Raw genomic sequence first — 57671 nt, 5'->3', positions numbered from 1 at the left:
CGCCGGTGAACGCGTCGTCGCGGTCTCCCGGCGCCTCCCGTCCCCCCGACGGAGTGCCACGGTCGTCGCTGCTCATCTCGGGCGGCTGGTCCTTTGCTTGTCGCGAGCCCCGATACCGGACCGGGGACGTGTGCACGGAAACGGTACCCGCAACATCACCGTCGAGGCCATACCGCCGGGTCGGGACTGAACCGGATACGCACCCGCTCGCCGTCCCAATCGGCATCGTCGACGACGCACCGACGCAACACCGACGGCAGTGGCAGGCAGTGACGCATGCCCTCGACGGTGACCAGCAGGTCATCACCCGAGCGTCCGAGCATGAACCGTTCGGGGTCGGGAAGTGTTTGCGGCCAAGCCAACTCGTACGTGGCCTCGACTCCGTCTGCAGCATCTCCGACCACGGTGAGCGCCGACGAGCCGTGTGCGCGGCCCGATGGTGCGGGCAGCGTCACCCCCAGTTTCCTCAGCCGCGCAGGCCGGTCGAGCGGCACGTCGAGCGCAGTGACGCAACGGACGTCGACCCCCGGCGCGACGTCGATCTCCTCGGCCCGCAGTTCTCGACGGCCCGATTCGGCAAGGGCGTCATCGAGATTGATCGAGCGCAACGGCAATCCGAGCAAATCGATCGCAGCGAGGTGGTGGGAAAGCAGGCGCGCCCCGCGATGACCGCTCCCGAGTACGAGATGTGCAGCCGTGATAGACGCGTCGCTCAACAGGTCGGCGACATCGGCACAGTCGCGATCGATTGCGTCGATCGCGGTGGTCAGTTGGGCGACCGCCGGCCGGTCGGCGGCGGCGGCGAGCCTGCGATGCCGCGGCCACAGACGATCGAGGGTGTGCCTGAGCATCGAGGGGGCGTCGAGTATTGCGTACGGATCACCGGCCCCGGAAAGGTCGACGACGATGCGCTGCCACTGACCGCTGACCGCCTCATCGCGGATGCGGCGTAGTAGCAGCGCGTCCTCGATACCGGGAAGCGACGTCACCTCGGCCTGATCGATGCCCGCGAGAGTGTCGACGAAGGGCAGTGCGATCTTGGAGCGCCGCGCTGTGTCGGCGAGCAGTTCGGCGAACAACGCCCAGGACGTCGTCGCCGACGTCAGTCGCTCGAGACAGAGGAGATGGAGGTGCGCAGAGACCGCGACGACTTCGTTGGGCGATCGGAATACTCCGAGGATGTCGGGAACCGGCGAGAGCCGGTCGATCGTGACCAGCAGGGTGTGCCGATCAGCCGTCAGCGGCGAGGGCACCTCGGGTCTGCGCGAGCGGGGGCGGCTCACCGCGCCCGCGGCAGCGACCGCGGTCACCCCCGATCCTCCGGGACCGAAGACGATGTGGATGGGCGTCAGGTCGATCAGCCTTCGACCCTCTTCTTGAGATCGTTGAGGGCGGCGTCGGTGATCGCCTTCTCCGCGCGGCGTTTGAGCTGACCGATCATCGGAACCTGCAGGTCGACCATCAGTTCGTAGGTCACCTTGGTCGAGCCGGGGACCTGTCGGGTGAGCACGTACCGTCCGCGCTGGTCCTTCTGCAGGTCGCTCGATACCAGCACCCAGGACACCTCGTCGCCGCCTGCACCCCACGTATAGCGCAGTACGTAGGTGTCCTGCAGCACGCCGGCGTCGAGGACGAACCGCACCTGCAGCGCCCTGCCTGCCTGGTCACGTTCGGTGACCTCGACCTCGCGCGCTGCGGTGACCCACTCCGGGTAGTGCTCGAAGTCGGAGATGACCGCCATGACCTCGCCGGCGTCTGCGTTGATGACGATCGAACGCTCTGTGTGGTCGGCCATCAGCTCGCCACACTTTCACTGAACGCGGGATCGCCTGGGGCACGGCCGGATTCGAGGAAATCCTTGATCTCGAAAGACACTCTCTTGCCGGTCACCCGGTACCGATGGTTGAGGGCGACCGCGTCGATATCGGCGCTCTCGCCCGCGGGTTCGGCGTGCAGGAAGTAGTGCAGTACGAATCCGTCGAGCACCGGTTCGCACCAGAACTCCATCGTCCCCCGCACGGGTCCGTCGACACGCCAGCGCACGCCCGCGGCACCACGGTCCTCGACGACCTCGGTGCGCAGGTCGGGCCACCAGGATCGCCATCGTCCGCGATCACCCACCACGGCAGCCACCAACTCGGGCGCCGCAGCGACGAATGTCTCATCCGCCACCTGAATGCTCGTCACGCCTCTTAGCTTCACATACTCCCGATGCGGAGGGACACCAGACCTCACACGTCGTCGAACTCCGGCGCGGTTGCGGGCGGTGAGCGGCCCGGAGATACGATTGGCACCGAGTGTCTGTTGCCAACGATGGCGAAAGGTCGTCGATAACGAATGAGTGCCGTCCTGAACGAGTACAGCGTCCCCGCCGATTTCACGATCAAGGAGAACGAGAACTGTACTGACATCCTCTTCGACCTCGCCGAGCGCACTCCTGCGGTGACGACCTTCCGCCGCGAGGTGCGCGGTGAGTGGGTGCCCGTACGAGCCGACGACGCCGTCGCGCAGATCACCGCCATCGCCAAGGGCCTGATCGCCTCCGGGGTGGCGCCCGGTGACCGTGTCGCACTGCTGTCCCGCACCCGCCTCGAGTGGATTCTGTTCGACTTCGCCATCTGGTGTGCCGGAGCGACCACCGTTCCGATCTACGACTCGTCGTCGTCGGGCCAGATCGACTGGATCATGCGCGATTCCGGGGCAACCGTGATCATCGTCGAGGACGACGGACATCGCGGCGAGTTCGAGGCCGTCGGCGATCTACCCACCCCGGTGACGCTGTTCCAGATCGACACGGACAAAGGTCCCGGTGCAGTGGAACGGCTCACCGAAGCCGGCCGCGACGTCTCCGACGAGGAGGTCGCCAAGCGGCGCGCGGCACTCACGTCGAACGACCCGTCGACCCTGATCTACACCTCGGGCACCACCGGTCGTCCCAAGGGATGCGAACTGACGCACGCCAATATGCTCTCCGAGGTACGCGGTGTGCTGCAGGGCAACCTGAGCACCCTGCTCGGCCCCGGCAAGCGACTGCTCATGTTCCTACCGCTGGCGCACGTGCTCGCACACGCGATCACCCTGGTGGCGATCGAGGCGGGTGTCGAGGTGGGGTTCACCGGAGACACCAAGAACATCGTCACCACCTTCGGGCAGTTCAAACCGTCGCTGATCCTCTCGGTTCCGCGTGTCTTCGAGAAGGTGTTCAACTCCGCTCGACAGTCGGCCGCCGACGGCGGCAAGGGCAAGATCTTCGACGCCGCGAGCGCCACCGCCATCGAGTACTCGAAGAAGTCCGAGGAAGGCAGCGTGCCACTGCTCCTCAAGGTCAAGCACGCCGTGTTCGACCGCCTCGTCTACAGCAAGTTGCGCGCTGCACTCGGCGGGCGGTGCGAGCTGGCGATCTCCGGCGGCGCGCCACTCGGGGCGATGCTCGGTCACTTCTTCAACGGCATCGGAATCCCGGTCTACGAGGGTTACGGCCTGACGGAGACAACTGCGGCATTCAGTGTCAACACGCCTGGCGAATCCAAGATCGGTACTGTCGGAAAGCCAGTGGCGGGCAACACCGTTCGCATCGCAGAGGACGGCGAGGTGATGGTCACCGGCGGCGTGGTGTTCCACGGCTACTGGAATAATCCCGATGCCACACAGCAGGCGCTGGAAGACGGCTGGTTCCACACCGGCGACCTCGGCAACATCGATTCCGACGGCTTCATCTCGATCACCGGCCGCAAGAAGGAACTCATCGTGACCGCGGGCGGCAAAAACGTCTCGCCGTCGGGCCTGGAGGATGTTCTGCGCTCGGCTGCGTTGGTCTCACAGGCCGTCGTCGTCGGCGATCAGAAGCCGTTCATCTCGGCACTCATCACGATCGACCCCGAGGCGTTCCCCGGCTGGAAGGAGCGCCTGGGCAAGCCGTCGGACGCCGACGTCGCCGCACTCGCCAACGATCCCGACCTGCGCGCCGAGGTCCAGGCGGCCGTCGACGAGGCGAACAAGACGGTGTCTCACGCCGAGGCGATCAAGAAGTTCCGCATCCTTCCGTCCGACTTCTCCGAGGAGACCGGCGAGATGACCCCGACCCTGAAGGTCAAGCGCAACGTGGTGGTCGACAAGTTCTCCGACGACATCGACGCACTGTATAAGAAGTAGCCCCTCTCGCAGCGCGCCTACAGCAGTTGCTGCAGGCGCGCTGCCATGTGGCGCCACTGCCACCTCTCCTCGGCGACAACGCGTCCGGTCGCGCCCATCGCGGCAGCGGCCGACCGGTCCGTCAGCATCGCCAACGCCGCCAATGCGATCGCCGGGACGTCGCGGCCGTCGACCACGGTGCCGGTCTCGCCCTCGATCACGGTCTCGGGAGCGCCGCCGGAGCGTCCTGCGATGACGGGTACACCTGTCGCCGAGGCCTCGAGGTAGACGATTCCGAATCCTTCCACGTCGAGTCCGCCGCCACGGGTGCGGGCAGGCATGGCGAAGACGTCGGCGACGTTGTGGTAGGCCGGAAGCTCTTCTGCGGGAACAGAACCGGTGAAGAACACCTTGTCGTCCACACCCTCATCCCGGGCAAGGCGATGCAGCGTGTCCGCGTAGGGCCCACCGCCGACGACGACCAGTACGACGTCGGGTATCTCCCTGCGGATCAGCGGCAGCGCCCGGATGAGCATGTCCTGCCCCTTGCGCGGAACCAACCTCGACAGGCACAGGATCGTCGGCGCGTCACCGAGGCCGAGCCGCACACGTAACCGCTGACGGGCAACGGGATCAGGTGCGAATCGCTCCGTGTCGACCCCGGGCGGCAGGTACTCCAAGGATGCGCCGCGACCGAATGCCGAGGCGAATCGACTCCGCGTGTACTTGCTGACGTAGGTGATGGCGTCTGTGTGGTTTCCGATGTGACGCAACACTTGTCGGGCAACTGGCAGCATCGACCACCCCACCTCGTGCCCGTGCGTGCTGGCGATCACCCGCTGCGCACCTGCTCTGCGCATCGCCGGTGCCATCACCGCCAGAGGCGCCGCAGCTCCGAACCACACGGTGTCGATACCCTCACGACGGATGATGTCGGCGGCGCGACGCGCGACCAACGGCGTCGGCAGCATGAGTGTCGTCCGGTGTCGATAGACGCGATACGGTTGTCGCGCATCGAAGTCGGCGTACCCCTTCCACCGAGGCGCGTAGACGACGACGTCCTCCGGCGGCAACCTGTCGACGAGATTCTGCAGATACGATTGGATTCCGCCGGCTCGCGGCGGAAAGTCGTTGGTCACCAACAGAGTTCGACGCACCGCACTCCTTATCCCGGAACCTGTTCTGCAAGCCATCGGCGCCAGTCGGCGATCAGACGGTTGCGATCGACACCGAGCGCGGTCACGATCGCGCTGTCTTGCCTGGCCACGTCCCCCGACGCCGCGACGCCGCGATAGAGGGCCTTCAGACGTACCTCACCGTAGCGGTCGGCGACGTAGGCCGCGAGCGCCCACGCACTCTGGTATGCGAGGGTCGACTCCTCGGACGCCACGGCGAAATCCTGATCCGTCGGGAGCGCGCTCGGGCTGCGGCCTGCCCGCACCTGCGCGGCGAGGTCGGGTGCGGCATCGTCGAGACGCACATACGTCCCCTTGCGCCCGACGTACTCCGCGACGCCCTCGGTGATCCACAGCGGGGCGTCCTTCGCTGTCACGGCTCTCGCGGCCGCATGGGTTAGTTCGTGCCGCAGCACCACATCGAGTGCCGGCGTGGGCAGACCTGCGGCCGACGGGGCGAGAACGACGCGCTGACCGATCACGCTCTTGCCATCGACACGGTCGAACACGGTGGCCGCAGCCGCCGCGGACGTGTCGGTTGCCGAACTGTGTGCGATCGCAGTGAATTGTTCCGGCGTCGCCGTCGCCACGACGACAGCTCGCCGCGGCCACTCCGAACCCCAGAAGGCGGTGACCGCCGAGACCGCCTCGCGCAGCGAGCCACGCGTCCGGTCGACGGTCGCATCGGTTCCCGGATACGACACGATCGTCGACGGCCCGCCGCCGGTGAGCACATCGGTGGCCTCGAGCCCCGGCAGATCCCAGAGCTGCTCCGCTGGTGCGTCGTCGCCGAGAAGCGTTGCGTCGCCGACGAGCTTCCAGTCGTCTCCGTACCGGGCGACCACCAATTCCTGATCGATCGCGACGGTAGGCTCGTCGACGCCGGGCGCAGCGGCTCCGCCGAGTGCATAACGGAGTCGTACCGGCGCGACCCAGGAGTCGGTGCTGCCCTGCGCCTGAAGTCGGCTCTGCACCTCCGGGGGTACCTGGATCTCGGCGCCCTGCGTCGAGGCGAGCTCATATGCGAACTCCTTGAACTTCAGCGTGGTTCCCCGCGCTCCGGCCTTCGGCGCCGTCGACGTCGGTGTGGTCGAGGCCGGCCCCCTCGAGTTCGAGGCCGGGGAGTTCGCGGCCGGGGAATTCGCTGCCGCCGCGGACGGCGAGGACGATGTGCTCGTGGAGTCGCTGTCACCGGAGAGATTCCGTGCCGCCGTCGCCAGCGAATCCCGGAACGGGCGGGTCGCCACGGCGTCGAGAAGCGCATCGAGTCGACCGGGGCCCTCGTCTGTCAATGCCCGGGTGAGACTGTCGAGGAGTCGTGCAACGCCCTGCGAACGCTGCTGGAGGTAGACGTTCGGGTTGGTGGTCGTTGTCGTGACCGACGTCGACGATCCCTGCTGCGGTTGCTCATCGGACGAACAGGCCGACACACCCGCTGCGAGTATCGCGGCGGCGAGGATCATGCACGCGACGCGCGCAGCCGAGCTCTCAGCGCGCACGCTGTCCGCGCATCAGGCGTATCGACGCGCGGCCGCGTACGGCCCGGCCTGGTCGATCGGCACCACCTTGACGGGGACGCCGAAGGTCGACGCGTGAATGACGTACCCATCGCCGACATACATTCCGACGTGGTGCGCATCCGGGTAATAGATGATCAGGTCGCCCGGCTGCAGATCGCCGCGGTCCACCGAGGTACCGGAGCCCATCTGGGCCTCACTCGACCGCGGAAGAGTCTTGCCCGCCTGCTTGTAGGCCCACACCATCAGTCCGGAACAGTCGAAGGAGTCCGGCCCGGTGGCACCCCAGACATAGGGATCTCCGATACGGGTCAGCGCGGCCTGCACGGCCACCAGAGCTGTTGAGGTCCCCTTGGGCACGATACGGGGATCGAAGTCGAACTTGGGACCACGAAGCGCGTTGAGCTGCTTACCGGTCATCGACTCGTACACGGCGCGCACCTGCACTGCCTGCAGTTGCAGATTGGCCTGCTTCGCCTGGAGATCACCGCGCACCCGCTCGGCGGCCGAGACGGCCGTCGTGGCCTCGGCTGCGGTGCGGTCGGCCCTGGCCTTCGCCGCTGCCATCTGAGCGCGAGCTTTCTTGAGTCCCTTGAGATCTGCAGACGCCTGGCGGGAGATCACCTCGAGACCAGACATCTGGTCGAGCAGCGACTGAGGTGAGTCGCTGACGAGTACGGCGTAGAGGCGGTTGACCCGAGCGCCCTTGTAGCTGGCGCGCACGATCGTGTCGACGCGCTTCTGATAGGCGCCGAGAGTCTTGCGCGAGGTCTCGAGCCCCTTCTGGGCCTCAGCGGAGTCCTTACGCGCCGCAGCGACGATACCGCGCTGCTTGTCGTACTCGATCTGCGCGTTGTGCATCGCCTCCGACGACTTCTCGGCGTCGGTGCTCAGCTTCTTGTACTCGGTGAGGAGCTGGTCCGGTGTGCGTGCCGGCTCGGCACTCGACGGGCCTGCGATCGACATCGAGAGCACCTGTGCGAGGGCGACGATCAGCGCTGTCATCACGACGACAAACGCCCCTCGCGATCGATGCGTCATTGCCCGCGATCCCGATACCACTGCTGTGCTCACTCCCCTCACCGCCGCCAACCGCGTCTCTCACCGAGACCAGGGGCCGCGCCTCACCCTAGCGTGAGCATTGCGGCTGCGACCGACGGTCGGGCGGATCACACATGGCCGTGTGATCCGCCCGATGTCACGAACTCGAACTTTCCGCTCAGTAGCGGCGGATGCCGACCAGGCTCCAGTTCTTCACGACGTCCTTCTTCACGGGAACGCCGTAAGTCGATGCGTGGATGAACTGTCCGTTGCCGATGTACAGACCGACGTGTCCACCGCCGTTGAACACCAGGATGTCGCCGGGCTTTGCGTCTGCCAGCGAGGCGACTGCGCGACCCCCGCCGAGCTGTCCGTAGCTGTCACGCGGAATGGTCAGGCCTGCCTGGCGGAACGCCCAGCTGGTGAGTCCGGAGCAGTCGAAGGCATTCGGACCCGCAGCACCGTACGAGTAGGGGGCACCGATCTTGGACTCGGCGGCGCGCACAGCCTTTTCACCCGCGGTCTGGGTGGGCGCGAGCAACGGGGCACCACCCTTGGGACGCAGTTGCTGCGGGATCTGGTTGTCGCTGATGCCCGGAAGCGTGAACTTGCCGACGTTCGGGATCTCGACCGTGGCGTCGGGCGCCTTCGCGACATCTTGCTTCTTGACGACCGGCGCCTTCTCCTGCTGGAACTGTGCCGGGATCTGCTTGGTGTCGACGCCGGGAAGTTCGAACGTGCCGACGTTGGGCACGGTGACCGGCGCGGCCAGAGCGGGACCAGCAGCAGCGGCTAGCGAGCCGAATGTGATCGACCCGGCGATGACCGCCTTCTTTGCGACCTTGCCGCGGTCGGGCTGTTCCAAACGATGTTTGGCCACGAAGGGTGTTCTCCTTTGTTCTCCCTCTACCGCCGACCGGGTTAGCTGTCGGATTCGGGCCGGAAGAAATGGCCCTACGCACAGGCGATTCGAGTGCGGACACCCGGATCGAGAGCGCGATTCACCCCCATTCGGAAAACTCCGAAAAAATGAGTGGTTCCCCGGTACGCCAGGACTCTATTGTCCGGGCGATTGAGCGGTGACCCCTGCGAACCTCTCCTGTTGGAGCGGGACGCTCCGCAAAGGTCTCGGAAAGGTTACGAAACCGGATGCGCGTCTGTCCACTAGCCGACACACAGCGTGTTCGACCCCACCCCGCTAGCCAGCACGCAAGGTGGGCGATTTCGACACCGAATCGTGGCCGTGAACTGCACCGATAGCCGCTCTTGCAGATCGTGCATCGACACTGGACGCCATTGCAGCACGCGTGAATGTATCGATGGCCGCGATGATCTCGGCGTCGTTATCTCTGCGCGAGCCCGACCGGCCGCGGTGCCACGATTCTGCCGCATTCTGGCTGTTCAGCGGCCCGAACAGCACTGACATCACACACCCGTCACAGGCGTGGTCGCGGCCGGGGCAGGTGCTGCAATCGATGTCCATGGTGTGATCTCCGTCTCAGTGGGTCGAAACCTTCGGGATGTGCAGGCCGCCGGGAGGCTTCCCCTCCTCCCGCCGACGGTGCGCACCACCGATTCCTTCTGTTGGGGAGACTAGGCACCCCCACCGACAAGTCCTCTCGGCCGACACCTCGGTGGCGTGGGGGTCCGACATCGCTTCGGAGGCGGTCCACAGCTCTCGCCACATACGAAAACACCCGCACCACCAGCACCGACGACGCCGTGTCGGTGGTTCGAACTATTGTTCGCGGCGTGGCAAGCAATGGCGATCAGCTGTCGTTCTCCGATCTCGATGACGCAGACGAGGACGAGTTCTCCGACCGATCGCTGTTCGACACCACGCTCGTCGTCGTCGATCTCGAGACCACGGGCGGCAGCGCCACCGAGGACCGCATCACCGAGATCGGCGCAGTCAAGATCCGGGGAGGCGAGGTGCTCGGTGAGTTCGCCACCCTCGTCGATCCGGGTCGATCGATCCCTCCACAGATCGTCGCTCTCACCGGCATCACCGAGGCGATGATCTACGACGCCCCGCGTATCGATGAGGTCCTGCCGTCGTTCATCGAATTCGCGCGTGGATCGATTCTCGTCGCCCACAACGCCCGATTCGACATGTCTTTCCTGCGGCAGAACGCCCTCCGTCTCCACCTGCACTGGCCGTTCACCGCAACGCTGTGCACGGTCACCATGGCCAGGCGCATCCTCGGACGCGATGAGGCCCCAACCGTGCGCCTCTCTGCACTCGCCGAACTGTTCGATGTCACCGTCCGCCCGACGCACCGCGCCCTCGACGACGCTCGCGCCACCGTCGAGGTCTTTCACCATCTCCTCGAGCGGGTCGGGAACCAGGGCGTGCAGAGCTATCGCGAACTCACGCGGTACCTGCCGCGTACCGATCCCCGACTGCGCGCCAAGCGGCACCTCGCCGACCGTGTGCCGGCACGCCCGGGCGTCTATTTGTTCCGCGGGCCCGGCGATGAGGTCCTGTACGTGGGGACGGCATCGGATCTGCGTCGTCGCGTGCGGTCCTACTTCTCCGGAGCCGATCCGCGACGCCGGATCGGTGAGATGGTGATGCTCGCCGAGCGCGTCGACTACGTCGAATGTGCTCATGCCCTCGAGGCGGGCGTCCGCGAACTCCGGTTGCTCGCCGCTCATGCGCCCGCCTACAACCGCCGCTCGACACAACCCCACCGGGGCTGGTGGGTGACGCTGAGCAGCGAGCGGTTCGCACGCCTGCGCGTCGCGCGCACGCCCGGTGAGGTCGCCATCGGGCCGATCGGCAACCGCACCGCGGCCACCGCGATCGCCGACCTCATCGCTGGCGCGGCAGGGCTACGAACCTGTACGACGCGACTCGGCGCATCGGCCACTCACCACTGGTGTCGCCTGCCCGACGACGGCGGTCCCGTCGTCGGTGGCTGTGCCGCGGCGTCGGCGCGACCCCAGACACTGCCCGACTACCTCCCCACGGTGACGTCGGTTGTCGATCTCCTTCTCGGACGGTCCGACGACATCCTCGAACGACTCTCTGCCCGACTCGACGTCATCGCCAATGCGCAGATGTTTGAGACCGCCGCACGACACCGTGACCGGATGTCCGCGGCGATCGATCACCTCGCACGGTGTCAGCGGCTGAGTTCCCTGTGCGCGATCGCCGAAGTGGTCGCCGCCCGTTCCGACGGCGCAGGTGGCTGGGAGCTCGCAGTAATCAGACACGGGCGACTCGCAGCGGCCGGTGTCGCCCCGCGAGGGCACGCACCGATGCCGGTGGTCGGCACCCTCGTCGCCGCAGCCGAGACCGTCATGCCCGACGACGGCCCGTTGCGGGGCGCCTCGCCCGAGGAGGCGGGCCTGCTCTCCCGATGGATCTCCGACCCCGCCACTCGCATCGTCGACGCAAGCGAACCGCTCGCAACACCCTTGGGATCCGCGCAGCGGTGGCTGGAGTGGTCACGCACGGCCCACGACGCACGCGACACCCGTATGTCACGCCAGCGGTCGCGCGCTCCGGGCGCTGCCGGCCGACTACGCTTGCCCGCATGATCACCGCCATAGTCCTGATCGACGCCGACGTCCACCAGATCCCGGAAACCGCCCAGGCCGTCGCAGACATCCCCGGTGTCGAAGAGGTGTACTCGTGCGCGGGCGACGTCGACCTGATCGCGAAGATCCGTGTGCGTGACCACGAGCAGATCGCCGAGGTCGTGACCGGAAAGATCAACCGGCTCCCCGGTGTCCGGCACAGCGCCACCCACATCGCGTTCCGGAGCTATTCGTCGAGTGCCGTCGAAGGGGGCTTCTCCATCGGAGAGGAGTGACCTCTCCGTCGGCACAGCCCCGTGTCGGCAAGCAACTATGCGTCGGCGAGCCTTCCGCTGACCTGCGCCCACCGGTCGAGCAGCCTCGCTGCGGCGCCCGAATCGATAGACTCCGCGGCTCGCTCGGTCGCCGTCCCGAATGCCGAGACGAGTCCTGCGGCGTCGGTCGGGGCTGTCTGCTCAGCGGCCACGATCGCACCTGCGGCGTTCAGCAGCACAGCGTCGCGGACCGGGCCGGTGGTGCCCGACAGCAACTCTCGCGCGATGGCGGCGTTCACGGAGGCGTCTCCGCCCTGCAGCGCCGAGAGATCGACGTACTCGATCCCGAGATCGCGCGGATCAAGACTCAGTTCGGTGACCGTTCCCTCGACGACCTGCCACACCGACGATGTCGTGGTCGTCGTGAGTTCGTCGAGACCGTCATCACCGCGAACCACGAGCACCGAACTGCCCCGCTCGGCGAACGCACGCGCAAGAACGGGCGCGAGGTCGCCGAACGCGCACCCGATAAGCCCCGCCCGCGGATTCGCAGGATTGGTGAGCGGGCCGAGCACATTGAAGACTGTCGGGATCCCGATCTGCTGACGTGCGGGAGCAGTAAAACGGAACGCCGGGTGGAACACAGGCGCGAAACAGAATCCGATACCGGTCTCGTCGATGCACGCTGCCACCTCGTCGGCACCGAGGGATATCGTCACGCCGAGGGCCTCGAGCACGTCGGCTCCGCCGCTCTTCGACGACGCCGCGCGGTTGCCGTGTTTGACCACCGGAACTCCCGCCGCCGCGACAACGATCGACGTCATCGTCGAGATGTTCACGGTGTGCGAGCGGTCGCCACCCGTGCCCACGATGTCGATCGCGGCACGATCGGTGTCGACAAGGGTTGCGTGGTCGAGCATCGCCTGCGACAACCCCGCGAGTTCCGACGGTGCAGCGCCCTTCATCTTCACGCCGACGCCGAACGCCGCGATCTGAGCGGACGTCGCACTGTCGGTCATCACCTCGTTCATCGCCCAGCGCGCCTGCTCGGCGGTCAGGTCGATCCCGTCGGTGACGGCCCCGAGAATCTGCGGCCAGGTGTAGCTCTGCTCGCTGCTCACCCCAAGCACCTTAGTTGGCCTGCACACACGATCTGTTCGCGGTCGGGCACAAATCGTCCCGTCCGATTCACCGCTTCCGCTGGACGATCTGCCATCCGACGGGAACGCCGGAGTGCCTCGACGCCAAACTCGCCATGCGCGAGCGCTCCTGCGACACGTGCAGCGCATCGACGAGCTGCACCCGCGCGAGAACCAGCCGGTCGTACCCGGAAGGAAAATCGAACCGATCGCCGACGACGTCGGCGGGTAGCACCTCGTAACCGTCAAGGGCAGCAAGGGCCGCTGCGGCATCGACAGCATGCCCCGGCAGCGCCAGCACGTGCCGCACGACGGCCTGATCTTCGGTGCGCAGCGTCGAATCGTCGAGGATGGACGAACTCGACGCCGCTTCGTCGTCGGACTCGGCGACCACGACGACGTCACGGTCTGCGGTGGTCAACCTCTCGCGACGAGCGCCACGACGCCCACCCACCGCGCGGCGTAACGCGTTCCAGCGACGTGGCGCCACCGGGCGACCATTGAGGTCGAACTCCGTACCGTCCCGCGCCAGCGCCGGCTGCCCGTCATCGGAACCATCAGCGGGGCCGGAAGCGCCGGTGGAATCAACAGAACCCATGGACTCGAGCAAAGCACGAGCCGCCCGTACTCACCGATCCACCGGGTCCGCTGACACGCCGAAAGGTGCCGCCGACCGGCGACTACCAGCGGGAAGAGAAATAGTTCCCACGAATATCCGACCCGAGTGGTCAGGGCGTACTACGAACCGTCATACTTCAATCTGTGACTAGCGCTGTAGGTACCTCGGGAACAGCCATCACCTCGCGCGTGCACTCGCTCAACCGCCCCAACATGGTGAGTGTCGGCACGATCGTGTGGCTGTCCAGTGAGCTGATGTTCTTCGCTGGACTTTTTGCGATGTATTTCGTCGCACGTGCCAATGCCGGCCCGGCCGGCTGGCCGCCGGAGCCCACCGAACTGAACCTGAAGTTGGCCATCCCGGTCACCACCGTCCTCATCCTGTCGTCGGTGACCTGCCAGATGGGTGTGTTCGCCGCCGAGCGTGGCGACGTCTTCGGATTGCGCCGTTGGTACATCCTGACGTTCCTGATGGGCGCCTTCTTCGTCTGCGGCCAGGGCTACGAGTACTACCACCTGGTTGCCGAGGGCACGACCCTCTCGTCGAGCGCCTACGGTTCGGTCTTCTACATGGCGACCGGATTCCACGGCCTCCACGTGATCGGCGGTCTCGTCGCCTTCATCTTCCTGCTGGTCCGCACCAAGCTCGCCAAGTTCACACCGAACCAGGCGACCGCGGCGATCGTCGTGTCGTACTACTGGCACTTCGTCGACATCGTGTGGATCGCACTGTTCGTCACCATCTACTTCATCCGATGACACCGATCGCAACGAACAACTGACGTGAGGCGGGAGTGATTCCACCGGAACCACGTTCGCGCCAACAGCTAGAGAAGTCCGTCCGCTTAGTAGAGAGACCATGATGAGTTCATCTCCACCGGGACCGTCGGATAGCCCTTCCGACGTTGGTCAGGTCGACACAGTCACCTCGAGCACCGCGCCGAACGCCGCGAAGAAGTCCCGTTCGCGCCGTAAGCTGCGCCGCCGCGCCAGCGGCGCATTGCTCCTGCTCGCAGGCCTGATGATGGCCGGCGTCCTCGCGTCGCTGCTGTCCCCCAAGCCCCAGGTCGCCGTCGCAGACACCAACGACGCCGCTCTGATCCAGGACGGCAAGAAGCTGTACGAGAGTTCGTGCATCACCTGCCACGGCGCCAACCTCCAGGGCGTGGCCGATCGCGGCCCCTCCCTGATCGGCGTCGGCGACGCAGCTGTCTACTTCCAGGTGTCCACCGGTCGCATGCCTGCGGCCCGTGGTGAGGCCCAGGCACAGCGCAAGCCCGCGAAGTTCGACACCGCACAGATCGATCAGCTCGGTGCCTATATCCAGTCACAGGGCGGCGGGCCGCGTCCGCTGTTCGAGAAGAACCCTGACGGCACCCGCAAGACCGAGAAGGTCATGCAGCGTCAGGCCGATGGATCGATGAAGGAAGTCGTCCTTCCGGTTCTCGCCCAGGAGTCGCTGCGTGGCGACAACCTCGGTCGGGGCAGCGAGCTCTTCCGCCTGAACTGCGCGTCATGCCACAACTTCACCGGCCGCGGCGGTGCGCTGTCGTCGGGCAAGTTCGCTCCGACGCTCGACAACGTCAAGGAACAGCAGATCTACGCGGCCATGCTCACCGGGCCGCAGAACATGCCGAAGTTCTCGAACCGTCAGCTCTCGCTCGACGAGAAGAAGGACATCATCGGCTTCATCAAGTACGTCACCGAATCCAAGCCCCAGGGCGGCCTGAGCCTCGGCGGCTTCGGCCCGGTCAGTGAGGGCATGGTGATGTGGTTTGTCGGAGTTGTGGCGGTCGTCGCCGCCGCGATGTGGATGGGATCACGAACATGAGCACCACGGACAAGGACACGCCGTCCGCCGATGAGCTGGACCAGATGACCAATGATGACCTGGTCAAACTGGGTACCAACCTCGACGGCGTCGAGATCATCCATCGGGGTGAGCGTTTCCCTGAGCCGGGCACCAAGGCCGAGAAGCGCGCCGAACGTCAGATCGCGGTCTGGCTGACCATCGCCGGGATCTCCGCGCTGGCATGCTTCGTGATCTTCCTGTGGAACCACTGGGAATTCGCACTCCCCGGCACGTCCGACTATTGGCGCTACACCCTCAACACCCCGTTGCTCGGTGTGACGTTCGGACTCTCGATTCTGTCGATCGGCATCGCGCTCGTCCTCATCACGAAGAAATTCATCCCGTCCGAGATCGCCGTCCAGGACCGTCACGACGGACCCGGTTCGACCGAGGTCGACAAGAAGACGATCGTCGCCGAACTCGTCGATTCGGGAACCAAGTCGACGCTCGGCCGACGCAAGATGCTCATCGGATCGGGACTGTTCGCGTTCGGTGCGCTCGCACTGACCGGCGTCGTCGCGGGCCTCGGCGGATTCATCAAGAACCCGTGGGCCAAGCGTGAGGACGCACCGCTGTGGCACACCGGCTGGTCGCCGATCTACAACCCGAAATCGCAGCCCAACGAAACGGTCTTTCTGCGCCGCGACACCGGCAACCCCTACCAGGTGGCCCTCGTCCGACCCGAGGACCTCGACTCCGGCGGCATGGAGACGGTGTTCCCGTGGCGCGTCTCAGACGGTTACGGCGAGACCGAGGAGTCACGCGAGAAGCTGCTCTGGGGTCTGCGGTACGTGTCCAATCCCGTCATGCTCATCCGGTTGCGCCCCGAGGACGCTGCCCGGGCGATCAAGCGCAAGGGCCAGGAGAGCTTCAACTACGGCGACTACTTCGCCTACACCAAGGTCTGCAGCCACCTCGGTTGCCCGACCTCGCTGTACGAGCAGCGGACCAACCGCATCCTCTGCCCGTGCCATCAGTCGCAGTTCAACGCACTCGAGTACGCCAAGCCGGTGTTCGGCCCGGCAGCGCGTGCGCTGGCGCAGCTGCCGCTGACGGTCAATGATCAGGGGTACATGGTCGCCGCAGGCGACTTCATCGAGCCCGTCGGACCCGCATTCTGGGAGCGCAAGTCATGAGCAATCGTCTCGCGAAGCAGGCCGAAGAGGTCGATTCCCGGTATCACCTCGCCGCAGGCATGCGGCGACAGATCAACAAGGTGTTCCCGAGCCACTGGTCGTTCATGCTCGGTGAGGTCGCGCTCTACAGCTTCATCATCCTGCTGATCTCCGGTGTGTACCTGACCTTCTTCTTCGATCCGTCGATGTCGGAGGTCACCTACCACGGCGCGTATCAGCCTCTCAACGGCGTGATGATGACGCGCGCGTACGAGACGACGCTGAACATCTCCTTCGAGGTGCGCGGCGGTCTGTTCGTCCGCCAGATCCACCACTGGGCAGCTCTGCTGTTCGCGGCGTCGATCATCATCCACATGGCGCGCATCTTCTTCACCGGTGCGTTCCGACGCCCGCGTGAGGCCAACTGGATCATCGGCTGCCTGCTGCTGGTCCTGGCGATGTTCGAGGGCTTCTTCGGCTACTCACTGCCCGACGACCTGCTCTCGGGTACCGGCGTTCGCGCCGCGATGAGCGGCATCGTGCTGGGAATCCCGCTGGTCGGCACCTGGATTCACTGGGCGCTCTTCGGTGGCCAGTTCCCCGGCGACATCATCATCCCGCGCCTGTATGTGCTGCACATCCTGCTCTTCCCGGGCATCATCCTGGCCCTGATCGGCGCCCACCTGGCGTTGGTCTGGTACCAGAAGCACACGCAGTTCCCCGGCCCCGGCCGCACCGAGAAGAACGTCGTCGGCGTGCGCATCCTGCCGGTCTTCGCGGCCAAGGGCGGTGCGATGTTCGCCTTCACCGCAGGCATCCTCGCGATCATGGCCGGCATCTTCCAGATCAACCCCGTGTGGGTGATCGGTCCGTACAACCCGGCACACGTCTCGGCCGGATCTCAGCCAGACATCTACATGATGTGGACCGACGGTTTGGCCCGTCTGATGCCTGCGTGGGAGCTCTATCTCGGCAACTACACGATCCCCGCCATCTTCTGGGTGGTCGTGATCATCACCATCATGTTCGTGGTGATGTTCGCCTACCCATGGATCGAGAAGAAGTTCACCGGCGACGACGCGCATCACAACCTGCTGCAGCGTCCGCGCGACACCCCGGTGCGCACGGCGATCGGAGCGATGGCGTTCTCGTTCTACATCATCCTGACGTTGAGCTGCATGAACGACATCATCGCGTTGAAGTTCCACATCTCGCTCAACGCCACGACGTGGATGGGTCGCATCGGCCTCATCATCGTGCCGCCGATCGCCTACTTCATCGCCTACCGCTGGGCCATCGGACTCCAGCGCAGCGATCGCGCGGTGCTCGAGCACGGGATCGAGACCGGCATCATCAAGCGTCTCCCCCAGGGCGAGTACATCGAGATCCACCAGCCACTCGGCCCGGTCGACGATCACGGTCACGCGATCCCGCTCCCCTACGAGGGCGCCGCGATACCGAAGCGGATGAACAAGCTCGGGTCGTCGGGTGCTCCGGGAACCGGCTCTGTGATGGTCGCCGATCCGCCCGAGCAGCAGAAGCGCAATGTCGAATTCGCACACGAGCAGGAACGCGAGGAGATCGACGCACTGCGCGAGCTGCAGGCCAAGGGCGGCAACCCGCTCGACTGACCCGCTCGATCCAGCAGCACCACACGGCTGCCGTCGCATCACGCGACGGCAGCCGTGTGTCGTTGCACGACAATCACTCCCCTCCCCCACCGACTCGCTACGGTGAAACGATGACACGACAGCGACACCTCGGACGTCGCCGCACAGAGCCCCTCCATGAGCTGACGAAGGGCCTCGGCACACTCGACGCCAATCTCTTCCAGACGATCGCTCGGTCGCCGAGTCCCCTTCTCGACCGCACGATGCCACCGCTCACGGCCGCCGCAGATCATTCAAAACTCTGGATGGGCATCGGAGCGGGCCTCATCCTCAGCGGGCGGCCCCGCTGGCAGCGCGCCGCGGTGCGGGGCCTCGCATCGCTGGCCGTGACCAGCCTCGTCACCAATCAGGGCGCGAAACGCATCCGCCAGCGCGAGCGGCCCTCACCGTCAGTGGTTCCGCTTCTGCGGCGAGGGTCACATCAACCGACATCGAACTCACTGCCTTCCGGACATTCGGCAAGTGCCGCAGCGTTTTCCGTCGGCGTCGCGCTCGAATCTCCGCCGCTGGGTCTCATCATGTCCGCGCTCGCCGGACTGGTCGGGTTGTCCCGTGTGGCGACCGGCGCGCACTACCCGGGCGACGTGTTCATCGGGTTCGGCATCGGCGCGGGTATCGCGACAATCGGCGGCAAGATCGTGCCACCGATCATTCCCCACAACATCGCCACACCTGCCCCGAGCACGGTGGCAGCCCCGCTGCCCCGTGACGGCGCAGGCCTGGTCGTTCTCGGCAACCCGACGTCGGGCGACGGCAACAGTGAGCACATCCTGGAGAGGGTTCGCACCGAGCTCACCGGCGCCGAGATCATCGAACTCGGGCCCGACGACGACTACGCGGCGATCGCCCGCGATGCCGCGCGACGCGCCACCGCGCTTGGAGTGTGCGGCGGCGACGGCACCGTCGCGACGGTTGCGGCCGCGGCCCACGAGGCAGACCTCCCCCTCGCTGTCTTTCCCGGCGGCACGTTCAATCACTTCGCGCGCGATATCGGATGTGGCGATGTCGACGCATCGTTGGCCAGGATTCGTTCCGGCACAGCGACGTTGGTCGACGCCGCCATCCTCAACGACGAGCAGCTGATACTCAACACGGCAAGCATCGGTGCCTACCCCCATTTCGTGCGTGCACGCACCAAATGGGAGCACCGGGTGGGCAAGACCGCGGCGAGTGCGCTCGCGATGGTGCAGGTCGCCCGACACTCGACGCCGGTGGAGATCACCATCGACGGCCGAACGGTCACGACCTCCCTGTTCCTCATCGGGACATCGATGTACAGTTCGGCCGGATTCGCTCCCGGGCGCCGCGAACGCCTCGACGACGGGCTGCTCGACGTCCGCTTCCTCGAGGCGGGCAAGCGGTTTGCGACACTGCGAGTGCTCACGAGTCTGGCGACCGGACTGCTGCAACGCTCACGGCTCTACACCGAGATGCAGGTCCCCGAGTTCACGTTCACCAGTACCGAACCCGTCACGATCGCCCACGACGGTGAGGTCGGCGAGTCGTACACATCAGCGCGTTTTCGCGCCGGGTACCGAACGCTGAAGGTCTACGGCGACAGCATCGTTGCCGACTGAACGAGCTGGGAGCTATGACAAAAGCCGCACCCGATGGTCGGGTGCGGCTGTCGTCATGCGTGAACTGTGAGACGTATCAGTGCTTCTCGGGTCCGACGATGTACTCGAAGACGAGACCGGCCGCTGTGCCGATGATGCAGGCCGCGGCGAAGATCGCCAGCGAGATGTTGCCCGTCGCGAAAGCGATGGCGAACAGTGCAGCGCTTGCCGCGATCAGGATCGGCCACCAGGATCCCGGGCTGAAGAAGCCCAGCTCGCCCGCGCCGTCTTCGATCTCGGCGTCTTCGTAGTCCTCCGGACGGATCTCGACGCGTCGTGACACGAACCGGAAGTATGTGCCGGCGATCAGGGTCAGACCGGCGCTGAAGAACATGCCGACGACGCCGACCCACTCGACGCCGTTGTCGGTGAGCGCGGTCAGCACTGTGTAGATGACACCGGCGCCTGCGAAGAACAGCGTGAGCAGTTCGAAGAGTCGCGCTTCGATTTTCACTGGAGTGCTCCGATCGTGCAGTTCGCAATCTTCGTGTTGCCGCCGTCACCGGTCGCGCCGACAGTGCCGTCGGTGGCGCGACGCGTGTCGAACGGAACCGTGACAACCGACTCGGGCTGCTGGCAGATGTGCTGCAGCGCCTGGGCATTCGTTGCCTGCGGCCGTGCCTGCCGGTACTTGATGTAGGCGTCGAAGTCCTGCGGCGACACCGCACGAACCTCGAAGTTCATCATCGAGTGGTAGGTACCGCACATCTCCGCACAGCGTCCGACGAATGCGCCTTCACGGTCGATCGACGAGATCTGGAAGCGGTTGTCGGTGTGGTTCTGCTTCGGGAACGGCATGACGTCGCGCTTGAACAGGAACTCGGGAACCCAGAACGAGTGGATGACATCGGCAGAGGCGAGGTCGAACTCGATGCGCTTGCTCGTCGGGAGCACGAGCACGGGGATCGTCGCCGACGAACCGACCGTCTCGATGTTGTTGAACTTCAGGTAGTCACGCACGTCGTTGCTGCGACCGCCGTCGGGACCGGGCAACTCGATGGTCTCGCCGTCGTGGATCTCGCGTGTGTTCTGTGTCTCGAGATCGAACGGGTTTCCGTCACGGACGAATCCGTTGTACTTGCCGCCGTCGCTGAAGGTGACGTCGCGGTAGCCGAACTTCCAGTTCCACTGGAACGCGGTGACGTCGACGACGACCTTGGGATCGTCGGTCTTCTTCTCCACATTGGTCTGCACGATCACGGTGAAGTAGAACAGCACCGCGATGATTACGAACGGGATGGCGGTGTAGGCCAACTCCAGCGGCACGTTGTACGCGGTCTGCCGAGGGAACTCGTCCTTGCCCTTGCCCGGCTTGTAGCGGTGGAAGGTGATCGTCCAGAAGATCAGGGCCCACACGATGATGCCCATGACGAGGGCCGCGATGACCGACCAACTCCACAGGTCGCCCATGTCCTTGGCCTCGGGAGTCACACCGTGCGGCCAGCCGAACCGCATGGCGGTGCGGGCGTCGCAGCCCGACATCAACAGTGCGCCGACGCCTAGCGCCGCGACAGCTCCGGCCCGCTTGAGGCCGACCCGGTTGGCCATCCGCGACGCCGACGCGACACGCCGTACGCGGGGCCGTTCACCGTGTGCCAATTTCACGCCTTCCTGCCAGCTCGGAACCGTCGATCCGACGTCCGAGTCGCATCCCACCTGACCTGCAACGACACGATCGGCGTCATCCGGGCCCCGCAGGCAACTGTCACCGTGCAGCGGGCACCGAAGCGCAGCCTTCGCGCCATGTACTACGCAGCGTAGACCAACTCGCGGGAACTTTTTCGGTTGGGGTGACTTCGCGCGTCGAAATCGTTTCCCGGTCCTGGGAACATGCTTCCGACCGTGTGTTTCGGGCGGTCGAGGGCCGTAGCCGGAAGGCCGTGCCGCCCTCGCATACGGCATACTCGTGACCGCGGCGGTGACGTCATCGCCGCGCGTTGTGTCCCCGTCGAAAGAGGCTTTACTGGTGTGTGGCTTGCTCGGTCTGCTGACCTCCGATGAGACGGCGGCAGGTGCCGTCGACCTCGTCGCCAACGCCTCGCACTGCATGCGCCACCGGGGTCCTGACGAACCCGGCACGTGGAACGACGCTGACATCGTGCTCGGCTTCAACCGCCTGTCGATCATCGACATCGATCACTCGCACCAACCGCTGCGTTGGGGTCCCCCGGAGAACCAGGAGCGCTACGCGCTCGTCTTCAACGGCGAGATCTACAACTACCTCGAGATCCGCGCGCAACTCGCCGCCGAGGAGGGTGCGACCTTCCGCACCGAGGGCGACGGCGAGGCGATCGTCGCGGCGTTTCATCACTGGGGTCCCGACGCCGTTCGACGCCTGCGCGGCATGTTCGCCTTCGCCATCTGGGACACCGAGACCCGCACGCTGTTCGCCGCGCGAGACCCGTTCGGCATCAAGCCGATGTTCCTCGCGACCGGTCCCGGTGGCACGGCTTTCGGCAGCGAGAAGAAGAGCTTGCTGGAGCTGATCGGTCGCCTCGGCCTCCCCGACACCCTCGACGAGCGCGCTCTCGAGCACTACGTCGTGTTGCAGTACGTCCCTGAACCCGAGTCACTGCACTCGTCGATCCGTCGCCTCGAATCCGGCTCATACGCCACCGTGCGTCCCGGAAGCGCACCGTCGATCACGCGCTACTTCAACCCGCAGTTCTCGGTCCGACCCTTTACCGACGCCACTCGCCAGAAGCGATACGACGAGATCGCCGAGGTCCTCTCCGACTCCGTCGCCAAGCACATGCGCGCCGACGTCACCGTCGGATCGTTCCTGTCCGGCGGCATCGACTCCACGGCCATCGCTGCGCTGGCCATCCAGCACAACCCCGATCTCATCACCTTCACCGCAGCGTTCGAGCGTGAAGGATATTCCGAGGCCGACGTCGCCGCGGAGTCGGCAGCCGCGATCGGTGCCCGGCACATCGTGCGCATGGTCACGCCCGAGGAGTACATCGCGGCGATTCCGGAGATCATCTGGTATCTCGACGACCCGGTGGCCGACCCAGCGCTCGTTCCGCTGTACTTCGTGGCGCAGACCGCCCGCGAACACGTCAAGGTCGTCCTGTCCGGTGAGGGCGCCGACGAACTCTTCGGCGGCTACACCATCTACAAGGAACCCCTCTCGCTCAAGGGCTTCGACAGACTCCCCACTGCGCTGCGCCATCTGGCCGGCAAGGTCTCCGATCGCATCCCCGAGGGCACGCGCGGCAAGAGTCTGCTGCATCGCGGATCACTGACGCTCGAAGAGCGCTACTACGGCAATGCCAGGAGTTTCGACGACGCCCGACTGCGCGCGGTGCTGCGCGACTACCGTCCCGAGTGGACACACACCGATGTCACCGAACCGATCTACGCGCGCAGCGACGGTTGGGATCCGGTCGCGCGGATGCAGCACATCGATCTCTACACGTGGCTGCGCGGCGACATCCTGGTCAAGGCCGACAAGATGACGATGGCCAACTCGCTCGAACTACGTGTGCCGTTCCTCGACAACGAGGTCTTCAAGGTCGCCGAGGCGCTGCCGTTCGACGAGAAGATCAGTCACGGGACCACCAAGTACGCACTACGCAAGGCGCTCGAACAGATCGTCCCGGCTCACGTCCTGCATCGAAAGAAGCTCGGTTTCCCCGTCCCCATCCGCCACTGGCTTGCAGGCCCGGAGATGTACGACTGGGCACGCGAGACGATCGAGAAGTCGCAGACCGACTACCTGCTGAACAAACAGCCGATCCTCGACATGCTCGACGAGCACCGCGCGGGCGTCGTCGACAACAGCCGACGCCTCTGGACACTCCTGATGTTCATGATCTGGCACGCCATCTTCGTCGAGAAGACACTCGTGCCCGACATCACCGACCACAGCTACCCAGTGCGGCTGTAGCCGCTGGTGACCACCGGCGACGATCGGCCGCCTCACGACAGCCGATCGAAGCCGGACTCTAGAGTGCCGCGGCGATCTCGTTCGCGGCGTCGGCGCCGTACGCACCTTCGATACGCTTGAGTGCCTCGTCCCGATCCCACGACCAGTCCTGCGTCGACACAGTCTCGAGCACGAGCACGGCGACCATCGAGCCGACCTGCGCAGCACGCTCGAAACCGAGACCCGCCGACAACGACGAGAGGAAGCCGGCGCGGAAGCCGTCGCCCACGCCGGTCGGATCGACCTTCGCCGTCTCGGGGACGACGGCCACGTGGGTGCGGGTGCCATCACGGTCGACGATCTCGACACCGTCAGCGCCGAGCGTGGTCACCCGCACCCCGACGAGTTCTGCGATCTGAGCCTCCGACAAACCGGTCTTCTGACGAAGAAGACCCCATTCGTACTCATTGGTGAACAGATAGGCGGCACCATCGATCAGCTGACGTGCCTGCTCACCGTCGAGTCGCGCGAGCTGCTGAGACGGATCGGCAGCGAACGGGAGGCCGAGGCGTCGACATTCCGCGGTGTGCCGGAGCATCGCGTCCGGATCGTCGGCGCCGATCAGCACGATCTCGGGGGACCCGACGCGCTCGACGACGTCAGCGAGGTCGATCTCTCGCGCCTCGCTCATCGCGCCCGCATAGAAGGTCGCGAGCTGCGCCATGGTCTCGTCCGTGGTGCACATGAACCGGGCGGTGTGCTGGGTCTGTGACACGCGAACCCCGCGGCAGTCCACACCGTGCGCCTCGAGCCACTGGCGATAGTCGTGAAAGTCCGATCCCACCGAGCCGACCAGCACCGGCGACTGGCCGAGCTCACCCATCGCATAGGTGATGTTGCCTGCGACGCCGCCTCGACGGACCACGAGATCCTCGACGAGGAAACTGAGCGAGATGTGCTCGAGGTGGTCGGCGAGGATCTGCTCGGAGAACTTTCCCGCAAACTTCATCAGATGATCTGTCGCGATGGAACCACATACAACGATTGCCACTTATTCCCCAAGCCTCTTCGCGGTTGTCAAGGCACGCTGCACGCGCCGTCGGTCGCGGCCCTCGGACACTCGGCCGAGTCCGACACGGACCTCGTCACACGCTACCGAAAGTGCCGGAAATGACTGACCGCACCCCGGCTGGGCCGGGGTGCGGTCACAAAGTCAGTGCGTGGACGCTCAGTTGAACGAGTCGCCGCAGGCGCAGCTACCCGTGGCGTTCGGGTTGTCGATGGTGAAACCCTGCTTCTCGATGGTGTCGACGAAGTCGATGGTCGCGCCCTGTACGTAGGGCGAACTCATCCGATCGACGGCCAGGGTGACGCCACCGAAATCAGCGGTGAGGTCGCCATCGAGCGAACGGTCGTCGAAGAAAAGCTGGTAGCGGAGGCCCGCGCAGCCTCCGGGTTGGACGGCGATACGCAGCGACAGGTCGTCACGGCCTTCTTGGTCGAGCAGAGCCTTTGCCTTGGCGGCTGCGGCGTCGGTCAGGATGACGCCGGTGTCTGTCGCGGTTCCGGATTCGTTCTGAACGGTCATCGATGCTCCTCGTACTGTGATGGTGCCGTTGGTGGCCGGCCCCGGTCGTGCTGCCCTGCGTCACGCGACTCGTGTCTGCGCCGCGTCACGCAGCCTTGACGGACGCCGCGTTGTGGCAGCGACTCGAACGCGTCGGCTGACGATGCAGGCCTGTTGTTCGTCTCCTGTCAACCGTACCCCCTCTCTGCATATTCCCGGGGACGGGAAGTCCTCCCGCGGCCGGAAGCCGGGTGGTCTCAACCGTCGGTGCGCCACGACGCTGCTGCACGCGCGGCCAGTGCGGTGAGTTGATTGCGCGCATCGCTCATCGCGAGCTCGACCGACCCCGCCTGGTCGACGATCGAGTAGGCGCCGGAGATTCCGGCTGCGGCGATCTCGTCAGCCGTCAATGCCACCTGACCAGCGAAGACGACGGTCGGTGCGTTCACCTCGGTTGCTGCAGCAGTCAGCGCCGACACGACCTTTCCGCGCAGCGTCTGGGAATCGAACTTCCCCTCGCCCGTGAGTACGAGGTCAGCCCGAGCCATCTCCGCACCCTGCGCGGTGGCGTCACCCACCACGGTCGCACCCGACACGCGATCGGCTCCGAGCGCCAGCAGTGCCGCGCCGAGCCCGCCTGCAGCGCCTGCTCCCGGCTCGACACTGACATCACGTCCGGCCATCGATGCGAGTACGCGCGACCACTGGGCGAGTCGTTCCTCGAGGCGCGCGACGGTCTGGGGATCGGCACCTTTCTGCGGCCCGAAGACCGTCGCGGCACCGAGCGGGCCGAGCAGCGGGTTCTCGACGTCGGATGCCGCGATCAGCGCCACATCGGCAACTCTTTCGACTGCGCGAGCCGACCCGCCCAGCGCATCGATCAACCCGTAACCACCATCGGTGGTGGCACTGCCGCCGAGCCCCACGACGATCTCGCGCACTTCGGCACGCAGCGCGGCGTCGACGAGCAGGCCCACCCCGTAGGTGTCCGCCGCCTGAGCGGTTCGCGGTGTCGGGCCGCCGCCGAGCTGATGCAGTCCGCAGGCCTGAGCACATTCGATGTAGGCGACGAGCCTGTCGGGGTCCCTGTCGTCGAGTAGCCATTGCGCGCTGATCGCGGCACCGAGTGGGCCGACGACCCGCTCGGTCACCGTACGCCCGAACCGCGCGGCGAGAACGTCGACGAATCCGGGTCCCCCGTCCGACTGCGGCGCGAGAGCGATTTCGTCGTCCGGTCGGCCTGCCGCCCACCCCTCGCCGATGGCGCTCGCGGCCTCGACTGCCGTCAGTGTGTCGCCGAACGAATCCGGCGCTATCAGGACCCGCATCGGTCACACCTCTGTTCACTCGGCACGGGGGCGTCGATGCAGGTGCGCGCGGTCGCGCCCTCTGCGCCCATGCCCCGGAAGTATAGGGAGGTCGACGAACCGCGGCAGCGCTAGATCACCTACGCTCGAAGGCGTGAGACTGCCATGGAACAAGGACGACGACACCGCCGACGAGGGCACCGTGTCGACAGCGGATACGCCGATGACGATCGACGAACCCACGACCGACACCAAGGGCAGCGCGTACACACCGGGTAAGGGGCGCCCGACGCCGTCACGCCGTGAGGCCGAAGGCCGACGCCGCGGGCCCGTGGCACCACCGCCGACCACGCGTGCCGAGGCGCGAGCACGCAAGAAGCAACTCAAGAACTCGATGTCGCGTGAGGATCGCCGCAAACTCAACGACGATCGCCGCGCACAACGCGCCGAACAACGCGAGAAGATGATGGAGGGCGACGAGCGTTACCTGATGCCCCGGGACAAGGGCCCGGTGCGGCGGTACACGCGCGACCTCGTCGATTCCCGACGCAACTTCGCCGGTCTGTTCATGCCGTTCGCCGTGGTGCTGATCGTGGTGATGTTCCTGCCGTCGCTCGCCGCATACGCCAACTTCGTGCTGTTGGCCTTCGTCGTACTGATGGCCATCGACGCCGTCATCCTCGGTCGCCTGGTGAACAAGCGTGTGCGCGAGCGCTTCCCCGACACCGACGACACCGGATTCCGCCTCGGCTGGTACGCGTTCACCCGCGCGATGCAGCTCCGCCGGATGCGCGCACCCAAGCCGCAGGTCTCCGCGGGCGCCGAGGTCTGAGCTGACGATGACCACGAGGGGCACCCGCACGCTGGTGCTCGGGGGCGTGCGGTCGGGCAAGTCGGGGGTTGGCGAAGAACTCCTCGCCGGGCACTCCGAGGTTCGTTACATCGCCACCGGGCCGACGCTCACCTCCGATGCCGAATGGGTGGCGCGCGTCGAGGAGCATCGGCGTCGACGCGACAGCAGGTACACGACCGTCGAGACCACCGACCTCACCGCCGAGCTGTCGGCGAGGCGCGATGTCGCGACACTCGTCGACGACCTCGGCAACTGGTTGGCCGCCGACATCGACGCCACCGACGGATGGGCGTCGGCCACCGACCGTTCCGACCGCACCGCCCGACTGTGCGCGGCGATCGATGACGTCACGTCTGACCTGGTGCTGATCAGCCCCGAGGTCGGTTTGGCGCTTGTCCCGCCAACGCCTGCGGGCCGGATGTTCCAGGACGAACTCGGTGCGCTCAACGCAGCCGTCGCAGCCATCTGTGATCGCGTGCTGCTGGTCGTCGCCGGCCGCGTCCTGGAACTACCCGCACCCGCGCGGTCGACAACGCCACAAACCACACCTGCGGCATCACCGATCACACCGAAAAACGCGCGCACGGCACCAGAACCCGCGTCGACGACGTCAGAAATCCCGTCGACGGCACCCGTCGCCGTGGCAGCGGCCGCGGCCCTCGTCGACCCGACCGATGCCGAGGTCTTCGAGCACGTCGATCGTCCCGACGAGTCTGTCGCCCGCGCCGCGCGGGAGCGCCAGCTCACGTTGACCAAGCCTGCCCGGTCGCTGGGCAGGCTGGAAGAACTCAGTGTGTGGGTTTCCGCGTGCCAGGGCGTGTGTCCGCCGCGCTCGATCGAGCACGCGCACGTGGTGGTGTTCGCCGGCGATCACGGTGTGGCGCAGGCGGGGGTCTCGGCCTACCCGCCCGAGGTCACCGCCCAGATGGTCGCGAACATCGCTTCCGGAGGGGCGGCGGTGAACGTGCTCGCACGCCAGAGCGGCGCGACGGTGCGCGTCGTCGACATGTCTGTCGATGCCGACACCCCACCCGAGGTGTCCGGTTACAAGGTCCGACGCTCCAGCGGCGACCTCCGCGTGACCGACGCGCTGACCATTGCCGAGGCCCGCGCCTCCGTCGCCGCGGGGCGTGCAATCGTCGACGAGTTGGTCGACTCGGGCGCCGACCTCCTCATCGCGGGTGAGATGGGCATCGGAAACACCACTCCCGCAGCGGTTCTCGTCGGAACCCTCACCCGCCACGAGCCCGTCCAGGTCGTCGGCCGCGGCACCGGAATAGACGACATCGGCTGGATGCGAAAAACCGCCGCCATCCGCGACGGGATGCGGCGTGGACGACGCTACGTCCACGATCCGCTGGCTCTGGTCGCCGCCGTAGGCGGCGCCGACATCGCCGCAATGGCCGGATTCCTGGCGCAGGCAGCCGTCCGTCGCACACCGGTGATCCTCGACGGTGTGGTCGTCACCGCGGCAGCACTCGTCGCGGCCGAGCTGGCCCCGGGAGCTGTGAGCTGGTGGGTGGCCGGCCATCGTTCGGTCGAGCCCGCGCACGCCTTCGCGCTCGAGCACCTCGATCTCGAACCCATCCTCGATCTGCAGATGCGACTCGGTGAGGGCAGCGGCGCGCTGATGGCGCTGCCCGTCGTCTCGTCGTCGGTGGAGATCCTGCGCGGCATGTCGACATTCGACGAGGCCGGGGTCAGCGATTCCGACGCCGTCGACGCCCCCACCACCAGCGATGCGGGGGTCTGACCGAGGCGTGGACGGCAGGATGTCGCCGACCGACGCCCTCTGCGGTGCATTCTCCTGGCTGACCGTCGCGCCTGTCCCCCTGCGCGAGAAGACCTACGACCGTCGGTTCGGCGGAGCGGCGATCTCAGCCGTTCCGGTTGTGGGTGTGGTTCTCGGCGTACTCATCGCAGCCGTGGCGTGGGCGCTGAGCCTCACGCAACTACCCACCGCACTGATCGGCATCCTGCTCGTCGTCATCCTCGGAGTCGGTACGCGCGGCATGCATCTCGATGGCCTGGCCGACACCGCCGACGGCCTCGGATGCTATGGCCCTCCGGAACGGGTCGCCGAGGTGATGCGCAGCGGATCTGCCGGGCCCTTCGGCGTCGCCACGATCGCCGCCGTGATGATCGTCGACACCGTGGGCCTGGGTGCGCTGACCGATGGCTCGCGGTGGCTGTCCATTGGCGCGGCGGTCTTCCTCGGTCGCGTGGCGGTCGTCCTCGCCTGTCGACGGTCACTGCCCGCCGCCCGCACCAGCGGATTCGGTGCACTCGTCGCGGGTACCCAACGGGCCTCGACTGTCGTGTGGTCGGTTGTGGCGGTCGCGGCGATGGTCGGCGTAGGCGGGTGGAAGTCGTTGTCTGCCCACGGGTTCGACGACGCGTCCGCATTGCGGGCGGGCGTCACGGCGGTGATCGTGCTGGCGTTCACCTGGGTCTTCACCCGGCACTGCGCGCGTCGGATGGGTGGCATCACCGGTGACGTCCTCGGCGCCGTCATCGAGATCTCGACGGCCATCGCCCTCGTGGGGCTGCTGCTCTGACCGAGCCGGTTCGCGGCGCGGGTGAGGGTTCAGGCCGGGTAGAGCGTTGTCATCCACCCGTGGGTGTCGGCGAAAGTGCCGCGCTGGATGCCGGTGAGCGTGTCACGCAGCGCCTGGGTGACCTCGCCCGTCGTGCCGTCGCCGATGGTGTAGTCGTCGGTCTCACTCTTCACGTGGCCCACCGGTGTGATGACGGCGGCGGTACCGCACGCGAAGACCTCGGTGATATCGCCCGACGTCACACCCTTGCGGAGTTCCTCGGTCGAGATGCGGCGCTCCTCGACGGAGAACCCGGCGTCGATCGCGAGGGTGAGCAGCGATTCGCGCGTGATTCCCGGCAGGAGCGACCCGGACAACTCCGGGGTCACCAGTCGTGCGTCGGCGCCCGAGCCGAAGACGAAGAACAGGTTCATGCCGCCCATCTCTTCGATGAAACGGCGCTCCACGGCATCGAGCCAGACCACCTGGTCACACCCCTGTGCAGTGGCCTGCGCCTGGGCGAGGAATGCAGCGGCATAGTTGCCGCCGCATTTCGCGGCGCCCGTACCGCCCGGGGCGGCACGCACGTACTCGGTCGACAACCACACACTGACCGGCTTGATCCCGCCGGAGAAGTAGGCGCCTGCGGGCGAGGCGATCACCGAGTAGACGTACTGCGACGACGGCGCGTTCACCCCGAGGCCTGCCTGCGAGGCGAACATGAACGGGCGTAGGTAGAGAGACTCCTCGCCGCCGGCCGGCGGCACCCACGCATTGTCGGCGTTGAGCAGCGCGCGCAGCGACTCGATGAAGTCGTCGACAGGCAGCGGCGGCATCGCAAGCCGTTCAGCGGAGCGCTGCAGTCGCAGTGCGTTGGCCTCCGGCCGGAACGCGGCGATCGAGCCGTCCGGCTGTCGATAGGCCTTGAGTCCCTCGAAGACTTCCTGCCCGTAGTGCAGGACCATCGCCGACGGATCGAGTGCGATCGGCCCGTAGGGCGTGACCTTCGCGCTGTGCCACCCGCGGTCGGCGTCGTAATCCACCAGCACCATGTTGTCGGTGAAGTACTTGCCGAATCCGGGCGCGGACAGGATCTCCGCTCGACGGGATTCCGACACCGGATGGGGATGCTCGGTACGGGTGAACTGCAAGGTCATTGGCCCATGGTAACGCCGCAGGGCAAACCGATTGCCACCGCCGTCGCGAGCTGTCGGCTCACACCGCGGAGCCCGCGCTCTCGGCTACACGTGCGACTCGACGAACGGCGGAATGACCACCTCGCACGGCAACTCACGACCGCGCACGTCGATCACGACCTCGCCACCCTTCTTGATGCCCGACGATGTGTCGATGAGGGCCAGCGCGATGCCCTGTTTCAAGGTCGGTGAGAAGGTTCCCGACGTCGTCTCGCCCACGATGTCACCGCCAGGACCCGAGCGCACGGTCAGCCCTGCGCGTGGAACACCACGGCCTGTCGCCCTGAGTCCGTAGAGTCGTCGTGCGGGTCCCGCCTCCTTCTCCGCGACCAGCGCGTCACGGCCGAAGAACGCGGGTTTGTCCCACCCGACCGCCCAGCCGCTGCGTGCCTGATTGGGCGTGATCTGTTCGGAGAGTTCGTGCCCGTGCAGCGCGTAGCCCATCTCGGTGCGCAGGGTGTCGCGCGCGCCGAGTCCTGCGGGTTGGCCACCGGCATTGGTCACCTCGGCAAGCAGCGTGTCGAAGACGGGACCCGCGTCGCTCCATCGCGGGAGGATCTCGTAGCCGTGCTCGCCGGTGTATCCGGTCCGACACACGCGCACCGGGAACGACGCGTCGCCGACGGTCACGTCCGCGTCGGTGTATGCCATGTACTCCATGTCAGTCGGAAGGCCAACGGCCGCAAGGACATCGGCGCTCTTCGGACCCTGCACGGCGAAGACCGCGTAGTCGCGGTGACGGTCGGTCACCTCGATACCGTCCGGTGCGACGCCGCCCAGCGCGGCCACGACCTTGGCGGTGTTCGCCGCGTTGGGAACGAGAAACACCTCGTCGTCGGAGACGAGGTAGGCGATCAGATCGTCGACCACTCCCCCTGCGTCGTTGCAGCACAGCGTGTACTGCGCTTTGCGCGGGCGGATCTTGCTGAGATCATTTGTCAGCGTCGAGTTGACGAAATCTGCTGCGCCAGAACCCTTCACGAGCGCCTTGCCGAGATGGCTGACGTCGAAGATCCCCACCGCCTCGCGGACTGCGTTGTGTTCTGCGACGGTCCCCGCGTACGAGACGGGCATGTGCCAGCCGCCGAATTCGGCGAAGGTGGCACCGAGGGCGTGGTGACGGTCGGCGATCGGTCCGGCGAGCAATTCGGTCATGCGGTGCAGATTACCGATCGGCGTCCGACCCGTGCACGTCGCACGACGACCCGCGCATTCAGGGCACCCCGTAACCCTGCACTCCCTGCACCGTCCGCACATCGAAGTGGTCGAGGGTGATCCCCTGCGACTCGGCCCCACCCACCGTCGTCACGGTGTCGCCATCGCGCGCGACCACGATGTTCGTGTGTTGCCGAAAGTGGTTGGGTTTGTCGTAGAGCACGATGTCACCGGGCTCGGGCACCCGCGATGCCGCTCGCCACCGACCACTCGAGTGCAGATAGTCGGTCAACGTGGCCACGCCAGGGATACGCCACGATCCGGAGTTCGGATTGTCAAACGACACACCGGCTTTGCGCATCACCGTACTGACGAAATCAGCACACCACGATTCGTCGACACCCCCGGAGTAGACCGTGCCGGGCGCGTTGCGCTCGTACTCTGCGCGCACGACATCGACAATCCGTGCGCGCGTCGGACTCAATCCCGCGGTCTCGAGCGCCGGAAACCCCGGCCGGAACGAACCGACCCCCGCCTTCGCCGCCACGCGCGAGAGTGCGTCGTCGTGTCCCGACACCGCACGCAACCCGGCCACGCACCCGGCCGCGATGACGACGACCACGACGACCGCCACAAGCCACGGCCATCGACGACGGCGCCGCTCGGCATCCCCCACATCTGCGCGCCGTGCGGCATGCCGCACCGAACTCGTACTCACCGGACCCTCGTACTCACCAGACCACGGTAAATGCCCGCCCCAGGAGGTGTGTGTCGTGTCGATCCGCGGAGTGACGTGGCAGAGTTGGGCGGGTGAGTAAGAACGAGAGCGTCGACCGGACACGCGGTCCGAAAATGCAATTGGCAACCTCCCTCGACAAGAACGACGAGGTCCTCGTCATCGGACTCGTCTCCCCCGAGAGGCCAGACGAGAAGCCGGCAGGCGAGAAGTCGGCGGGAGAGGCCACTCCCACTCTCTTCATCGGCGACGGGCTCCTCGACGACGCCCAGGCATCGGCGATCAGCGACGCACTCGTCGCCATCGGCGCCGGCGGCGCGCACGGGGATGTCTCCACGATCCCTGCACCGGACTCGCTCGGCGTCGAGGTCGTGGTGGCCGTCGGGCTCGGGTCCCCCGACGACGTGGAAGACCCGGAGAAGCTCCGCCAGGCTGCCGGCATCGTCGCCCGCGCACTGTCCGGTCGCGAGCAGGTGGCCACCACGCTCGCCGCAGGTGGCATCGAGCCCGTCGCAGAGGGATTCTTCCTCGGCGCCTATCGGTTCGACGAATTCCGTTCTGCCAAGACACTTCCCACGAAGACACCACCGACGACGGTGCGTCTGCTGGTGGAGAACACCGGAAAATCCGCGACCGCGCAACTCGATCACGCCGTCGCCGTCGCCGATGCCACCGCCATTGCCCGCGATTTCGTGAACACCCCACCGAGTCACCTGTATCCGGAGGAATTCGCCGAGCGCGCCCGCCTGCTCGGCAGCAAGGCCGGACTGAAGGTGGAGATCCTCGACGACACCCAACTCGAGAAGGACGGCTATGGCGGGATCGTCGGCGTCGGCAAGGGTAGTTCACGACTTCCGCGCCTCGTCCGACTGACCCACACGGGTAAGAAAGACGCGAAGAAGGTGGCGCTCGTCGGCAAGGGCATCACCTTCGACACCGGCGGCATCTCGATCAAGCCCGCAGCCAACATGGACCACATGACCTCTGACATGGGGGGTGCAGCAGCGGTCATCGCCGCGACCATCCTTGCCGCCCGGCTCGACGTCGACGTGTCGGTGACCGCCACCGTGCCGATGGCCGAGAACATGCCATCGGGCACCGCGCAGCGTCCCGGCGACGTGCTCACCCAGTACGGCGGAACCACTGTCGAGGTGCTGAACACCGATGCAGAGGGACGCCTCGTTCTCGCCGACGCCATCGTGCGCGCGTGCGAGGACGAGCCCGACTACCTCATCGACACCGCGACGTTGACCGGCGCGCAGATGGTTGCGCTCGGCGCCCGTACTCCTGGCGTGATGGGCACTGAGCAGTTCCGCGACCGGGTTGCCGAGCTGTCGCAGGAGGTCGGCGAGAACGCGTGGCCGATGCCCCTGGCCGAGGAACTGCGCGCCGACCTGAAGTCACGGGTGGCCGATCTCGCCAACGTCACGAACCACCGAAACGGCGGCATGCTCGCCGCGGGACTGTTCCTCCGGGAGTTCGTCGCCGACGGAGTGCAGTGGGCCCACATCGACGTCGCCGGACCGGCTTTCAACACCGGAGCACCGTGGGGCTACACCCCCAAGGGAGGTACAGGCGTTCCGGTCCGCACCATCGCTCGTGTCATCGAAGACATCGCCGCGAACGGATGACCGCACACCTACCCGCCATCGTCGCCGACAACGCGCGCGGCCAACTCGCCGCCCGCGGTTGCGTCGACACGTCACATGACGCGGGCCGGTGGCGGGTAGGGTTTAGCGCGTGGGTATCGGCCACCCGCCGACGCCCGTGTTCCGGTGGCGCACACACCACCGCGACAGACCACACATAACCCAGACACATACGTCGAGTCGAGGAGTCAACAACGATGGCCTTCTCCGTCCAGATGCCAGCCCTTGGTGAAAGCGTCACCGAGGGGACAGTCACCCGGTGGCTGAAGGAGGAGGGAGATACCGTCGAGGCCGACGAGCCATTGCTCGAAGTCTCCACCGACAAGGTCGACACCGAGATCCCCGCGCCGACCTCCGGCGTACTGACGAAGATCGTCGCCCACGAGGACGACGTCGTCGAGATCGGCGGTGAACTCGCACTGATCGGCGAGGCGGGCGAGTCCGCCCCGTCCGACTCCGATTCGTCGGATTCCGGGTCATCGGACTCCGCGGGCGGCACAGCGCCCGAGGAGGCTGCCGAGCCCGAACCCGAGCCCGAGGCGCCGTCCACCAACTCAGACGCTCCTGCCGAGAAGCCCGCAGCACAGGCCGCACCCAGCGGCGGATCGGCATCGGGAACCGACGTCCTCATGCCCGAACTCGGTGAATCGGTTACCGAGGGAACCGTCACCAACTGGCTCAAGCAGGTCGGCGACGAGGTCGCAGAAGACGAGCCGCTGCTCGAGGTCTCCACCGACAAGGTCGACACGGAGATCCCTTCGCCCGTCGCCGGAACCCTGCTCGAGATCGTCGCCAACGAGGACGACGTCGTCGAGATCGGTGGCAAGCTCGCGGTGATCGGCGACAAGTCGGCGGCCGCAGCCCCCGCGTCGGAGCCCGAACCGACTCCCGAGCCCGCCAAGAACGAGCCGGCCGACCAAGAGCCCGAGCCCGCCAAGGCCAAGCCGGAACCGGAACCCGAGCCCGAGCCTGAGCCTGAGCCTGAGCCCGCCAAGGCGAGCACCCCGGCGCCCAAGGAATCCACCGATCCCCCGACCGTCGAGTCCACCCCCTACGTGACCCCGTTGGTCCGTAAATTGGCGTCCGACAACGACATCGACCTCAACTCGATCAAGGGCACAGGCGTGGGCGGCCGTATCCGCAAGCAGGACGTGCTTGCCGCTGCGGAGGCCAAGAAGGCACCGGCGCCCGCTGCCGCACCTGCTGCATCGTCGGCACCGGCGGCAGCATCGTCGGCCCCGGCGGGGCACGGCCCCGAGGTCCGTCCCGAACTCGCCGAACTGCGTGGAACGACGCAGAAGATCAGCCGCATCCGGCAGATCACGGCGAAGAAGACACGCGAGTCGTTGCAGGAGAGCGCGCAGCTCACCCAGGTCTTCGAGATCGACATGTCGAAGGTGTCGGCACTGCGCAAGGCGGCCAAGGAGTCGTTCAAGGCCTCCGAGGGCGTCAATCTCACCTACCTTCCGTTCATCGCGAAGGCCGTCGTCGAGTCGCTGAAGGCGCATCCGAACGTCAACGCCTCGATCGACGAGGAGAAGAAGGAGATCACCTACTACGACAAGGTGCATCTCGGCATCGCGGTCGACACCGAGAACGGCCTCCTGTCCCCGGTGATCCACAACGCCGACGACCTCTCGCTCGCCGGTCTGGCACGTGCCATCGCCGACATCGCGGCCAGGGCCCGGTCGAACGGTCTCAAGCCCGACGAGTTGGCCGGTGGCACCTTCACCATCACCAACATCGGTAGCCAGGGCGCGCTCTTCGACACCCCGATCCTGGTTCCGCCGCAGGCGGCCATGCTCGGCACCGGGGCGATCGTCAAACGTCCGGTAGTCATCACCGGCGACGACGGCTCCGAGTCGATCGCGGTCCGTTCGATGTCGTTCTTCCCGCTCACCTACGATCACCGCCTCATCGACGGAGCCGATGCGGGTCGCTTCCTGACGACGATCAAGAAGCGTCTCGAAGAAGGCGCCTTCGCAGCGGAATTGGGGCTGTAAGGCCCGCATGCTGATCGCTGTCGCGGGCTCCCACGGGCTGATCGGTTCGACGCTGGTCACCTCGCTGACCGACGCCGGTCACACGGTACGGCGGCTGGTCCGCCACGAGCCGTTGTCCGACGACGAATTCGGTTGGGACCCCGAGACTCTCGGGGTCCCGACCGAGGCGCTCGACGGCGTCGATGCGGTGGTCAGTCTCGGCGGCGTCGGCGTCGGCAACCAACGGTGGACCGGCCGGTTCAAACAGGAACTGCGCGATTCGCGGATCACCCCCACCGAGGTGATCGCCGAGGCCGCGCGCACGGCGGGCGTCCCGACGTTCATCAGCGCCAGTGCCTCGGGCTACTACGGCGACACCGGCCAGCACGCTGCGACCGAATCCGACGGCCCGGGACACGGCTTCCTCGCAGACCTCGTCGTCGACTGGGAGAACGCCGCGACACAGAACGCGGGCGCCGACACCCGGGTCGTACTGTTGCGCACCGCTCCCGTCCTGTCCCCTTCCGGCGGCTTGCTCGCACAACTGCGCCCGATCTTCAAGCTCGGTCTCGGCGGGACGATCGGCAGTGGGCGGCAGTACTTCTCATGGATCACTCTGGTCGACGAGATCCGCGCCATCGAGTTCCTGCTCACGTCGGCCATCAGCGGTCCGGTCAACCTCGCCGCCCCCGGCGCCGTCCCGTTCGCCGAGTTCGTGTCGGCCTTCGGCCATGCGGTACACCGGCCGACGTTCGCGCGCGTGCCCGGCTTCGCCGCGAAGTTCGTCGGCGGCGAGATGGCCGAGGAGATGATTCTGTTCAGTCAGCGCGTTGCACCCGGAGTGCTCAGCGACAACGACTTCACCTTCACCCATCCCGACATCGAGTCCGGGCTGGGCTACGCGAATCGGTGATCCCCATGCCACGCGAATCCATTCGTTCCGACCCGAACACTCCCATCGAGGTACGCAACCTCGGCGTCGTCGACTATCGCGACGCCTACGAGGCACAACATGCCCTGGCAGCCGAACGCGCCGACGGCACCCTCGACCACGACCTCCTACTCCTGCTCGAACACCCGTCGACCTACACGGCCGGTAAACGCACCGAGCAGTCCGACCTCCCGACCAACGGCGCAACCGTCGTCGACGTCGACCGCGGCGGCAGGATCACCTGGCACGGGCCCGGCCAACTCGTCGGCTATCCGATCGTCGCCCTCGCACAACCACTCGACGTCGTCGACTATGTCCGGCGTATCGAGTCGGCACTCATCACGGTCTGTGCGCGCTTCTCGGTCACCGCGGGACGCGTCGAGGGCCGCTCGGGAGTCTGGGTCTGCGACGACGCCGGTGAGCGCAAGCTCGGCCAGATAGGCATCCGCGTCGCGCGGGGCGTCACCCTGCACGGCTTCGCACTCAACGTGCATCCCGACATGAGCGCATTCGACGCCATCGTGCCGTGCGGCATCGCTGATGCCGGCGTCACCTCACTCGCACTCGAGGCGGGCCGCGAGATCACTGTCGACGACGTCCTCGTCGACGTCGTCGATGCTGTGCGCTCGGCATTCGACCACCGCGACGTCGACGGTGTTGTGACCGGGATAACGGACTCGCAGACCTCGCCCGAGCCGGGCGTAGCATCGGTGCGGTGACAGTGTCTGATTCACCAGCCTCGGCCCCCACCGCTCCCGACGGACGCAAACTGCTGCGCCTCGAAGTGCGCAATGCGCAGACGCCGATCGAGCGCAAACCCAAGTGGATCAAGACCCGCGCAACCATGGGCCCGGAGTACTCCGAACTCAAGGGGCTCGTGAAACGTGAAGGGCTGCACACGGTTTGCGAGGAAGCCGGGTGTCCCAACATCTACGAATGCTGGGAAGACCGCGAGGCGACCTTCCTGATCGGCGGTGAGCAGTGCACCCGACGCTGCGATTTCTGCCAGATCGACACCGGCAAGCCCGCCGAGCTCGACCGCGACGAGCCGCGCCGCGTGGCCGAGAGCGTGCAGGCCATGGGATTGCGGTACTCGACCATCACCGGTGTCGCCCGCGACGACCTCCCCGACGAGGGCGCATGGCTCTACGCAGAAACGGTGCGGGCCATCCACCGCCTCAACCCGGGCACGGGCGTCGAGAACCTGATCCCCGACTTCCACGCCAAGCCCGACCTGCTCGCCGAGGTGTTCGACGCCCGCCCCGAGGTGCTCGCGCACAACCTCGAGACCGTGCCCCGTATCTTCAAGCGGATCCGTCCGGCGTTCAGGTATGAGCGCTCGCTCGACGTGCTCACCCAGGCACGCGACTTCGGGTTGGTCACCAAGTCGAATCTCATCCTCGGCATGGGTGAGACCCCCGAGGAGGTCCGCGAGTCCATCGTCGACCTGCACGAGGCCGGATGCGACATCCTGACCATCACGCAGTACCTGCGTCCATCCCCGCGACATCATCCCGTCGAACGGTGGGTGAAGCCCGAGGAGTTCGTCGAACACTCCGAGTACGCCCGCGAAGTCGGGTTCGCCGGTGTGATGGCGGGGCCGTTGGTCCGTTCGTCGTATCGTGCGGGGCGTCTCTACGCGCAGGCGATGGCCCACCACGGCCGTGAACTACCTGCCGCGATGACCCACCTCGCCGACGAGGGATCGGCGAGCCAGGAGGCGTCGAGCGTGCTCTCGCGTCTCGCCCGCTGACCCGTCGCGGCTCGACCAACCCCAGACGTGACGTCGCGGCGTCGGACGTATCCTAGAGGGCATGGCAAAGGCGTCTGCAGCAAGCAAAGAGGAAAAGGCCGCGGCGAAGAAGGCTCGGCGTAAGGCCTCGCGTGAGCGCTACACCCAGCTCTGGCAGGCATTCCAGATGCAGCGGAAAGAGGACAAGCGACTCATTCCCTACATGGTCGGCATCTTCGTGCTGGTCGTGGCGATCTTCGTGGTCCTCGGACTCACCATCGGCAGCCCATGGCTGTTCATCCCGGTCGGAGTGATTCTCGGACTCCTGGCGGCGTTCGTACTGTTCGGCCGTCGCGTCCAGAAGACCGTCTACACCCGTGCCGAGGGCCAACCGGGCGCTGCCGGGTGGGCGCTGGGCAACATGCGTGGACAGTGGCGTGTCAGTCAGGCCGTGGCCGGCACCAGCCACCTCGACGCCGTGCACCGCGTGATCGGCAAGCCCGGCGTGATCCTCGTCGCCGAGGGATCGCCCACTCGCGTGCGCTCGCTGGTCGCTCAGGAGAAGAAGAAGGCCGCCCGCGTTGTCGGCGACACCCCCATCTACGAGGTGTATGTCGGCAACGACGACGACCAGGTGCCGCTCTCGAAGCTCGAGAAGCACCTCAACAAATTGCCCCGCAATATCGACGGGAAGCGTATCGACGCACTGGAGGGTCGGCTCAGCGCGCTGAGCAGTCGCGGCGCCGGGCCGGCGATGCCGAAGGGACCGCTGCCTGCGAACGCGAAGATGCGCAGCATGCAACGCACTGCGCGTCGTCGCAGCTGATCGTCAGCGCGTACGAATCATCGCCGTGCCGGTCGCACGGTCGTGCAGCGCACGACCGTTGTAGTCGTTCATCAGCGCGGGCACGATGAACACGATCAGCACCTGACGTGCGAGCGCACGGATCGGTCCGACCGCCGCGAAGCCTGTGGTTCCACCGATCTCGGAGGCGGTGCGTTCAGGCCCGAGATCGACACGGGCGACCCGGGTGCCGACCGCGAACTGTCCCGGGGTGAAACCGAACAACGTCACGGTGACGACTCCGACGACGAACCACACCGCCAGGATCACCGTGCCCATGTCGGGTGAGCCGAAGCGCACGAACAGCAGCGAGAGTCCCCCGGCGATCAGCCAGTCGACCATCAGCCCGGCCACGCGATGCCAGCCGCCTGCCAGCGAACCGGGGCCCGTCTCGGGAAGCCCGAGGTCGGCTCCGCGGTACTCGACGTCGACGTCGTGGCCCGCCTGCGGCCCCGACAGCCATGATCCGGTAGCGCGGCCCATCGCGGACACCTCTCTGTTCGTGGTCAGTGCCGGAGCTACGCCCGCGGCAGGTATGTCGTCAGCCCAAGCGCGCTGAGCGCCTGTCTCTGCACGTCAGTGTATGCCCTGCATGCGAGTGGACCGGCGGGCCGTTGTCTGATCCCGGCGCGGCCGCAGCAGCGAGTGGCCGAATTCACCACGCGCGAAACCTCGCCATCGGGAATAGTTATGGTGTCCCACGTCCGCGGTGTGTAACACAGGAGAAACACGTCCTTGACGCGCGGGCAACGTCCTGTCCATACGGTCTGAGCTGAGATCCGCTGCTGTCTCTCGGTGGCGGACGAGCGTGTCGGGTGACCGTCTCATGGCCACCCGCCGGCGAAATAGTGAAGGAGTCACCGCACGGTGTACAGCAGCAAAGAAGAACTACTCGAGGGCATCAAGAAGGAAGGTGTCGAGTACGTCGACATCCGTTTCTGCGACCTGCCCGGTGTGATGCAGCACTTCTCCATCCCGGCGGAAGCGTTCGACGAGAGCGTCTTCGAGGACGGCCTCGCATTCGACGGTTCGTCTGTCCGCGGATTCCAGTCCATCAACGAGTCGGACATGATGCTGCTGCCGGACCCGGCAACCGCTCAGATCGACCCCTTCCGCAAGGCCAAGACGATGAACGTCAGCTTCTTCGTCCACGACCCGTTCACCCGGGAGGCCTACAGCCGCGACCCGCGCAACGTCGCCCGCAAGGCGGAAGATTACCTCGCATCGACCGGCATCGCCGACACCTGCTTCTTCGGCGCCGAAGCGGAGTTCTACATCTTCGACAGCGTCTCCTACGGCTCGGAGATGAACGGCACCTACTACGAGGTCGAGTCGGAGTCGGGCTGGTGGAACGCCGGTTCGCCGGTCGACCCCGACGGTTCGCCGAACCTCGGCTACAAGGTGCGCCCCAAGGGCGGGTACTTCCCCGTGGCGCCGTATGACCACTACGTCGACCTGCGCGACGAGATGTCGACCAACCTGACCAACGCGGGCTTCGAGCTCGAGCGCGGTCACCACGAGGTCGGCACCGGCGGCCAGGCCGAGATCAACTACAAGTTCAACACGCTGCTCCACGCCGCCGACGATGTGCTGCTGTTCAAGTACATCATCAAGAACACGGCGTGGGCCAACGGCAAGTCGGTCACCTTCATGCCCAAGCCCCTCTTCGGCGACAACGGCTCGGGCATGCACGCCCACCAGTCGCTGTGGAAGGACGGCAAGCCGCTGTTCCACGACGAGGCCGGTTACGCGGGACTGTCGGATCTCGCGCGCTACTACATCGGCGGCATCCTGCACCACGCACCGTCGCTGCTGGCGTTCACCAACCCGACGGTCAACTCGTACAAGCGTCTGGTGCCCGGCTACGAGGCCCCGATCAACCTGGTCTACAGCCAGCGCAACCGGTCGGCGTGCGTGCGTATCCCGATCACCGGCAACAACCCGAAGGCCAAGCGTCTCGAGTTCCGTTGCCCGGACAGCTCGGGCAACCCCTACCTCGCGTTCGCCGCGATGATGATGGCAGGTCTCGACGGCATCAAGAACAAGATCGAGCCGCACGAGCCCGTCGACAAGGACCTCTACGAGCTTCCCCCCGAGGAGGCCAAGAACATCCCGCAGGCACCGACCTCGCTGAGCGCCGTCATCGACAAGCTCGAAGAGGATCACGAGTACCTCACCGCCGGTGGAGTGTTCACCGAGGACCTGATCGAGACCTGGATCGCGCTCAAGCGTGAGAACGAGATCGAGCCGGTTCAGATCCGCCCGCACCCGTACGAGTTCGCGCTGTACTACGACTGCTGAGTCGTAGCGCCCGCTGCAGCACCGCCCGCCCGACACCGCGTCGGGCGGGCGGTGTCGCTTTCCGGGGACCGTCGGCAGTGGTTCACCCGGCCAGAATCCGCCCCCGGCACCGCAACTCGGTGCGCAGTCGCACAAGGCGTCATGCAATGCTGTTCGCATGAGCTACCCAGGACCGGGCCCCAGCGGGCCGTGGCCCCCTCAAGGGCCCCCGCCGCAGGGTCCCTATCCCTACGGGCCGGGCGGGCCGGGGCCGCAGCCTCCCCGTCGTGGGAACGGAGCGTTGATCGCTGTCCTCGCGGCTGTGGGCGTCCTCGGCATCCTCGCCGTCGTGGCGGTGATCGGCGTGGTGATCTGGGCGTCGAATCGAGCCGACGATGCGTCGAACCTCACGTCGGCCACGGGCGCCACCACAGCGACGACCACCGACGACTACAGCGCCTCGACAACCCCCGGCGACTACGATTCGACGCCGACCCCCGGGCTTCCCCCGCCCGCGGCGACGACGACGCCGTCGGTCGACTACTACGGCGCCATCGCTGTGTCGACGCAGACCGGTAACGTGGGTTATGCGGTCAACGCACTCTCGCGCGCCGATGCCGAGAGTAAGGCCCTGTCCCAATGCGGTGTGTCGAGTTGCCAGGCTGCCACCTGGTGGCGCAACGCCTGTGGCGCCATTGTGCATTCGCAGTCGGACATGTCTTGGGGATGGGCCTGGGCGACAAGTGAGCAGGCCGCGACCGACGCCGCCACGTCGCGGCTGACCGGCGGCTCGCCCAAGGTGATCTTCAGCCGCTGCACCTCGAACGTGGGCTGATCACTAGTCGGTGATGCACTTCACATGGTGTGATGGGGCCTTCGTACCCTCACACAACGTGCCGACTGCACGTAATCTCTTGGTCATGACCCGCATGCTTTTTGTTGAAGATCTTGTGCCCGGCGACCGCATCAATATCGACGGCGTCAAGGCCGTGGTGCGCAAGCAGGTACCCCATGGCGAGACCCAGCGACTCATCGAACTCGCCCACAGTTCGGACAGCCGCACCGACATGATCGTCGACGTCGGAGTCAAGATCGAGGTCTTCTGACACCGAGTCCCGTTGCTGCACAGCACCCTGACCCGGTGCCGGTGTCGTCAGTCCGGGACTCCCGAATGGTCCACGCCCCGGTCGACACTCCCCTGGCTCCCGGTCGCCCGTGTCGTTCTCCTCATCCAGCCGACGAGCAACGCCGTCACCACGAGGACCCCAGCTCCAACGAATGCCGCGATCGACGCTCCGTCGACGAAGGCTGAGCGTGCCGCGTTCACCACGCTCGACGCTTGTCCCGCGTCGAGATGTCGTGCGGTCGCGATCGCGCCCGCAAGACTCGACGATGTCTCACCGATCGTCAGATGTGCGGGAAAAGTCATGCGATACACCAGATTGACGACACTACCGATTACCGCAATGCCGATTGCCCCACCGAGTTCGCTCGACGTCTCCAGCAACCCCGATGTCGCCCCGGTGCGATGCGCGGGCGCGACCCCCATCACATAGTCCGCCACCACCGAAGATGCCGAGACGATCCCGGTGGCCAGCAACGTCGAACCGACGAGGGCGACAAGCAGCGTATCCACTCCGAGCAATCCCCCGAGTACACCGAAACCGACTGCCCCCGTCAGCAACCCGACGATCATCACAGTCGGTCGTCCCCACCGCGCCGAGGCGAGTGCGGCGAGCGGCGCGGTGACCGCGACCAAAACACTCGGCGCGATACTCCACAGCGCTGCCGTCAACGGCGAGTAGCCGAGAACCGATTGAAGATACTGCGTCACCACGATCGAATTACCGAGCAGCGCGAACATGCACACGACGTTCGTCCAGATCGACACCGAGAATCGACGGTCGCCGAACAGGCGCAGCTCGATCATCGGGTCGTCGAGTTGCCGTTGTCGCACGACGAACATCGCGCCACACGCCAGGCCGACGACCAGCGCACCCCCACGCACCATCGACCAGCCGTCGGCAGCGAACTCCTTGATCGCGTAGATGGTCGGAAGCATCGCGCCGAGCATCAGCAGTGCGCTGGCCAGGTCGATCCGACGGTTCGCGACCGCGGTGTCGCCGGGCAACAGGAGCGGCGCAACAACGAGCAAGGCTGCCATGACCGGAACATTGATCAGGAACACGGCTCCCCACCAGAAGTGTTCGAGCAGCACACCGGAGATGATCGGCCCCACGGTGACCCCGCCCGCGAGCACTGCGTTCCACGTCGCGATCGCCTTCGCGCGATCGGTGTCGTCGACGAAGATGTGGCGGATCAACGCCAGGGTCGACGGCATGAGCGTGGCGCCGGAGACCGCCAACACTGCTCGGGCCAGGATCAGTAGTGACGCCGTGGGAGCGAACGCCGCGAGGATCGACGCCGCGCCGAACCCTACGGCTCCCCACATCAACACGCGCCGATGACCCACGCGGTCGGCGAGCGACCCCATCGTGAGCAGCAGACCGGCTAGTACGAATCCGTAGACGTCCAAGATCCGTGACATCGCCCGCGCCGCGGTCGCCATCGCCGACGAGCGCGGATGGGAAGCCGTGTCGATGAAGGCCATTGCCGACTCGCTCGGACTCTCGGCGATGTCTCTCTATCGCTACGTCGACGGCAAGGACGACGTCGTCGACCTGCTCGTCGACGAGGCATATGGCCTTCCGGAGCCCGAGCTGACCGCTTCGGGTCCGTGGCGCGATCGGGTCGGCGCGTGGGCACGGGCAGCGGCCACCACGCTGCGCGCTCGGCCGTGGATCACCGAGATCCCGATGTCGCGTCCGCCGATGGGACCCAACACCGTCTCGTGGACCGAAGCCGGTGTGCAGGCATTCGACGACGTCGCACTGACAGGACAGCAGAAGCTCAACGCGCTTCTGCTCGTCGACGGATTCGTACGACACCACGTTCGCCAGTCAACGCAGATGGGTCTCCTGGGACAGTCGCGTGACGGCGATGTCAGCGGGGCGAGCAACGCGCACGAATCGTCGTCAGGCGACAACGGATACGAGGCGACGATGCTCGAGCTCGTCGACAATGAGCGGTTCCCGGCGCTGACGGCCGCGGTCTCGGAAATGTCGGACGACGACGACTTCTTCACCGACCAGTTCGAGTTCGGTCTGACCGTGCTACTCGACGGCCTCGAGGCGATGATCTCGCGTACGGCGCGCTGCGAGAAGTCAGCTCAGCCCACGCGCGCGGCGTCCAGTTCGGCGAACAAGGCTTGATTCAGTTCGAACGCCGAGATCGCCTCTGCGACGAGACGTTCGATATCGGGCTCGGCAATGGCGAGCGCATCGATCCGATCGCGGTAGGCGTCCTTGTATCGCTTGAGTTTGTCGATGCCGTCGAACGCGTAGAAGCTCAGCGCCGACGCGCCGAGTCCGTAGTGTTCCCGCATCCGATGCGCGACGACCTGCCCGCCCGAGAGGTCGCCGAGATAGCGGGTGTAGTGATGTGCAACGTAGCGTGCCGGATCCGTTCGCGTGGCGTCGATGGCGTCGACATACCGTTCGACAGCAGGCAGCGGCGTAATGGTCTCCGGGTCCACTCCGAGCGTGCGGAGATCACCGATCAGCCGGTCGGTCCGTAGCAACCGATCGTCGAGCACGGCGTCGGCGACCGGGTCGCCTGCCAACGCAGCACCCACCTCTTCGAGAGCGCGATAGATGAAGAACAACTGGGCGGCAAGGCGTCCGTACTGATCGGCGTCGAGGCGGCCGGACAGCAAATCGTCGATGAAGGTGGCGTTCTCGGCCTGTTGGTGTGCGACCGCGGTCGCCTCACGGAGGCGGTGGGAGATGGTTGTCATGATGCAACCAGTGATACCACCACGCCGCGGTGATCGGAACCGCCGAGGTCGAAGGTGTCGACCTTCGATGCGACGAATCCGCGCACGACGACGTGATCGAGGGCCAGGAAGGGTCTGCCACCCCACTTGTCCGTCGGGTACGTGGGCACGAAACCCGCTCCGGACTGATCGACGGTGTCGGCGAATCCGTGCTGTAGAAAGTCGCGATAGCGGACCTGATCCCACGTCGCGTTGAAGTCACCGGCGACGATCGCCCGTCCGGAAGGGATCGCCTCGAGGCGGGTGCGCAGCAGATCCATGTCACGGACCCAGATGTCGGTCTTGCCGCGCAATGGGGCACCCGGATGTACCGCGAATACCTGGGTATCGCGCGCGCCGGGCAGGTCCGTTCGCGCGCGCAGATTGTGGAGCACGGTGTTCTCATCGATCTCGGCCTGGTCGGTCAGGGGTGAACGACTGAAGATCGCGGTGCCCTGGGCGAACGGTCCCGGCACCGCATACGAGTACGTCAGCTGCCTGCCGACGGTGGCCTGCAGACGGTCGAGCGCCTCCGGAGTCACCTCCTGTAGCGACACCAGGTCGACACGCTCACGCTCGACCACCTCGGCGATCTGGTCGACATCGCCGCCACCGACCATCAGGTTCGCTGTCAGCACGGTAAATCTCTCCCCGGCAGGTGGCGTCTGCGACACCCACAGCGGCACCTGGGTGATGCACAGCGCGACGAGCGCGGCGATCGCGAGCGGGAGCGTCAACCAGCGGCGAAGGGCAACAAACACGATGACGGCGAGGGCCGCGGGGATGATCGCGAAGGGCACCGCGCTGGTGAGGAAGATCGTGACTTCGCCCCGGGAGCGAAAGTAGTGGAGCCAGACCGCGATACCCGCGGCGACCATCATCGCCCAGCCCACACCGAGTAGAACGAACACGAGGACCCGGCGCATCAGACGGCAACCACTCTCATCGGGCCGATGTGCTCATGCGCCGAACACCTTGAGCACAACGGCTTTGGCGCGGCGGGTGACCCGGAGGTAGTGATCGAGGAACTCCGCGGCCTGATCCTCCGGCCAGCCCGCAGCAAACGCTATCTGCCGCAACTGCTTTCCCGGACCGGGGAGCTGATCGATCGGCTTGCCACGCACCAGCACCAGACTGTTACGGGCCTTGGTGGCGGTGATCCACGCATCCTTGAGCAGCGCGACGTCGTCCTCGGCGAGCAGTTCCGCCGACCCGATCGCGTCGAGCGACTGCAGCGTGGATGTGTTGTGCAGTGACAGATAGCGATGTGCATACTTCAGCTGCAACAACTGCACGGTCCACTCGATGTCGGCGAGACCGCCACGACCGAGCTTGGTGTGCGTTGCCGGATCGGCTCCGCGCGGCAGCCGCTCGGCGTCGACGCGTGCCTTGATACGCCGGATCTCTTTGACCGCATCGTTGGAGACACCGCCCTGCGGATAACGGATGCGATCGGCCATGTGCAGGAACTCGATTCCGAGTTCCTCGTCTCCGGCGACCTGGTGCGCCCGCAGCAGCGCCTGCACCTCCCACGGTTGTGCCCACTGCTCGTAATACGCGGCATAGGCGGCGAGTGTGCGTACGACCGGCCCGTTGCGACCTTCGGGGCGCAGACCGGTGTCGACGATCAGCGGCGGGTCGTCGCTGGGTGAGCCGAGCATCGACCGGACCACCTCGGCGATGGTCTGCGCCCACCGCACGGCCTTGGTCTCGTCCTCGCCCGGATTGGGTTGGCATACGAAGAGCACGTCGGCATCCGAGCCGTAGCCGAGTTCACCGCCGCCGAGTCTGCCCATTCCGATCACTGCGATACGCGCGGGCGCAGTGCGAGACTCGACGCGCTCGGAGTCCTGGATCGCAAATTTCAACGCCGCGTTGAGGACTGCTGCCCACACGCTCGACAGTGCCTCACACACCTGCGGGACGTCGAGCAGACCGAGAACGTCCGCCGAGGCGATACGTGCCAGTTCGGCGCGACGATGCGACCGTGCCGCGGCCACTGCGCGACGCAGATCCGGTTGTCGCACCGTCGACGCCACCAGTCCTTTGGCGACGTCCTCTGGCCGTACCTCACACAGCCGCGGACCGTCGGGACCGTCGGTGTAGAGGTTGATGACCTCCGGCGAACGCATCAGTAGGTTCGCGATGAACTCCGACGTGCCGAGCACATGCATCAGACGCGCCGCGACGACGCCGTCATCGCGCAACAGACGCAGAAACCAATCGTTGTCCATCACGTCGCAGAGCCTGCGGTAGTTCAGCAGGCCCGCATCGGAATCCGGTGTGTCCCCGATGTACTCGAGCAGCTGCGGCAGGATCAACCGCTGCACCTGACCACGTCTACCCGACACCGACGCCAAGGCTCGGATGTGGCTCAACGCACGCTCGGGTTGTGCATAACCGAGTGCTGACAGACGGCGCATCGCGGACTCGTCGGTCAGCGTCAGCTCCGTGGTGTCGAAGCGCACCGCGGCTTCGAGCAGCGGCCGGTAGAACAGCTTCTGGTGCAGGCGTCGCACCCGGAGGCTCTGGTGCTTGATCTGCCTGCGCAACACCGACGTCGCGTCGAGATCGCCCTCCCGCCGGATATGCGCGGCGCGCGCCAGCCACCGCATGTTGTTGTCGTCGTCGAACTCCGGGAGCAGGTGCGTGCGCGACATGCGCTGCAACTGCAGGCGATGTTCGAGTAGGCGCAGGAACTGATACGACGCGTTGAGATTGGCGCCGTCGTCGCGTCCCACGTAACCGCCTGCGGTCAACGCGGAGAGCGCGTCGACTGTCGCGCGCACCCGCAGCGTCTCGTCGACGCGGCCATGGACCATCTGCAGCATCTGCACAGCGAACTCGACATCGCGGATGCTGCCACTGCCGAGTTTCAGGTTCCGGTCACGTTCCTGTTCGGGCACAAGCGATTCCACACGGCGCCGCATCGCCTGGACTTCGGGGACGAAGTCATCGCGCTCGGAGGCCTGCCACACCATCGGGTTGATGGCGTCGTGATAGCGCTGTCCGAGTTCCATGTCCCCGGTCATCGGCCGGGCTTTCAACTGCGCCTGGAACTCCCACGTCTTGGCCCACCGGTTGTAGTACGCGACATGCGAATCGAGCGTGCGGGTGAGGGCGCCGGATTTTCCCTCGGGGCGCAGCGCGGCGTCGACCTCGAAGAACGCCAACGAGCCGACGCGCATCATCTCACCCGCGATGCGTGCCGACGTCCCGTCGGCCGGTTCGCTGACGAACACCACGTCGACGTCGCTGACGTAGTTGAGCTCTCGCGCGCCACATTTGCCCATCGCGATCACCGCGAGCCGCACCGGGATCGGTTGGTCGCCACACACCTCTCGGAACGCGACAGCCAACGCAGCGGTCAACGCGGCATCGGCGAGGTCGGCGAGCAGCGCGCCGATCTCGGGAAACCAGATGACAGGCTCGTCCTCGACCGTCGACGCCACATCGTGGGCCGCGACCTGCAAGACGAGGTTGCGGTAGGCGGCCCGCAGCGCAACGACGGCCTTCGGGCCGCTGAACCCCGCACGAAAAATCTTGTTGCCGCGCTCGATCTCGCCGGGTTCGGCGACCGCGTCGACAGCGGCGAGCATCTGTCGGTTGATCTCCTCGGTATCCGGGAGTTGCGCTGGAATCAGACGCCGCCACGCCTCCGGCTCGGCCACCATGTGATCGCCGAGGGCGTCCGACGATCCGAGCACCGCGAGGAACCGACCGCGGAAACCCTTGTCGGTACGCAGCAGATCGTCGACTTCCGACCAGTCGTCGCCCAACTGTGCCCGCAACCGGACGATTGCACGCAGCGCGAGATCCGCGTCGGGAGAGCGCGACAGCGACCACAGGAGGTCGACCGACTCCTCGTTGTTCCAACCGAGGTCGGACAGGTTCTTCTCAGCGTCGGGATCGAGCAGGCCCAGCCGCCCCACTGCCGGTACGCCGCCACGACCTCGAAGTGTTGTCACACCCTAGAAAATAGCGTCCCGGCCACCGCGAATCACAGCGGGAGGTAGTTCCTCAGTTCGAATGGGGTGACCAGACTGCGATAGTTGTCCCACTCTGCCCACTTGTTACGCAGGAAGTAGTCGAAGACGTGCTCGCCGAGCGTCTCGGCCAACAGCTCCGACTTCTCCATCTGGTGCAACGCGTCGGCGAGGCTTCCGGGCAGTTCCTTGTAGCCCATCGCCCGACGCTCAGCCGGCGTGAGCGCCCACACGTCGTCCTCGGCCTCGTCAGGCAATTCGTAGTCTTCGACGATCCCCTTCAGCCCGGCGGCCAGCAGTACCGCGAAGGTCAGATAGGGGTTGCACGCGGAATCGGGGCTGCGTACCTCGACGCGTCGCGACGACGCCTTGTTCGGCGTGTACAGCGGCAAGCGGACCAGCGCAGAGCGGTTTGCGCCGCCCCAGGTGGCTGCGGTCGGAGCCTCGCCGCCGTAGATCAGACGCTTGTAGCTGTTGACCCACTGATTGGTGACCGCGCTGATCTCGTTGGCGTGGTGCAGGATTCCCGCGATGAACTTCTTGCCGGTCTCCGACAACTGCATCGGGTCGTCAGGGTTGTGGAAGGCGTTGGTGTCGCCCTCGAACAGACTCATGTGGGTATGCATCGCCGACCCGGGATGATCGCTGAAGGGCTTGGGCATGAAGGTGGCCCAGACACCTTCGCCGATCGCGACCTCCTTGATCAGGTACCGGAACGTCATCACGTTGTCGGCCATCGACAGCGCGTCGGCATAACGCAGGTCGATCTCCTGCTGGCCGGGCGCACCCTCGTGGTGAGAGAACTCGACGGAGATCCCCATCGACTCCAGCGCCTCGATCGCGTGCCGACGGAAGTTGGGCGCGGCGTCGTGGACGGCCTGATCGAAATAGCCGCCGCTGTCGGCGGGTGTGGGCACGCTACCGTCGAGCGGGGCCTCCTTGAGAAGGAAGAACTCGATCTCGGGGTGCACGTAGCAACTGAACCCCTGGTCTGCGGCCTTGTTGAGTTGACGACGCAGGACGTGTCGCGAGTCGGCCCAGCTCGGCGTGCCGTCGGGCATCACGATGTCACAGAACATCCTGGCCGAATGGTGCCTGCCCGACGACGTCGTCCACGGGAGGATCTGGAACGTCGACGGGTCGGGCCTGGCAACGGTGTCGGCCTCGGAGACACGGGAGAAGCCTTCGATGGCAGAGCCGTCGAACCCGATACCCTCTGAGAACGCGCCTTCCAGTTCGGCCGGAGCGATCGCCACGGATTTCAGATATCCCAGGACGTCGGTGAACCAGAGACGCACGAATCGGATGTCGCGCTCTTCGAGGGTCCGCAGCACGAATTCCTTTTGGCGATCCATGACCGCCGACATTAGAAGTAGCCTGTTAAATCGGTGTTACGTTCATAAGTCAAACTCGACAACCTGCGCATTTGGCGTGGCGATCTCAGCATGCGAGAGAGCGATTCAATCCTACGGGATTCGACAGATAGCGATCGACGGCCTCGTCCACGCACCGGTTGCCATGGAACGCCGATGTGTGACCGTATCCGTCCACCGTGACCAGTGTGCCGCGAGTGCGTCGGGCGACAGCCTCCCCCACGGCATAAGGCGTGGCCGGATCGTGAGTCGTCGCGATCACCAAAGGCGCGGGTGCCACGGGACCGACCTGTTGCGCCGACGACGGCGCGGCCGACGCCGAGTGGCCCTCGGTAGCCGTAGCCTGACTCGCGGGTGGCCAGAAGGCGCACGTGTCGAGGGGAGCCCGGCCGGTCGCGCGTCCGTCGTCGGAGTACGGGGCCGCGGCACGGAGTCGGCGCTCGAAGTCGTCGGCCAAGCGACGGTCGGTGATCCGTGGGCCATCGGCGCACCCGATCGCGAGATTCGCGTCTGCCGAGTTGTCGTAGGTTCCGCCGGGTCGTCGACCCTCCAGCATGTCCGCGAGCGACATCAACGTCTGGCCTCCTCGTCCCGCGGCGAGGTCGGCCAGTCCTGAACGCAGGGTCGGCCACAGGTCGTTGCGGTAGAGAGCCATGCTCGTACCGTCGACCGCCGACTGAAAGGTCAGCACACGTCCGGGCCCCGCTGGAGCAGGTCGATGCGTCAGGGCGCGCACGATGCCCTGGTATCTGCCCAGCGCTCCTGCCGGGTCCGCACCGAGCGCACAACCGGGCACCTCGGTGCAGTCGCGGACGAAGGCGTCGAACACATCCTGAAACGAGCGGGCCTGGGCGACCGATGCGTCGATCGGGTCGGCAGCGGGATCGACGGCGCCATCGACAACCAGACGGAACAACCTTCCCGGATAGCGCTGCCCGTAGTCGAGACCGATCTTCGACCCATAGGAGAAGCCGATGAAGTCGACTCGACTCCTCCCGAGAGCGATCCGGAGGCGCTCGACGTCGTCGACGACGTGCGAGGTGCCGACGAGTCCGAGGAATTCGTCGCCGACCCGCGCCGAGCATCGTCGGGCGTCCGCGCGATTGGCGGCCTCGGCCTGCGCGACCCCCTGCTCGGATCTGTCGCCACGGTCGACGTTGCGCTCGGCATCGAGTTCTGCTCCGGTCCGGCACCGGATCTGTGGCTCCGACGCGCCCACGCCGCGGGGATCGAATGCGACGACGTCGCTGTGGGCGGTGAAGCCCTGCGCCGCAAGACGATCCGCTGCACCGAGGAGGAAATCGACTCCCGAGGCCCCCGGCCCGCCCGGATTGATGAGCACCGTGGCGTCGCTTCGCTGCGCCGCAGCCAACCTCGCCACCGCGAGCGTGATCGTGCGGCCCCGCGGAACCGCAGGGTCGAGGGGGACGGCGAGTGTTGCGCACTCCACTCGTGCCGCCGACGATCCGATCACCGCGCCGTCTCGGCACGGCCCCCATCGGATCGACGCGTCGGGGTCCGCATCGTCGGGTTCACGTCCACCGCAGGCGAACGCGAGGAGCGCCACAACGACCAGCAGCGGCACGAGCGTCACCCTGCCGGGCGCCGCGTGCTGCCGAACCGGTGCCGGCCCACGAGACGAGCAGGTCATTGGCGCGATGCTACTGACACATCCCGCGCCCACGACGTCCATTCCGGTACCCGCAGGTGTGAGCAAACACACGTTCATCGCCGGTCGCCCGAGAGCGTATCGGTGGAACACTGAAGAGCGTCCGAACACAGCCCGGGTACCCGCAGAGCGGGACTCGAGGAAGAAAAGAGACAACGATGTCCGATCAGGCACCCCATTCCGACGCGCCCATCTACGGTGGCGCCTCCGACGATCCGGCTTCCGCGCCGCGTCGACGCACCACCCGCATCCATCACCTCGCACAGATGAAGGAACAGGGCGAGAAGTGGTCGATGCTCACCGCATACGACTACTCGACTGCCCGCATCTTCGACGAGGCGCAGATCCCGGTTCTGCTGGTCGGCGATTCCGCCGCCAACGTCGTCCTCGGCTACGACACCACCATCCCCGTCTCGATCGACGAGCTGATCCCCCTCGCGCGGGCCGTCGTCCGTGGCGCCCCCCACGCGCTCGTCGTCGCCGACCTTCCGTTCGGCAGCTACGAGGCGAGTCCTCAGCAGGCGTTGGAAACCGCGGTGCGCTTCTTCAAGGAAACCGGTGCGCATGCAGTGAAACTCGAGGGCGGCGAGCGTGTTGCCGACCAGATCGCCACACTGACCGCCGCGGGCATTCCGGTCATGGCACACATCGGTTTCACCCCGCAGAGTGTCAACGGACTCGGCGGATTCCGCGTCCAGGGCCGTGGCGACGCCGCAGACCAACTCATCGCCGACGCCATCGCGGTCCAGGAGGCGGGCGCGTTCGCGGTCGTCATGGAGATGGTGCCGGCAGAACTCGCCGCCCAGATCACCCGCAAGCTGACGATCCCCACCGTCGGCATCGGTGCAGGCAACGAAACCGATGCGCAGGTACTCGTCTGGCAGGACATGGCGGGCTTCACCCACGGCAAGACCGCCAGGTTCGTCAAGCGCTACGCCGACGTCGGCGGCGAACTGCGCACCGCAGCGGCCACCTATGCCGACGAGGTGCGCCGGGGAGTCTTCCCCGCGCCCGAGCACAGCTACTGACGGGTCCGCGTACCGTCACCGCCCGCCTGTGTTCGCGGGCCGTGACGGATTTCGTTCCCGCCTCATCCGCCACATGGCGGGTCGAATCGCCCGAACCCGGGCGCACTGGCGGTACCGACTGTGATGCAGCGTACCTAGACTCGTGTTCGTGACAGAGACCACGCTGAGCGGTACGGAGCGGCCCGAGTTCGACCCCGAACTCAAGGCAGGCCTCGCCGTCGTCGGCGGCGTCTTTCCCCCGACCATCACGCCGGATCTCATCGCCTTCATGCGCAAGTCCTACGCATCGCCGCCGATCGAACAGATTCTGGCCGGGCGTGCCGTCGAGCATCGCGAGTTCATGATCGACGGTCACGGCGGCGACGAGATCGTTGTATCGGTGTTCAGTTCGCCGCGCGCCAGCGGGCGACGCCCGGCCATCGTCTACGCGCATTCCGGCGGACTCATGTTCGGTGACCGGTTCAACGCCCTCGACATCAATCTCGAATGGGTGGAGCGACTCGGTATCACGCTCGTATGCCCCGAATACCGACTCGCGCCGGAGCATCGTGACCCGTACGCACGCGAGGACATGTACGCGGCACTCGAATGGACAGCCCGACGTGCCGCCGAGATCGGCGTCGACGTCGGGCGGCTCATGGTCGGCGGAGCCAGTTGCGGCGGTGGCCTTGCCGCGGGAATGGCACTCGCCGCGCGCGACCGGGGCGGTCCGACAATCTGCGCCCAACTGCTGGTCTACCCGATGCTCGACGACCGCAACATCACCGCGTCGACCCACCAGTTCGACGGCGTCGGCGTCTGGGATCGGATCAGCAACGAAACCGGTTGGCGCGCGAGCCTTGCAGACGCCTACGCGACCGCCGACGTCTCTCCCTACGCTGCCCCGGCACGCGCGAGGGATCTGCGCGGGTTGCCGCCTGCCTTCCTCGACGTCGGCACCGCGGAGATCTTTCGCGACGAGACCGTCGCCTACGCGCAAGGCCTCTGGGCCGCGGGAGTGAATGCTGAACTTCACGTCTGGCCGGGCGCCTTCCACGCGTGCGACATCTTCGCTCAACACACGGCGTTGGCGAAGGCCATGTTGCGTACCCGATTCTCCTGGATCGAGCGCACGTTGGCCGATTGAGCCCCTGAACAACTCCCACACAAGAGCATTCGCTTCGGCCACACCCGGTCGCAGCGCGATGAATTGCACCCAAGGAAAGGATCGACACGATGAGTGCACCGATGATCGACGCCGACAAGGTCGCCGCCGCAGCAGCCGAAGTGGTGAACGGAGCCGTACCCGCGGTCCCCGGAGTGGTGGCAGGTATCACCACCGATCGCGAGAACATCTACCTCGGGGCCGCAGGCAAACGCTCGGTCGACTCCGACGTTCCCATGACCACCGACACCACCTTCGCGATCTTCTCCACCACCAAGGCGTTGACGGCGACCGCGGCGCTACAACTCATCGAGTCCGGGGATCTCGACATCGAAGCACCGGCCAAGGCGTACGTGCCCGCGATCGGCGAACTCCAGGTGATCGACGGCTTCGACGACGCCGGGGAACCCATTCTGCGCGCGCTGGCCTCCGACATCACCACTCGCCAGTTGCTGTTGCACACGGCCGGATTCGGTTACGACTTCTTCAACGAGACCTACAACCGTCTCGCCACCGAGCACGGCCAGCCCTCGATTGTCACGGCAACCATGGAGTCGCTGACCACACCGCTGTTGTTCGATCCGGGCACGCAGTGGGAGTACGGCACCAACATGGACTGGTGCGGGCTGGTGGTGGAGGCGATCACCGGCAAGCGACTCGACGACGTGATGAAAGAACGCATCTTCACCCCGCTGGGGATGAACAGTTCGTCGTTCCGTCTCACCGAAGACCTCCGCTCCCGACTGGCCACGATGCACCAGCGTGAGGCCGACGGCTCGCTGCGGCCGCTGCACGACTTCGTGCCGCCCGCCGAACCCGAGGTGCACATGGGTGGCCACGGCATCATCTCCACCGTGGAGGACTACCTGAAGTTCATCAGGATGTGGCTCAACGACGGCCGGTCGGACTCGGGTGAGGAGGTCCTGCGGAGTCAGACCGTCGAGTTCGCAGCACAGAACCATCTCGGTGATCTGAAGGTCAAGATGCTGCCGGGAGTCATCGCCTCGCTGTCCAACGACGCCGAGTTCTTCCCGGGCCAGTCGAAGTCGTGGTCGTACTCGTTCATGGTCAACGACGAGGAGGCACCGACCGGACGGCCCGCGGGCTCGCTCGGTTGGGCGGGCCTGGCCAACCTCTATTACTGGATCGATCGGCGCAACCACATAGGCGGGTACTGGGCGACCCAGATCTTCCCGTTCGCCGACCCGGCTTCCGTCGGCGGCTATCTCGACATGGAAACCGCCGTCTACCGGGCACTGCGCGGCTGAGGACACACGCCACCGGACCCGGCCGAGTCGTCAAACGGCCGCTCGGGGTCCGGTGGCGCGATACCCTCCTAAGTCACGGCAGGACGAACAGGGGATTCATGCAGGAACTGCTCGGTCGGATCTCGGCGCTCGACCCGAGCGCCAGCCTCGGCATCCGCGTCATCGCCTGTTTCGACGAGCTCATCGTCGGGCAGGTCAACGTGCACGGGCTCCTCGCTGCCGCTGCCGCGTTGGCGGGCTGTCCGGCAGGACTCGACCACGCGGGTGAGATCACGCGGGTGTCGCCGATGGGCGAGACACTCGAGCGGAGTACTCCCCCTGCCATCTCCTCCGAGCGGGTGTCCGACGAGCTGACCGTGTGGATCGAGCGCGAGGCGCAGGCGCAACCGAACGACGCGATCATCCTCGAACGCCTGGCGCTCGCGGTACGTATCCGATTCACCGACCACGGCTCGAGCGCGGCGACCAGGGACATGCATGCCGTGCTCGACGACCAGGTGGACCAACAACGACGTCGTGAAGCCGCTGCGCGCCTTGGCTTGTCGGCGGGGACGCGCTATCGCGTGGTCGCGGCTCCCCTCTTCGCACAGTGGGCACAGTCCGTACCGTGGCCCAGCGATGTGATGACGACCCCGCACGGCACGCTGCACGTGCTCATCGCACCCGCGTCGACCATCGACGCACCGGCAACTCCCAGCGGGATCGGCGGAACCGCGCACATCGAGGACCTGCCCTACTCGCTGCGCACCGCCACCATCGCGCTCCGCCTCACCCGCGCACCCACGCAGGGATCGATCTGCGCCGACGAGTTCGGCGGGTTGATCGATCTCCTCGCCGACGTTCGCGGCGAATCGTCGAATCCCGATGTCGCAGCGCTGGATTCACTCATGAGAGAGGTCCCTTGGACGTCGGAGACGGTCGACGCCGTGTTGGCCTCGGCGACGGTACGGCAGGCCTCGCGCACACTCGGAATACATCACTCCACGTTGCAGTCGCGCCTGGAGACGATGCGCTC

51 protein-coding genes and 1 riboswitch (1 of these 52 running past the window's edge) are annotated in these 57671 nt (G+C 66.2%); of the genes, 26 read left to right on the top strand and 25 right to left on the bottom strand.

Features of this window, described 5'->3' with window-relative positions:
• From GOACH_RS24300 to GOACH_RS14905, 4 genes are all read right to left on the bottom strand, one after another.
• Positions 1 to 76, bottom strand: partial view of a hypothetical protein gene (locus GOACH_RS24300; RefSeq protein WP_005176253.1) — the 5' portion only. The gene continues 593 nt to the left of window position 1, outside the view; the window shows 76 of its 669 coding nt (coding positions 1-76); its start codon is at positions 74 to 76; its stop codon lies beyond the left edge, outside the window.
• Between the two features lie 79 nt (positions 77 to 155).
• Positions 156 to 1337 (bottom strand): ArsA-related P-loop ATPase, encoded by a 1182-nt coding sequence (locus GOACH_RS14915; RefSeq protein ID WP_040518866.1) that lies wholly within the window; start codon positions 1335 to 1337, stop codon positions 156 to 158.
• Positions 1338 to 1357: 20 nt separating this feature from the next.
• The gene (locus tag GOACH_RS14910; RefSeq protein ID WP_005176250.1) at positions 1358 to 1795 is read right to left on the bottom strand and encodes an SRPBCC family protein; all 438 of its coding nucleotides are present in this window, start codon (positions 1793 to 1795) and stop codon (positions 1358 to 1360) included.
• Positions 1795 to 2202 carry a hypothetical protein gene (locus tag GOACH_RS14905; protein ID WP_174320835.1) on the bottom strand — a complete coding sequence of 136 codons (408 nt, stop codon included), beginning with the start codon at positions 2200 to 2202 and terminating at the stop codon, positions 1795 to 1797. Before GOACH_RS14905 ends, GOACH_RS14910 begins: the two co-directional genes overlap by 1 nt.
• A gap of 135 nt (positions 2203 to 2337) precedes the next feature.
• Between GOACH_RS14905 and GOACH_RS14900 the strand changes: the two genes are divergently transcribed.
• A complete protein-coding gene (locus tag GOACH_RS14900; RefSeq protein ID WP_005176247.1) occupies positions 2338 to 4152 on the top strand; it encodes an AMP-dependent synthetase/ligase in 1815 nt (604 codons plus the stop codon).
• 17 nt (positions 4153 to 4169) lie between these two features.
• On the opposite strand, the gene GOACH_RS14895 is transcribed toward GOACH_RS14900, so the two are convergent.
• From GOACH_RS14895 to GOACH_RS14880, 4 genes are all read right to left on the bottom strand, one after another.
• On the bottom strand, positions 4170 to 5288 hold the full coding sequence (locus GOACH_RS14895; protein WP_005176245.1) for a glycosyltransferase family 4 protein: 1119 nt from the start codon (positions 5286 to 5288) through the stop codon (positions 4170 to 4172).
• Positions 5289 to 5296: 8 nt separating this feature from the next.
• Complete coding sequence (locus tag GOACH_RS14890) at positions 5297 to 6805, bottom strand: peptidase MA family metallohydrolase (RefSeq protein ID WP_005176244.1); 1509 nt, start codon at positions 6803 to 6805, stop codon at positions 5297 to 5299.
• Positions 6806 to 6817: 12 nt separating this feature from the next.
• Positions 6818 to 7864, bottom strand: coding sequence for a C40 family peptidase (locus tag GOACH_RS14885; protein ID WP_040518824.1), 1047 nt, complete (start codon positions 7862 to 7864; stop codon positions 6818 to 6820).
• Positions 7865 to 8042: 178 nt separating this feature from the next.
• Positions 8043 to 8744 carry a C40 family peptidase gene (locus GOACH_RS14880; protein ID WP_005176238.1) on the bottom strand — a complete coding sequence of 234 codons (702 nt, stop codon included), beginning with the start codon at positions 8742 to 8744 and terminating at the stop codon, positions 8043 to 8045.
• Between the two features lie 15 nt (positions 8745 to 8759).
• Positions 8760 to 8945: riboswitch (cyclic di-AMP (ydaO/yuaA leader) on the bottom strand.
• Positions 8946 to 9616: 671 nt separating this feature from the next.
• On the opposite strand from GOACH_RS14880, the gene GOACH_RS14870 reads away from it, so the two are divergent.
• Both GOACH_RS14870 and GOACH_RS14865 read left to right on the top strand, forming a co-directional pair.
• A complete protein-coding gene (locus tag GOACH_RS14870; RefSeq protein WP_005176220.1) occupies positions 9617 to 11410 on the top strand; it encodes a DEDD exonuclease domain-containing protein in 1794 nt (597 codons plus the stop codon).
• Positions 11407 to 11685, top strand: a complete 279-nt coding sequence (locus tag GOACH_RS14865) for an Lrp/AsnC family transcriptional regulator (protein ID WP_005176218.1) — start codon at positions 11407 to 11409, stop codon at positions 11683 to 11685. Before GOACH_RS14870 ends, GOACH_RS14865 begins: the two co-directional genes overlap by 4 nt.
• Before the next feature lie 35 nt (positions 11686 to 11720).
• Here the strand turns inward: GOACH_RS14865 and trpD are convergent, their stop codons facing one another.
• Together trpD and GOACH_RS14855 are read right to left on the bottom strand one after the other, a co-directional pair.
• Complete coding sequence (trpD, locus tag GOACH_RS14860; protein WP_005176214.1) at positions 11721 to 12785, bottom strand: anthranilate phosphoribosyltransferase; 1065 nt, start codon at positions 12783 to 12785, stop codon at positions 11721 to 11723.
• Positions 12786 to 12852: 67 nt separating this feature from the next.
• Positions 12853 to 13401, bottom strand: a complete 549-nt coding sequence (locus tag GOACH_RS14855; protein ID WP_245551910.1) for a hypothetical protein — start codon at positions 13399 to 13401, stop codon at positions 12853 to 12855.
• 164 nt (positions 13402 to 13565) lie between these two features.
• Between GOACH_RS14855 and ctaE the strand changes: the two genes are divergently transcribed.
• The 5 genes from ctaE (at position 13566) to GOACH_RS14830 (ending at position 19635) form a co-directional block, all read left to right on the top strand.
• Complete coding sequence (ctaE, locus tag GOACH_RS14850) at positions 13566 to 14180, top strand: aa3-type cytochrome oxidase subunit III (protein WP_174299120.1); 615 nt, start codon at positions 13566 to 13568, stop codon at positions 14178 to 14180.
• Positions 14181 to 14283: 103 nt separating this feature from the next.
• Positions 14284 to 15252, top strand: a complete 969-nt coding sequence (gene qcrC, locus GOACH_RS14845) for a cytochrome bc1 complex diheme cytochrome c subunit (protein WP_040518858.1) — start codon at positions 14284 to 14286, stop codon at positions 15250 to 15252.
• Entirely contained in the window at positions 15249 to 16409 is a 1161-nt protein-coding gene (qcrA, locus tag GOACH_RS14840; protein ID WP_005176195.1) for a cytochrome bc1 complex Rieske iron-sulfur subunit, read from the top strand. The genes qcrC and qcrA overlap by 4 nt, the downstream gene beginning before the upstream one ends.
• Positions 16406 to 18019, top strand: coding sequence for a cytochrome bc1 complex cytochrome b subunit (gene qcrB, locus GOACH_RS14835; RefSeq protein ID WP_005176193.1), 1614 nt, complete (start codon positions 16406 to 16408; stop codon positions 18017 to 18019). Before qcrA ends, qcrB begins: the two co-directional genes overlap by 4 nt.
• 110 nt (positions 18020 to 18129) lie before the next feature.
• On the top strand, positions 18130 to 19635 hold the full coding sequence (locus GOACH_RS14830) for a bifunctional phosphatase PAP2/diacylglycerol kinase family protein (protein WP_040518821.1): 1506 nt from the start codon (positions 18130 to 18132) through the stop codon (positions 19633 to 19635).
• Between the two features lie 76 nt (positions 19636 to 19711).
• Here GOACH_RS14830 and GOACH_RS14825 read toward each other — a convergent pair whose 3' ends face one another.
• On the bottom strand, positions 19712 to 20128 hold the full coding sequence (locus tag GOACH_RS14825) for a cytochrome c oxidase subunit 4 (RefSeq protein WP_005176185.1): 417 nt from the start codon (positions 20126 to 20128) through the stop codon (positions 19712 to 19714).
• The gene (ctaC, locus tag GOACH_RS14820; RefSeq protein ID WP_052004023.1) at positions 20125 to 21222 is read right to left on the bottom strand and encodes an aa3-type cytochrome oxidase subunit II; all 1098 of its coding nucleotides are present in this window, start codon (positions 21220 to 21222) and stop codon (positions 20125 to 20127) included. The genes GOACH_RS14825 and ctaC overlap by 4 nt, the downstream gene beginning before the upstream one ends.
• A gap of 418 nt (positions 21223 to 21640) precedes the next feature.
• Here ctaC and asnB point away from each other — a divergent pair, with 418 nt between their 5' ends.
• Positions 21641 to 23566, top strand: a complete 1926-nt coding sequence (gene asnB, locus GOACH_RS14815) for an asparagine synthase (glutamine-hydrolyzing) (RefSeq protein WP_005176179.1) — start codon at positions 21641 to 21643, stop codon at positions 23564 to 23566.
• 58 nt (positions 23567 to 23624) lie between these two features.
• Here the strand turns inward: asnB and GOACH_RS14810 are convergent, their stop codons facing one another.
• The 3 genes from GOACH_RS14810 to GOACH_RS14800 all read right to left on the bottom strand — a co-directional run bounded on the left by GOACH_RS14810 (position 23625) and on the right by GOACH_RS14800 (position 26440).
• On the bottom strand, positions 23625 to 24596 hold the full coding sequence (locus tag GOACH_RS14810) for a carbohydrate kinase family protein (protein ID WP_217999520.1): 972 nt from the start codon (positions 24594 to 24596) through the stop codon (positions 23625 to 23627).
• A 177-nt stretch (positions 24597 to 24773) separates the two neighbouring features.
• Positions 24774 to 25133: a HesB/IscA family protein gene (locus GOACH_RS14805; RefSeq protein ID WP_005176173.1), complete on the bottom strand. Its 360-nt coding sequence runs from the start codon at positions 25131 to 25133 to the stop codon at positions 24774 to 24776.
• A 236-nt stretch (positions 25134 to 25369) separates the two neighbouring features.
• Positions 25370 to 26440, bottom strand: a complete 1071-nt coding sequence (locus tag GOACH_RS14800) for a glycerate kinase family protein (protein ID WP_005176170.1) — start codon at positions 26438 to 26440, stop codon at positions 25370 to 25372.
• Between the two features lie 133 nt (positions 26441 to 26573).
• Here GOACH_RS14800 and GOACH_RS14795 point away from each other — a divergent pair, with 133 nt between their 5' ends.
• Genes GOACH_RS14795 through GOACH_RS14785 form a run of 3 tightly spaced genes read left to right on the top strand, consistent with a single transcriptional unit; the run spans position 26574 to position 29830 of the window.
• Positions 26574 to 27251: a DUF3043 domain-containing protein gene (locus GOACH_RS14795; RefSeq protein WP_005176168.1), complete on the top strand. Its 678-nt coding sequence runs from the start codon at positions 26574 to 26576 to the stop codon at positions 27249 to 27251.
• 7 nt (positions 27252 to 27258) lie between these two features.
• Complete coding sequence (gene cobT, locus GOACH_RS14790) at positions 27259 to 29025, top strand: nicotinate-nucleotide--dimethylbenzimidazole phosphoribosyltransferase (protein ID WP_005176165.1); 1767 nt, start codon at positions 27259 to 27261, stop codon at positions 29023 to 29025.
• A gap of 19 nt (positions 29026 to 29044) precedes the next feature.
• Positions 29045 to 29830 carry an adenosylcobinamide-GDP ribazoletransferase gene (locus GOACH_RS14785; protein ID WP_005176164.1) on the top strand — a complete coding sequence of 262 codons (786 nt, stop codon included), beginning with the start codon at positions 29045 to 29047 and terminating at the stop codon, positions 29828 to 29830.
• A gap of 29 nt (positions 29831 to 29859) precedes the next feature.
• On the opposite strand, the gene GOACH_RS14780 is transcribed toward GOACH_RS14785, so the two are convergent.
• From GOACH_RS14780 to GOACH_RS14770, 3 genes are all read right to left on the bottom strand, one after another.
• Positions 29860 to 30966: a branched-chain amino acid aminotransferase gene (locus tag GOACH_RS14780; protein ID WP_005176161.1), complete on the bottom strand. Its 1107-nt coding sequence runs from the start codon at positions 30964 to 30966 to the stop codon at positions 29860 to 29862.
• Positions 30967 to 31050: 84 nt separating this feature from the next.
• On the bottom strand, positions 31051 to 32160 hold the full coding sequence (gene gcvT, locus GOACH_RS14775; protein ID WP_005176157.1) for a glycine cleavage system aminomethyltransferase GcvT: 1110 nt from the start codon (positions 32158 to 32160) through the stop codon (positions 31051 to 31053).
• Positions 32161 to 32218: 58 nt separating this feature from the next.
• Positions 32219 to 32782, bottom strand: a complete 564-nt coding sequence (locus GOACH_RS14770) for a CHAP domain-containing protein (RefSeq protein ID WP_005176154.1) — start codon at positions 32780 to 32782, stop codon at positions 32219 to 32221.
• A gap of 188 nt (positions 32783 to 32970) precedes the next feature.
• Between GOACH_RS14770 and GOACH_RS14765 the strand changes: the two genes are divergently transcribed.
• The 6 genes from GOACH_RS14765 to GOACH_RS14740 all read left to right on the top strand — a co-directional run bounded on the left by GOACH_RS14765 (position 32971) and on the right by GOACH_RS14740 (position 40016).
• Positions 32971 to 34527: a leucyl aminopeptidase gene (locus tag GOACH_RS14765; RefSeq protein WP_005176152.1), complete on the top strand. Its 1557-nt coding sequence runs from the start codon at positions 32971 to 32973 to the stop codon at positions 34525 to 34527.
• Between the two features lie 215 nt (positions 34528 to 34742).
• A complete protein-coding gene (gene sucB / locus GOACH_RS14760) occupies positions 34743 to 36548 on the top strand; it encodes a 2-oxoglutarate dehydrogenase, E2 component, dihydrolipoamide succinyltransferase (RefSeq protein ID WP_005176150.1) in 1806 nt (601 codons plus the stop codon).
• Between the two features lie 7 nt (positions 36549 to 36555).
• Positions 36556 to 37440 carry a TIGR01777 family oxidoreductase gene (locus tag GOACH_RS14755; RefSeq protein ID WP_005176148.1) on the top strand — a complete coding sequence of 295 codons (885 nt, stop codon included), beginning with the start codon at positions 36556 to 36558 and terminating at the stop codon, positions 37438 to 37440.
• A 5-nt stretch (positions 37441 to 37445) separates the two neighbouring features.
• Positions 37446 to 38177 (top strand): lipoyl(octanoyl) transferase LipB, encoded by a 732-nt coding sequence (gene lipB / locus GOACH_RS14750; protein ID WP_005176146.1) that lies wholly within the window; start codon positions 37446 to 37448, stop codon positions 38175 to 38177.
• Complete coding sequence (gene lipA, locus GOACH_RS14745) at positions 38174 to 39211, top strand: lipoyl synthase (protein ID WP_005176145.1); 1038 nt, start codon at positions 38174 to 38176, stop codon at positions 39209 to 39211. The genes lipB and lipA overlap by 4 nt, the downstream gene beginning before the upstream one ends.
• Positions 39212 to 39272: 61 nt before the next feature.
• Positions 39273 to 40016, top strand: coding sequence for a DUF4191 domain-containing protein (locus GOACH_RS14740; RefSeq protein WP_005176144.1), 744 nt, complete (start codon positions 39273 to 39275; stop codon positions 40014 to 40016).
• A gap of 3 nt (positions 40017 to 40019) precedes the next feature.
• Here GOACH_RS14740 and GOACH_RS14735 read toward each other — a convergent pair whose 3' ends face one another.
• Positions 40020 to 40517, bottom strand: a complete 498-nt coding sequence (locus tag GOACH_RS14735; RefSeq protein WP_005176143.1) for an RDD family protein — start codon at positions 40515 to 40517, stop codon at positions 40020 to 40022.
• A gap of 384 nt (positions 40518 to 40901) precedes the next feature.
• Between GOACH_RS14735 and glnA (GOACH_RS14730) the strand changes: the two genes are divergently transcribed.
• From glnA (GOACH_RS14730) to GOACH_RS14720, 3 genes are all read left to right on the top strand, one after another.
• Positions 40902 to 42335 (top strand): type I glutamate--ammonia ligase, encoded by a 1434-nt coding sequence (glnA, locus tag GOACH_RS14730; RefSeq protein WP_005176138.1) that lies wholly within the window; start codon positions 40902 to 40904, stop codon positions 42333 to 42335.
• A 157-nt stretch (positions 42336 to 42492) separates the two neighbouring features.
• Positions 42493 to 43149 carry a DUF4189 domain-containing protein gene (locus GOACH_RS14725; protein ID WP_005176133.1) on the top strand — a complete coding sequence of 219 codons (657 nt, stop codon included), beginning with the start codon at positions 42493 to 42495 and terminating at the stop codon, positions 43147 to 43149.
• An 85-nt stretch (positions 43150 to 43234) separates the two neighbouring features.
• Entirely contained in the window at positions 43235 to 43420 is a 186-nt protein-coding gene (locus GOACH_RS14720) for a hypothetical protein (protein WP_040518816.1), read from the top strand.
• Positions 43421 to 43467: 47 nt separating this feature from the next.
• Here the strand turns inward: GOACH_RS14720 and GOACH_RS14715 are convergent, their stop codons facing one another.
• A complete protein-coding gene (locus GOACH_RS14715; protein ID WP_005176128.1) occupies positions 43468 to 44925 on the bottom strand; it encodes an MFS transporter in 1458 nt (485 codons plus the stop codon).
• Between GOACH_RS14715 and GOACH_RS14710 the strand changes: the two genes are divergently transcribed.
• On the top strand, positions 44915 to 45586 hold the full coding sequence (locus tag GOACH_RS14710; RefSeq protein ID WP_005176126.1) for a TetR/AcrR family transcriptional regulator: 672 nt from the start codon (positions 44915 to 44917) through the stop codon (positions 45584 to 45586). The genes GOACH_RS14715 and GOACH_RS14710 overlap by 11 nt on opposite strands.
• Here the strand turns inward: GOACH_RS14710 and GOACH_RS14705 are convergent.
• From GOACH_RS14705 to GOACH_RS14685, 5 genes are all read right to left on the bottom strand, one after another.
• Positions 45544 to 46170, bottom strand: a complete 627-nt coding sequence (locus GOACH_RS14705) for a biliverdin-producing heme oxygenase (protein WP_005176122.1) — start codon at positions 46168 to 46170, stop codon at positions 45544 to 45546. The two genes, GOACH_RS14710 and GOACH_RS14705, sit on opposite strands and share 43 nt — an antisense overlap.
• Positions 46167 to 47114 (bottom strand): endonuclease/exonuclease/phosphatase family protein, encoded by a 948-nt coding sequence (locus GOACH_RS14700; protein WP_005176118.1) that lies wholly within the window; start codon positions 47112 to 47114, stop codon positions 46167 to 46169. The genes GOACH_RS14705 and GOACH_RS14700 overlap by 4 nt, the downstream gene beginning before the upstream one ends.
• Positions 47115 to 47147: 33 nt before the next feature.
• A complete protein-coding gene (locus tag GOACH_RS14695; protein WP_217999519.1) occupies positions 47148 to 50156 on the bottom strand; it encodes a bifunctional [glutamine synthetase] adenylyltransferase/[glutamine synthetase]-adenylyl-L-tyrosine phosphorylase in 3009 nt (1002 codons plus the stop codon).
• 32 nt (positions 50157 to 50188) lie between these two features.
• On the bottom strand, positions 50189 to 51529 hold the full coding sequence (glnA, locus tag GOACH_RS14690) for a type I glutamate--ammonia ligase (protein ID WP_040518851.1): 1341 nt from the start codon (positions 51527 to 51529) through the stop codon (positions 50189 to 50191).
• An 85-nt stretch (positions 51530 to 51614) separates the two neighbouring features.
• Positions 51615 to 53198, bottom strand: coding sequence for an alpha/beta hydrolase (locus GOACH_RS14685; protein WP_005176104.1), 1584 nt, complete (start codon positions 53196 to 53198; stop codon positions 51615 to 51617).
• A gap of 176 nt (positions 53199 to 53374) precedes the next feature.
• Here GOACH_RS14685 and panB point away from each other — a divergent pair, with 176 nt between their 5' ends.
• The 4 genes from panB to GOACH_RS14665 all read left to right on the top strand — a co-directional run.
• Positions 53375 to 54244, top strand: coding sequence for a 3-methyl-2-oxobutanoate hydroxymethyltransferase (gene panB, locus GOACH_RS14680; RefSeq protein ID WP_005176103.1), 870 nt, complete (start codon positions 53375 to 53377; stop codon positions 54242 to 54244).
• Between the two features lie 148 nt (positions 54245 to 54392).
• Positions 54393 to 55370: an alpha/beta hydrolase gene (locus GOACH_RS14675; protein WP_245551909.1), complete on the top strand. Its 978-nt coding sequence runs from the start codon at positions 54393 to 54395 to the stop codon at positions 55368 to 55370.
• Positions 55371 to 55459: 89 nt separating this feature from the next.
• Positions 55460 to 56656, top strand: coding sequence for a methyl acetate hydrolase AcmB (gene acmB, locus GOACH_RS14670; RefSeq protein WP_005176098.1), 1197 nt, complete (start codon positions 55460 to 55462; stop codon positions 56654 to 56656).
• A 98-nt stretch (positions 56657 to 56754) separates the two neighbouring features.
• The coding region (locus GOACH_RS14665; protein ID WP_005176096.1) for a CdaR family protein at positions 56755 to 57671 on the top strand (917 nt) is incomplete at its 3' end.

Source organism: Gordonia aichiensis NBRC 108223 (genome assembly GCF_000332975.1).
GTDB lineage: Bacteria > Actinomycetota > Actinomycetes > Mycobacteriales > Mycobacteriaceae > Gordonia > Gordonia aichiensis.
The sequence above is the reverse complement of the archived record's forward strand: the minus strand, read 5'-3'. Positions and strand labels throughout refer to the sequence as shown.

Coding starts and splice junctions, on each gene's coding strand:
- lipB (WP_005176146.1), top strand. CDS start 37,446: ATGCCACGCGAATCCATTCGTTCCGACCCGAACACTCCCATCGAGGTA.
- qcrB (WP_005176193.1), top strand. CDS start 16,406: ATGAGCAATCGTCTCGCGAAGCAGGCCGAAGAGGTCGATTCCCGGTAT.
- GOACH_RS14725 (WP_005176133.1), top strand. CDS start 42,493: ATGAGCTACCCAGGACCGGGCCCCAGCGGGCCGTGGCCCCCTCAAGGG.
- panB (WP_005176103.1), top strand. CDS start 53,375: ATGTCCGATCAGGCACCCCATTCCGACGCGCCCATCTACGGTGGCGCC.
- GOACH_RS14700 (WP_005176118.1), bottom strand. CDS start 47,114: ATGCGCCGGGTCCTCGTGTTCGTTCTACTCGGTGTGGGCTGGGCGATG.
- GOACH_RS14785 (WP_005176164.1), top strand. CDS start 29,045: ATGTCGCCGACCGACGCCCTCTGCGGTGCATTCTCCTGGCTGACCGTC.
- GOACH_RS14805 (WP_005176173.1), bottom strand. CDS start 25,133: ATGACCGTTCAGAACGAATCCGGAACCGCGACAGACACCGGCGTCATC.
- GOACH_RS14780 (WP_005176161.1), bottom strand. CDS start 30,966: ATGACCTTGCAGTTCACCCGTACCGAGCATCCCCATCCGGTGTCGGAA.
- GOACH_RS14865 (WP_005176218.1), top strand. CDS start 11,407: ATGATCACCGCCATAGTCCTGATCGACGCCGACGTCCACCAGATCCCG.
- GOACH_RS14705 (WP_005176122.1), bottom strand. CDS start 46,170: ATGACAACCATCTCCCACCGCCTCCGTGAGGCGACCGCGGTCGCACAC.
- GOACH_RS14800 (WP_005176170.1), bottom strand. CDS start 26,440: ATGCGGGTCCTGATAGCGCCGGATTCGTTCGGCGACACACTGACGGCA.
- glnA (WP_040518851.1), bottom strand. CDS start 51,529: ATGGATCGCCAAAAGGAATTCGTGCTGCGGACCCTCGAAGAGCGCGAC.
- GOACH_RS14715 (WP_005176128.1), bottom strand. CDS start 44,925: ATGGCCTTCATCGACACGGCTTCCCATCCGCGCTCGTCGGCGATGGCG.
- GOACH_RS14900 (WP_005176247.1), top strand. CDS start 2,338: ATGAGTGCCGTCCTGAACGAGTACAGCGTCCCCGCCGATTTCACGATC.
- cobT (WP_005176165.1), top strand. CDS start 27,259: ATGACCACGAGGGGCACCCGCACGCTGGTGCTCGGGGGCGTGCGGTCG.
- GOACH_RS14910 (WP_005176250.1), bottom strand. CDS start 1,795: ATGGCCGACCACACAGAGCGTTCGATCGTCATCAACGCAGACGCCGGC.
- GOACH_RS14755 (WP_005176148.1), top strand. CDS start 36,556: ATGCTGATCGCTGTCGCGGGCTCCCACGGGCTGATCGGTTCGACGCTG.
- gcvT (WP_005176157.1), bottom strand. CDS start 32,160: ATGACCGAATTGCTCGCCGGACCGATCGCCGACCGTCACCACGCCCTC.
- GOACH_RS14885 (WP_040518824.1), bottom strand. CDS start 7,864: ATGACGCATCGATCGCGAGGGGCGTTTGTCGTCGTGATGACAGCGCTG.
- qcrC (WP_040518858.1), top strand. CDS start 14,284: ATGAGTTCATCTCCACCGGGACCGTCGGATAGCCCTTCCGACGTTGGT.
- qcrA (WP_005176195.1), top strand. CDS start 15,249: ATGAGCACCACGGACAAGGACACGCCGTCCGCCGATGAGCTGGACCAG.
- GOACH_RS14830 (WP_040518821.1), top strand. CDS start 18,130: ATGACACGACAGCGACACCTCGGACGTCGCCGCACAGAGCCCCTCCAT.
- GOACH_RS14740 (WP_005176144.1), top strand. CDS start 39,273: ATGGCAAAGGCGTCTGCAGCAAGCAAAGAGGAAAAGGCCGCGGCGAAG.
- acmB (WP_005176098.1), top strand. CDS start 55,460: ATGAGTGCACCGATGATCGACGCCGACAAGGTCGCCGCCGCAGCAGCC.
- GOACH_RS14735 (WP_005176143.1), bottom strand. CDS start 40,517: ATGGGCCGCGCTACCGGATCATGGCTGTCGGGGCCGCAGGCGGGCCAC.
- GOACH_RS14855 (WP_245551910.1), bottom strand. CDS start 13,401: ATGGGTTCTGTTGATTCCACCGGCGCTTCCGGCCCCGCTGATGGTTCC.
- GOACH_RS14720 (WP_040518816.1), top strand. CDS start 43,235: ATGACCCGCATGCTTTTTGTTGAAGATCTTGTGCCCGGCGACCGCATC.
- GOACH_RS14685 (WP_005176104.1), bottom strand. CDS start 53,198: ATGACCTGCTCGTCTCGTGGGCCGGCACCGGTTCGGCAGCACGCGGCG.
- ctaC (WP_052004023.1), bottom strand. CDS start 21,222: ATGGCCAACCGGGTCGGCCTCAAGCGGGCCGGAGCTGTCGCGGCGCTA.
- sucB (WP_005176150.1), top strand. CDS start 34,743: ATGGCCTTCTCCGTCCAGATGCCAGCCCTTGGTGAAAGCGTCACCGAG.
- GOACH_RS14710 (WP_005176126.1), top strand. CDS start 44,915: ATGAAGGCCATTGCCGACTCGCTCGGACTCTCGGCGATGTCTCTCTAT.